53 protein-coding genes and 1 tRNA gene (2 of these 54 cut by a window edge) are annotated in these 57,671 nt (G+C 61.9%); 19 read left to right on the top strand and 35 right to left on the bottom strand.

The genetic code is table 11. The annotated features are described in order from the left end of the window. The 3 genes from KUV86_RS14565 to KUV86_RS14555 all read right to left on the bottom strand — a co-directional run. A protein-coding gene (locus KUV86_RS14565) for a purine-cytosine permease family protein (protein ID WP_222485271.1) crosses the window boundary here: on the bottom strand, positions 1–669 show its start. The gene continues 1,095 nt to the left of window position 1, outside the view; only the first 669 of its 1,764 coding nucleotides appear in the window; the start codon lies at positions 667–669; its stop codon lies off the left edge, out of view. Between the two features lie 104 nt (positions 670–773). Then, positions 774–2,102, bottom strand: a complete 1,329-nt coding sequence (locus tag KUV86_RS14560; RefSeq protein ID WP_222485269.1) for an ABC transporter substrate-binding protein — start codon at positions 2,100–2,102, stop codon at positions 774–776. Between the two features lie 167 nt (positions 2,103–2,269). Then, complete coding sequence (locus KUV86_RS14555; RefSeq protein ID WP_222164057.1) at positions 2,270–3,901, bottom strand: NAD+ synthase; 1,632 nt, start codon at positions 3,899–3,901, stop codon at positions 2,270–2,272. Between the two features lie 110 nt (positions 3,902–4,011). Between KUV86_RS14555 and KUV86_RS14550 the strand changes: the two genes are divergently transcribed. Then, on the top strand, positions 4,012–4,278 hold the full coding sequence (locus tag KUV86_RS14550; protein ID WP_222164058.1) for a PP0621 family protein: 267 nt from the start codon (positions 4,012–4,014) through the stop codon (positions 4,276–4,278). Between the two features lie 18 nt (positions 4,279–4,296). Here KUV86_RS14550 and thiO read toward each other — a convergent pair whose 3' ends face one another. Further along, complete coding sequence (gene thiO / locus KUV86_RS14545) at positions 4,297–5,394, bottom strand: glycine oxidase ThiO (protein ID WP_222485268.1); 1,098 nt, start codon at positions 5,392–5,394, stop codon at positions 4,297–4,299. Positions 5,395–5,590: 196 nt separating this feature from the next. Between thiO and KUV86_RS14540 the strand changes: the two genes are divergently transcribed. Then, positions 5,591–6,130 carry a GspH/FimT family pseudopilin gene (locus KUV86_RS14540; protein WP_222485282.1) on the top strand — a complete coding sequence of 180 codons (540 nt, stop codon included), beginning with the start codon at positions 5,591–5,593 and terminating at the stop codon, positions 6,128–6,130. On the opposite strand, the gene KUV86_RS14535 is transcribed toward KUV86_RS14540, so the two are convergent. From KUV86_RS14535 to rplU, 16 genes are all read right to left on the bottom strand, one after another. Continuing rightward, positions 6,127–7,152, bottom strand: a complete 1,026-nt coding sequence (locus KUV86_RS14535) for a PilX N-terminal domain-containing pilus assembly protein (RefSeq protein ID WP_222485267.1) — start codon at positions 7,150–7,152, stop codon at positions 6,127–6,129. The genes KUV86_RS14540 and KUV86_RS14535 overlap by 4 nt on opposite strands. Next, positions 7,149–7,631, bottom strand: coding sequence for a PilW family protein (locus KUV86_RS14530; protein WP_222483735.1), 483 nt, complete (start codon positions 7,629–7,631; stop codon positions 7,149–7,151). Before KUV86_RS14530 ends, KUV86_RS14535 begins: the two co-directional genes overlap by 4 nt. After that, on the bottom strand, positions 7,628–8,047 hold the full coding sequence (gene pilV / locus KUV86_RS14525) for a type IV pilus modification protein PilV (RefSeq protein ID WP_222483737.1): 420 nt from the start codon (positions 8,045–8,047) through the stop codon (positions 7,628–7,630). The genes KUV86_RS14530 and pilV overlap by 4 nt, the downstream gene beginning before the upstream one ends. Continuing rightward, a complete protein-coding gene (locus tag KUV86_RS14520; protein WP_222239128.1) occupies positions 8,044–8,556 on the bottom strand; it encodes a GspH/FimT family pseudopilin in 513 nt (170 codons plus the stop codon). The genes pilV and KUV86_RS14520 overlap by 4 nt, the downstream gene beginning before the upstream one ends. After that, positions 8,543–9,046 carry a type IV pilin protein gene (locus KUV86_RS14515; RefSeq protein ID WP_222485266.1) on the bottom strand — a complete coding sequence of 168 codons (504 nt, stop codon included), beginning with the start codon at positions 9,044–9,046 and terminating at the stop codon, positions 8,543–8,545. The genes KUV86_RS14520 and KUV86_RS14515 overlap by 14 nt, the downstream gene beginning before the upstream one ends. Positions 9,047–9,294: 248 nt before the next feature. Beyond that, entirely contained in the window at positions 9,295–10,248 is a 954-nt protein-coding gene (ispH, locus tag KUV86_RS14510) for a 4-hydroxy-3-methylbut-2-enyl diphosphate reductase (protein ID WP_222485265.1), read from the bottom strand. Between the two features lie 126 nt (positions 10,249–10,374). Continuing rightward, on the bottom strand, positions 10,375–10,821 hold the full coding sequence (gene fkpB, locus KUV86_RS14505; RefSeq protein WP_206943994.1) for an FKBP-type peptidyl-prolyl cis-trans isomerase: 447 nt from the start codon (positions 10,819–10,821) through the stop codon (positions 10,375–10,377). 63 nt (positions 10,822–10,884) lie between these two features. Then, positions 10,885–11,391: a signal peptidase II gene (lspA, locus tag KUV86_RS14500; protein WP_224852145.1), complete on the bottom strand. Its 507-nt coding sequence runs from the start codon at positions 11,389–11,391 to the stop codon at positions 10,885–10,887. 37 nt (positions 11,392–11,428) lie between these two features. After that, a complete protein-coding gene (ileS, locus tag KUV86_RS14495; protein ID WP_206943998.1) occupies positions 11,429–14,275 on the bottom strand; it encodes an isoleucine--tRNA ligase in 2,847 nt (948 codons plus the stop codon). A gap of 10 nt (positions 14,276–14,285) precedes the next feature. Next, positions 14,286–15,338: a bifunctional riboflavin kinase/FAD synthetase gene (ribF, locus tag KUV86_RS14490; RefSeq protein WP_222485264.1), complete on the bottom strand. Its 1,053-nt coding sequence runs from the start codon at positions 15,336–15,338 to the stop codon at positions 14,286–14,288. Positions 15,339–15,427: 89 nt separating this feature from the next. Beyond that, positions 15,428–16,951: a murein biosynthesis integral membrane protein MurJ gene (gene murJ / locus KUV86_RS14485; RefSeq protein ID WP_222485281.1), complete on the bottom strand. Its 1,524-nt coding sequence runs from the start codon at positions 16,949–16,951 to the stop codon at positions 15,428–15,430. A 333-nt stretch (positions 16,952–17,284) separates the two neighbouring features. Continuing rightward, the gene (gene rpsT / locus KUV86_RS14480; protein WP_206944002.1) at positions 17,285–17,551 is read right to left on the bottom strand and encodes a 30S ribosomal protein S20; all 267 of its coding nucleotides are present in this window, start codon (positions 17,549–17,551) and stop codon (positions 17,285–17,287) included. A gap of 256 nt (positions 17,552–17,807) precedes the next feature. After that, positions 17,808–18,947: a glutamate 5-kinase gene (proB, locus tag KUV86_RS14475; RefSeq protein WP_206944003.1), complete on the bottom strand. Its 1,140-nt coding sequence runs from the start codon at positions 18,945–18,947 to the stop codon at positions 17,808–17,810. A 57-nt stretch (positions 18,948–19,004) separates the two neighbouring features. After that, positions 19,005–20,195: an Obg family GTPase CgtA gene (cgtA, locus tag KUV86_RS14470; protein ID WP_222485262.1), complete on the bottom strand. Its 1,191-nt coding sequence runs from the start codon at positions 20,193–20,195 to the stop codon at positions 19,005–19,007. Positions 20,196–20,321: 126 nt separating this feature from the next. Then, positions 20,322–20,579 carry a 50S ribosomal protein L27 gene (gene rpmA / locus KUV86_RS14465; RefSeq protein WP_097790539.1) on the bottom strand — a complete coding sequence of 86 codons (258 nt, stop codon included), beginning with the start codon at positions 20,577–20,579 and terminating at the stop codon, positions 20,322–20,324. Positions 20,580–20,641: 62 nt separating this feature from the next. Then, positions 20,642–20,953, bottom strand: a complete 312-nt coding sequence (gene rplU / locus KUV86_RS14460; RefSeq protein WP_206944005.1) for a 50S ribosomal protein L21 — start codon at positions 20,951–20,953, stop codon at positions 20,642–20,644. Positions 20,954–21,239: 286 nt separating this feature from the next. Between rplU and ispB the strand changes: the two genes are divergently transcribed. Together ispB and KUV86_RS14450 are read left to right on the top strand one after the other, a co-directional pair. Continuing rightward, the gene (gene ispB / locus KUV86_RS14455; protein WP_206944006.1) at positions 21,240–22,238 is read left to right on the top strand and encodes an octaprenyl diphosphate synthase; all 999 of its coding nucleotides are present in this window, start codon (positions 21,240–21,242) and stop codon (positions 22,236–22,238) included. Positions 22,239–22,383: 145 nt separating this feature from the next. Then, positions 22,384–22,460, top strand: a tRNA-Pro gene (locus KUV86_RS14450). Positions 22,461–22,730: 270 nt separating this feature from the next. Here KUV86_RS14450 and KUV86_RS14445 read toward each other — a convergent pair. From KUV86_RS14445 to katE, 9 genes are all read right to left on the bottom strand, one after another. After that, positions 22,731–24,011 (bottom strand): TRAP transporter large permease, encoded by a 1,281-nt coding sequence (locus KUV86_RS14445; RefSeq protein WP_206944007.1) that lies wholly within the window; start codon positions 24,009–24,011, stop codon positions 22,731–22,733. A gap of 1 nt (position 24,012) precedes the next feature. After that, on the bottom strand, positions 24,013–24,507 hold the full coding sequence (locus tag KUV86_RS14440) for a TRAP transporter small permease (protein WP_206944008.1): 495 nt from the start codon (positions 24,505–24,507) through the stop codon (positions 24,013–24,015). Positions 24,508–24,649: 142 nt separating this feature from the next. After that, positions 24,650–25,645: a DctP family TRAP transporter solute-binding subunit gene (locus tag KUV86_RS14435; protein WP_222485260.1), complete on the bottom strand. Its 996-nt coding sequence runs from the start codon at positions 25,643–25,645 to the stop codon at positions 24,650–24,652. Positions 25,646–25,736: 91 nt separating this feature from the next. Further along, a complete protein-coding gene (locus tag KUV86_RS14430) occupies positions 25,737–26,699 on the bottom strand; it encodes a C-terminal binding protein (RefSeq protein WP_222485258.1) in 963 nt (320 codons plus the stop codon). A 10-nt stretch (positions 26,700–26,709) separates the two neighbouring features. Next, positions 26,710–27,468, bottom strand: coding sequence for an SDR family NAD(P)-dependent oxidoreductase (locus KUV86_RS14425; protein ID WP_222485257.1), 759 nt, complete (start codon positions 27,466–27,468; stop codon positions 26,710–26,712). Beyond that, positions 27,465–28,484 (bottom strand): zinc-dependent alcohol dehydrogenase, encoded by a 1,020-nt coding sequence (locus KUV86_RS14420; protein WP_222485256.1) that lies wholly within the window; start codon positions 28,482–28,484, stop codon positions 27,465–27,467. Before KUV86_RS14420 ends, KUV86_RS14425 begins: the two co-directional genes overlap by 4 nt. Positions 28,485–28,622: 138 nt before the next feature. Beyond that, a complete protein-coding gene (locus tag KUV86_RS14415; protein WP_222485255.1) occupies positions 28,623–29,420 on the bottom strand; it encodes an IclR family transcriptional regulator in 798 nt (265 codons plus the stop codon). A gap of 47 nt (positions 29,421–29,467) precedes the next feature. Continuing rightward, positions 29,468–29,650: a hypothetical protein gene (locus KUV86_RS14410; RefSeq protein WP_222485254.1), complete on the bottom strand. Its 183-nt coding sequence runs from the start codon at positions 29,648–29,650 to the stop codon at positions 29,468–29,470. Positions 29,651–29,867: 217 nt separating this feature from the next. Beyond that, positions 29,868–32,018: a catalase HPII gene (katE, locus tag KUV86_RS14405; protein WP_222485253.1), complete on the bottom strand. Its 2,151-nt coding sequence runs from the start codon at positions 32,016–32,018 to the stop codon at positions 29,868–29,870. Between the two features lie 390 nt (positions 32,019–32,408). Here katE and KUV86_RS14400 point away from each other — a divergent pair, with 390 nt between their 5' ends. The 4 genes from KUV86_RS14400 to KUV86_RS14385 all read left to right on the top strand — a co-directional run bounded on the left by KUV86_RS14400 (position 32,409) and on the right by KUV86_RS14385 (position 36,535). Next, complete coding sequence (locus KUV86_RS14400) at positions 32,409–33,191, top strand: FadR/GntR family transcriptional regulator (protein ID WP_222164088.1); 783 nt, start codon at positions 32,409–32,411, stop codon at positions 33,189–33,191. A gap of 85 nt (positions 33,192–33,276) precedes the next feature. After that, a complete protein-coding gene (gene dgoD / locus KUV86_RS14395) occupies positions 33,277–34,425 on the top strand; it encodes a galactonate dehydratase (RefSeq protein WP_222485252.1) in 1,149 nt (382 codons plus the stop codon). A 131-nt stretch (positions 34,426–34,556) separates the two neighbouring features. After that, positions 34,557–35,531 (top strand): SMP-30/gluconolactonase/LRE family protein, encoded by a 975-nt coding sequence (locus KUV86_RS14390; RefSeq protein ID WP_261397651.1) that lies wholly within the window; start codon positions 34,557–34,559, stop codon positions 35,529–35,531. Between the two features lie 263 nt (positions 35,532–35,794). Beyond that, a complete protein-coding gene (locus KUV86_RS14385) occupies positions 35,795–36,535 on the top strand; it encodes an SDR family oxidoreductase (protein ID WP_222485250.1) in 741 nt (246 codons plus the stop codon). A 71-nt stretch (positions 36,536–36,606) separates the two neighbouring features. Here KUV86_RS14385 and KUV86_RS14380 read toward each other — a convergent pair whose 3' ends face one another. Then, positions 36,607–38,877: a putative bifunctional diguanylate cyclase/phosphodiesterase gene (locus tag KUV86_RS14380; RefSeq protein ID WP_222485248.1), complete on the bottom strand. Its 2,271-nt coding sequence runs from the start codon at positions 38,875–38,877 to the stop codon at positions 36,607–36,609. A gap of 367 nt (positions 38,878–39,244) precedes the next feature. Between KUV86_RS14380 and KUV86_RS14375 the strand changes: the two genes are divergently transcribed. Beyond that, the gene (locus KUV86_RS14375; RefSeq protein ID WP_206944047.1) at positions 39,245–39,991 is read left to right on the top strand and encodes a FadR/GntR family transcriptional regulator; all 747 of its coding nucleotides are present in this window, start codon (positions 39,245–39,247) and stop codon (positions 39,989–39,991) included. A 48-nt stretch (positions 39,992–40,039) separates the two neighbouring features. On the opposite strand, the gene KUV86_RS14370 is transcribed toward KUV86_RS14375, so the two are convergent. From KUV86_RS14370 to KUV86_RS14360, 3 genes are all read right to left on the bottom strand, one after another. Next, complete coding sequence (locus tag KUV86_RS14370; RefSeq protein ID WP_222485246.1) at positions 40,040–41,293, bottom strand: allantoate amidohydrolase; 1,254 nt, start codon at positions 41,291–41,293, stop codon at positions 40,040–40,042. Between the two features lie 71 nt (positions 41,294–41,364). Continuing rightward, the gene (locus KUV86_RS14365) at positions 41,365–42,069 is read right to left on the bottom strand and encodes a DUF1028 domain-containing protein (protein WP_222485244.1); all 705 of its coding nucleotides are present in this window, start codon (positions 42,067–42,069) and stop codon (positions 41,365–41,367) included. Positions 42,070–42,077: 8 nt separating this feature from the next. Beyond that, a complete protein-coding gene (locus tag KUV86_RS14360; protein WP_206944052.1) occupies positions 42,078–43,466 on the bottom strand; it encodes a YfcC family protein in 1,389 nt (462 codons plus the stop codon). A 595-nt stretch (positions 43,467–44,061) separates the two neighbouring features. Between KUV86_RS14360 and KUV86_RS14355 the strand changes: the two genes are divergently transcribed. Further along, positions 44,062–44,574 (top strand): DUF805 domain-containing protein, encoded by a 513-nt coding sequence (locus tag KUV86_RS14355; protein WP_222239108.1) that lies wholly within the window; start codon positions 44,062–44,064, stop codon positions 44,572–44,574. Positions 44,575–44,603: 29 nt separating this feature from the next. Here KUV86_RS14355 and KUV86_RS14350 read toward each other — a convergent pair whose 3' ends face one another. Next, positions 44,604–46,142 (bottom strand): sigma-54 interaction domain-containing protein, encoded by a 1,539-nt coding sequence (locus tag KUV86_RS14350; RefSeq protein ID WP_222485242.1) that lies wholly within the window; start codon positions 46,140–46,142, stop codon positions 44,604–44,606. A 236-nt stretch (positions 46,143–46,378) separates the two neighbouring features. Here KUV86_RS14350 and speB point away from each other — a divergent pair, with 236 nt between their 5' ends. From speB to KUV86_RS14305, 9 genes are all read left to right on the top strand, one after another. Beyond that, complete coding sequence (speB, locus tag KUV86_RS14345) at positions 46,379–47,329, top strand: agmatinase (protein ID WP_224852151.1); 951 nt, start codon at positions 46,379–46,381, stop codon at positions 47,327–47,329. A gap of 93 nt (positions 47,330–47,422) precedes the next feature. Further along, on the top strand, positions 47,423–48,808 hold the full coding sequence (locus tag KUV86_RS14340) for a YjiH family protein (RefSeq protein ID WP_222485240.1): 1,386 nt from the start codon (positions 47,423–47,425) through the stop codon (positions 48,806–48,808). An 18-nt stretch (positions 48,809–48,826) separates the two neighbouring features. Then, entirely contained in the window at positions 48,827–49,453 is a 627-nt protein-coding gene (locus tag KUV86_RS14335; protein WP_222164094.1) for an HD domain-containing protein, read from the top strand. Then, a complete protein-coding gene (locus KUV86_RS14330; RefSeq protein WP_222485238.1) occupies positions 49,450–51,069 on the top strand; it encodes a 5-guanidino-2-oxopentanoate decarboxylase in 1,620 nt (539 codons plus the stop codon). The genes KUV86_RS14335 and KUV86_RS14330 overlap by 4 nt, the downstream gene beginning before the upstream one ends. A gap of 204 nt (positions 51,070–51,273) precedes the next feature. Continuing rightward, a complete protein-coding gene (locus KUV86_RS14325; protein WP_222164096.1) occupies positions 51,274–52,599 on the top strand; it encodes a purine-cytosine permease family protein in 1,326 nt (441 codons plus the stop codon). Between the two features lie 3 nt (positions 52,600–52,602). Beyond that, a complete protein-coding gene (locus KUV86_RS14320) occupies positions 52,603–53,379 on the top strand; it encodes a carbon-nitrogen hydrolase family protein (RefSeq protein WP_222485236.1) in 777 nt (258 codons plus the stop codon). Then, entirely contained in the window at positions 53,376–54,116 is a 741-nt protein-coding gene (locus KUV86_RS14315) for an MBL fold metallo-hydrolase (protein WP_206944064.1), read from the top strand. Before KUV86_RS14320 ends, KUV86_RS14315 begins: the two co-directional genes overlap by 4 nt. 17 nt (positions 54,117–54,133) lie before the next feature. After that, positions 54,134–55,582: an aldehyde dehydrogenase family protein gene (locus tag KUV86_RS14310; protein WP_222485234.1), complete on the top strand. Its 1,449-nt coding sequence runs from the start codon at positions 54,134–54,136 to the stop codon at positions 55,580–55,582. Between the two features lie 486 nt (positions 55,583–56,068). After that, on the top strand, positions 56,069–56,635 hold the full coding sequence (locus KUV86_RS14305; RefSeq protein WP_222485232.1) for a DUF805 domain-containing protein: 567 nt from the start codon (positions 56,069–56,071) through the stop codon (positions 56,633–56,635). 150 nt (positions 56,636–56,785) lie between these two features. On the opposite strand, the gene KUV86_RS14300 is transcribed toward KUV86_RS14305, so the two are convergent. Continuing rightward, positions 56,786–57,671 carry the 3' portion of a Na+/H+ antiporter NhaC family protein gene (locus KUV86_RS14300; RefSeq protein ID WP_222485230.1) on the bottom strand. Its footprint extends 518 nt past the window's final position, so 886 of the gene's 1,404 nt are visible here — the last part of the coding sequence; its start codon lies off the right edge, out of view; it ends in the stop codon at positions 56,786–56,788.

Raw genomic sequence — 57,671 nt, 5'->3', positions numbered from 1 at the left:
CACGCTGGCACTGGCAATGGCAATGAAATCAGAGACACTGGTGAGTGTCGTGAAGCCCGTCACCGACTCCGCCAGCGCTGGAATCAGCACCATGCCCCCGGCGGTAAACATGACCATCAACCAGGGGGCACAGATACTGGCAAACTCGCTTAGCGCGTTGAAGCCAAACGCTGCCACCAGCACCACGATCGCCCCTACGGCAAAGGCAATCAGCACAAAAGCCACGTCCGTAGGGTAGGGAGCCACTTGCGGAGGCACATCGAACAGCACGCGTACTGCGGTCGCTGACACCGTGATCATGGCCGCCGAGATGGCCGAGAAGATCACCACATTGGCGCCATTGTAGAGCTTGGCCATGACATTACCGGCGATCCGCTCCAGATAGGCAAACAGGCTCAATCGCGTGCCTACCGCGATCGGGGCCGTAATCAGCGTGAAGCTCAACACCGCCAACGTATTGCCGATGATCAAGCCGATCAGGATGTCCCATATTCCCGCCCCCAGGCCGACAAAGGTGGCACCTATCACGAACTCCGTCGCAGCGACGTGTTCCGCCGCATAGAGCCCGAGAAAGTGTCTGGCACCATGCTGCTTGTGAGGCGACACCGGCAGCTGCTCATCGTCGATGCGCTCCAGCGGCTGATGGGGGTTGAACCCGGATGAAGCCATGGCAATCTCCTTGTCCCGGCGCAGGACACTACGCCTGGTATCACGAGGCAGTGGGCGGCCTGGCGCTAGCTTCACGCCGGCAAATGACGTCCACAGCCGATGCATCATTGATCGGCAAAGCGGGCCTGCTCGGCCACCTTCTGGGTTACCCACTGCGCGTTTTCCAGCGCCTCATCGACCGTTATCTCGCCTGCCAGCGCCTTCGCGAAGCGATTGCCTACCGCCGTGGCGATACCAGGAAAGGCAGCAATCGCCACGTACTGGATGCCACGATACGGCACTCGCTCCACCGTCGGGTTCCCAGGATCTGCGGCTGTCAGCGATTCCAGCACCATGTCACTGTATGGCGCTGCGGCCTGATAGTGGGGATTGGCATAGAGGGAGCGGCGAGTACCGGGAGGGACCTGAGCCCACCCTTCATCCTCGGCGACCTGACGTTGGAAGTCTGCCGAGGTGGCCCAGGCGATGAAACGCTTTGCCGCGTCGCTACTAGTGGAGCTCGACGGTATCGCTAGCGCCCATGCCCACAGCCAGTTGGCTCGCTTGCCCATCCCCTGCTGTGGCGCCAATGCAAACCCCACCCGATCGGCCACCATTGACTCTCGTGGGTTGGTGACGGCGGACGCCGCGACCGTAGCATCCACCCAGATCGCGCACTTGCCCTGCTGAAACAGCGCCAGGTTGTCATTGAAGCCCAGTTGCTCCGGATTCGGTGGGCCATACTCCCACAACAACGATAGGTATTGGTCCAGGGCGTCACGCCAGGCGGCCGTCGCCAACTGCGGGACCCACTGCATGTCGAACCAGCGGCCACCATAGGCGTTCGCCATCGCCGTCAACAGCGCCATGTTTTCGCCCCAGCCCGGCTTGCCCCTGAGGCATATGCCGTAGTGCTCATCAGGGTCATGCAACGCAGCGGCAGCCCGGGCGATGAACTCCCAGCTCGGTGACTCGACCATGCTCAACCCGGCTTCGGCGAAAAGATCCTCGCGATACAGGGTAAATGCCGACTCCGCATAGAATGGAGCAGCATAAAGCTGCCCCTGGAACGACAGCGCTTCACGCACTGTGGGCAGTAGATCATCCACCTGGTAGCTGGCTGGCAGGTCGTCAAGGGGAAGCAGCCACCCTCGCTCGGCCCAGATCGCTGCCTCGTAGGTACCAATGGTCACGATGTCAAAGCGCCCCCCCGCAGTGGCGATATCCGTCGTCACATGCTGACGCAGAGTGTTTTCATCCAGCGCCACCCACTGCAACTCGATATCTGGATTCGCGGCGGTAAAGCCTTCACTGAGCTGTTGCATGCGGACCATGTCACGGTTGCCCACCGTGGCGATGGTCAAGGCACTGACCGGCGACGATTCAGCGAGCGCCGGCCCCGTGCTTAACACGCATGTCAGGCTGCCTGTTACCAACACGGTTCTGAGCAACATGACACCTCCTAAAGTTGCCTTTAACAAACACCTATTAAGCAAACTTAGCAGGCTCCGCCGGATACACACTCCGTAACTGTGCAGCTATGCACACAATCAACAACGCCCTGCAATGGTCCGAAGCGACCGTCGCAGGGCGTGCGGGTAACGACTAGAGGGAAGAAGGATCAGCTGCCAGGTTGCCAGCCGTTGACAATGGGATAGCGGCGGTCGCGGCCAAATCCGCGCTGGGTCACGCGTACACCGACCGGTGCCTGTCGGCGCTTGTACTCACAGCGGTCCACCAGCTTGACCACCTTGTACACATCCTCGGCACTGTACCCTGCCGCGATGATGGCTTCGGCACTCATGTCACCCTCGATATAGCGCACCAGAATGGCATCCAGGGTGTCGTAGTCAGGCAGCGAGTCACTGTCCTGCTGGTCCGGCGCCAGCTCAGCGGAGGGCGGACGATCGATCACGCGCTCGGGGATGACCAGGTTTTCGGTGTTGCGCCAGCGTGCCAGGCGATACACCCACGTCTTGTAGACATCCTTGATCGCGTTGTAGCCCCCCACCATGTCGCCATAGAGAGTGGCGTAACCCACCGCCATTTCACTCTTGTTGCCGGTCGTCAGGACCATCAGTCCCTTCTTGTTCGACAGTGCCATCAACAGCACGCCGCGACAGCGGGACTGCAGGTTTTCCTCGGTGGTATCCCGCTCGGTCCCTTCGAAGCTCTCGGCCAGAGTGTCCATGAAGGCTTCGACCATGGGCGCGATGGGCATGACCTCGTAGCTGACGCCGAGAAGACGGGCCTGTTCGGCGGCATCTTCCTTGGAGATATCGGCGGTGTAGTGATACGGCATCATCACCGCGTGCACCCGCTGAGGCCCCAGTGCATCAACCGCGATGGCCAACGACAGCGCCGAATCGATACCACCGGAGAGGCCCAGTACCACCCCCTGGAAACCGCTCTTGTTGACGTAGTCTCTCAGCCCGGTGACCAGCGCACTGTAAAGGTCTTCTTCTGGCGCCACGTCGAGGTCTAACTCCCCCTGACGCGGTGACCAGCGACCCTTTTCGTGAGAAAAATGAACAGGGCTCAGCCAGATGTCCCAGTGGGGAGCCTGGACGGCGAGGCTGCCATCGGCATCGACGCAGCAAGAGCCACCGTCAAACACCAGCTCATCCTGGCCGCCGATCTGGTTGACGTAAACCAGCGGCAGTCCCGCATCACGTGCGCGCTGCTCGAGCAGTGCCAGGCGCTCCGCAGGCTTGTTCTGGTGATAGGGTGAAGCATTCAACGTCACCAGGATGTCAGCACCGGCAGCACGAGTCGCCTGGATCGGCGCTTCCTGCCAGATGTCCTCACAGATCAGGACACCCAGCTTCGCCCCTTTATGCTCGATCACCAAGGGGCTCGCACCGGCAGTAAAGTAGCGCTGCTCGTCGAAGACCTGGTAGTTGGGCAGCGCCTGCTTGGCATATTCATCCAGCCACTGTCCGTTGTAGAGGACGCCCGCCATATTGTAGAGCGCGCCTTCGCGACGTCCGGGATAGCCAACGATGACCATCACGTCGCGCACCATCTTGGCGGCCATGCGTGCGCGAGCTTCACGCAATCGCGTCTCCATGGAGGGGCGCAGCAAGAGGTCTTCGGGGGGATAGCCGGTCAGAAAAAGTTCCGGCAGAACAACCACGTCAGCGCCGTGCTCGAGGTAGGCCTCCCGCACGGTCTCGATCGCCCGGTCGGCATTGCCGGGGATGTCGCCCACCAGGGGATCGAGCTGCGCCATCACCAGAGTCAGGTCTTGCATGAGCGAAGAAATCTCTCGAAAATCGATAGGGTCAACCCATTGTCCCGCAAGGGCCGCCAAGTGGCAAAGGCCGCCGCTCATCGAGGGCCGCCTCCCCACCGGGAGTAAGGATGAACCTATTGATTATCCGTCTGCTGATCTTTGCCGTGGTGTTTTTCGCCGGACTCAAGCTGTATCGCATGTACCGCGAATGGAAGCTCGAGCAACAAGACCACGGCCCGAGCACACAGCAGGGCGGAAAAATGGTCCGCTGCAGTTGGTGCAACGTGCATCTGCCGGAACAGGACGCCCTGCGTGCGCAGGGACAGTGGTTCTGCTGTGGCGACCATCGTGACAAGTCCCTGGCAGAGCACGAGGACAAGGACAGCGACGACTAGGCCTCGGGGGCCAGCCTGTCATTGCTCCAGCCGGCCTTCCAGGGCATAGGCGGAGGGCTCGATAATGGGCCGGCGTCCCAGCATCTGGTCGACCAGCAGCCGCGTAGACGCCGGAGCCAGCACCAGTCCATTACGATAATGCCCGGCATTGACGTGCAGGTTGTCCCAGCCGGGGGCTCTGCCGATGAAGGGCACCCCATCGGGCGACCCCGGGCGCAGCCCCGCCCACTGGTGTTCTACCTCACAGCTTGCCAGCGCAGGGATGATCCCGGTGGCAGACTGCCACAATGATTGCCGGGCCTGCTCATCGACTCCCTTGTCGAACCCGGCTTCCTCCAGCGTCGAGCCTGCCAGAACGCGACCATCACCCCGGGGAATCACGTAGCGCCCGTCCATCAACACCACCCGCTCCACCATGCCAGGCGGCGCCTTGAACAGCAGCATCTGGCCCTTGACCGGCCGCACCGGCAGGCTGAGATCCGCCAGCTTGGCCAGCTGGGCGGACCATGCACCCGCACAGATCACTACCTGGTCAGCGCCGACGTCTCCCTGGTCCGTGGCTACCGAGGTGACGCGCTGGCCCTGCCGGTTGAGCCCTGTGACCGACGTCTGCTCGGCAAAGGTCACGCCAGGCATGCTTGAAAGCCTCGTCTTGAGCGAACGCATCAAGCGCGGGTTGCGAATACTGCCCAGCGTTGGCATCCACAGGGCGTCCTCGACATCCTGACGCACCTGAGGCTCCTTGGCGCGAATCACCTCCGCCCCTACCCGAGACAGCGGCTTGCCGACTCCCCTGGCCCACGCCAAGGCGCGTGTTTCATCTTCGACACGCAGGTAGAGAAGCCCCTTCTGCCGGTATTCTGGATCTATCCCTGTCTCTTCGAGCAGGCGCAGCGACAGCTCGGGATAGGCGCCCTCGGACCAGCTCGCCAACTGGGAAACAGGGTCGCTATAGCGCCATGGGTAAAGCGGCGAGACGATCCCTCCTCCCGCCCAGGAGGCTTCTCTTCCACATTGCCCGCGGTCGATTACCGTGATGCTGTGGCCAGCATCTGCCAACTGCAGGGCCGTCATCAGCCCAATCACGCCACCGCCGATCACCACAAACTCGCTCAAAACACGCCTCCCACCTGTCTACCCCACTATCGAGAACTACACTCGGAACAACACCCGCACGACCAGCAACGCTTCAACGCCATCATCACCTTTGTCGTCAGCCCCAGGGGCATGACGCCGGGCGCGACGGAGGTCTGCCCGTTTATTTCGCCAGCGTTCATTTCGCCAGCATTGGCGGCAGCGAAGGGAGATTGCCATGGACGACGACCGATCTGCTACGCAGCGTCCTTGCCTCCAAAGACCTCAGTCGGGTGCGACCCTGCTGGAATTGCTGCTGGTCATCAGCATTATCGGCATGCTGAGCGCGGTGGCCGTGCCGGGCTATCGCGCGATGATCGCTCGCCAGCATATCGCCAGCGACGTTGCGCGGCTACAGGACGCCCTGGCGCTGACCCGCAGTACCGCGATTGTGCGTGCCTCCCAGGTCACCCTGTGTCCTAGTGCTGATGGCGTACACTGCGGTACTGACTGGACAGGAAAGCTGTTGATCAAGGCAGGAGCTCCGAGCTGGGGTGGCGCCACACTGCGAGTGTTCCCTCCAAGCCTGCTGCCGCGCATTCGCTTTCGCGAGGACCACAAGCCCGTCAGGTTCTTGGCCAATGGACGGGCCAGCGGGCACAACGGGACCTTTGAGCTGTGCACAAACGACCGGCGTCATGTGCGCCTGGTACTCAGCAATTTCGGGCGCCTGCGCAGCGAGACTCACTCCACAACGACGCCCTGCCTCGAAGGCTAGGCGGATCGATCCAGCCACAGGGCACCATCGGCACTATCACCACCACCGAGCTCCGGCTCTACCCTCACGTTGTGATCGACAATCACGGTCCCCGCCGACACCAACGCCCCTTGCACCTCGAACGTCGCATTGTCTACATCACCGTGAATGGAAATACCGTTCGCCCAGACGCTGCCGTCCAGGATAACGCCACCCTGACCATTCAGCGTGACCTGCCCCGTCGCCACCACATCACAGCCATAGCTGCCGGAAGGCAGCGTCATGGTCACCGCTCCATCCACGATCACCGTATCCAGATCAGCATGGGCGGACAGGTCCATGGTGCCGTCAAAGCCCCTGTCGCTATCACACAGCACGGTGTGATTCTGATACGCACAGCCACTCGCATCAAACGGCACCCCCTCAAAGGCCGCGAACACTTCATCCATGTAGGGTCTCGGATCGAGCGACGGAGCGGGCTGCCCTGGCGACGGCGCAGTGTTCCAGCACATCTGCACATCGTTCGGACCATAGTTGACGAAGGGGCCCGCCGACACGGTGTCACAGCCATCCGGGAGCGCGGGAACGGGACTTGCGCCACCGTCCCCTTTCGATGCGGCAATAATGACACCATGCAATGCCAGATGATGGGATCCATCCTCGACGTAGCCCACGACAAGACGAGCCGCACTTCCCTCATGATCGCAAGGGGACCACCGGTAGCCAACGCCTGGCTGATTCGGCAGGGTACCCGCCTCTCGCCAGGAGGGCCCCCACCCTCCTGCCATCACCTGCTGCTCCAACACCTGGCAGGTTTCCTCGGTGGCAGACAGGGGCATATCGATATCTTGCATCACCTCGGCAGCGCCCCAGTCGGCGGCCATCTGTGCTTGAGCCATGGCTCGCATATTGCCCGCAAGACGTTCGTCGACCACGGAGGACTGGACCGCTGCCATGGCAATTACCGAGGCGATGGCCACTAGCGACAGCACCACCAGAAGCACCGCCCCACGCTGTCTGTCACACATCGAACATCTGTTCATGGCGAGCCCTCCAGCGATGCCATGGCGGTCTGGCGATTTACCACGTGCAACGACAAGGGCACGGGACTGTGAGGCAGGCTCAGCGTGATGCGATAGAGCCCCTCACCAAGCGACTCCAGCACGGGATCCTGGTCACAGTGACCGCTATCGGCCAGGCCATCGACCAAGGGCTCACCACTCAGCGCATCGTGCAGGGTGCAGCCTTCGCCATCGAGCGAAGGCCTGAGCACGTAGCTGTCTACGTCAGCCGCCCCGCGCCGCACCGCGGCGGTCACGGTATCCAACGCATAGCTGATCACTGCCTGACGATCGGCGAGTCGTAAGACCGTATTGGCGCTGACGTTGGCCTCATGAAACAGGTTCCCCGCGGCAAGGATGACCAGGCTCCCCACTAGCATGGCCACCATCAGCTCGACCAGTGACACGCCACGCTGCGCGCCCAAGCGGATAGCGAGGTGCCCGCGCCCCAGCCCGCTCATGCGGGGTCCCTGGCCGGCAACTTGACCCAGTACTCGAACACGCTGGGATCGGAGAAGCGTTCGTCCTGCCAGCGAATCGATATCTTGAAGGCGCAGTCTTCGGCAGGCTCGATCGACTGATCGGCGTCGGCAAGACCCGGTAGAAAGGGCGCCCAATGCTGGTGCCACTGATGTGAACGCAGGCTTTGCGCAGCATCGGGAGGACACTCGCCGTCTAGCGCCGTCATGCTCGCCCACAGCAGCTCCCTGGCATCCTGGGCGGCCAGGTCGGCGAGGGACCGCTGAATGCTGGAGTGCGCCCCCTGGAGGCTGCGCAGCTGCAGCCCTGCAATACCCAGCAAGCCAACTGACAGCAGCAGCAGGGCCACCAGTGCCTCAAGCAGGGAAAAGCCACGCTGCCTCGCTGGCGTGATCATACGGCCCCCTCTCCCGCCCCCGAGCGTACGATGCCGCTGGGCTCCACGCGGATCCAGCGGCGCTCGCCTGCAGGCGAGCTCAGCCACAGCCGGCATGGTGGCTCGAAGTGACACTGGTCAAGCCGCCCCATGAGGTCAAAGGTGACGTCACCGGCGGTCAGGGTCGTGCCATCGGTACGTGAGCTTTGCTCGATCATCAGCGCTTGTTCGCCGTGACTGGCGGACACGGGACAGCCCTCAGCAGCGCTGTTGCCTGCCAGCACCTCCAGTCGCCAGTGACCGCTGCATTCCTGCACTCGTACTGTCACATTCTGACGGCGAGTCAGGGCCGTCGTCCGTGCCAGGGTCAAGGCGCCCACCAGCTGGTTGGCATCGGCGACCAGACGCTCATGCCGCAACCACTGGTGCAGATTGGGCACCGCCACTGTCGCCATCAGCGCGACCACCGCCAAGCCCAGGACCAGCTCCATCAAGGTCATCCCTCGCTGGCGGCGACTACCAGCACTCATTCGGTGCACGCTCCCCGGTCTGGTCCATGGTCAGGCTGTCGCATCCGCCCTTGACCGAGTGGGCATCCACCGCCCGGGCCTCAAGAAAGAAGCGACCCGGATAACGCTCCACGGTCAGCAGATAGAAACCTGACGCCGAGGGCGTGGCCAGGCCATCGCAGGCGGGCGCATCATACGCCTGGTCACGGGTGTAGCAGCGCTCCAATGAAGAGGCCGCGGTCAACAGCAGCGCGCGGCCATCGGCGACCCGGCTCTCCCGCAGGTGTTCGGTGTACATCGGGTATGCCACCGATGCCAACAGGCCCAGGATGGCGACACACAGCAGCAATTCCAGCAGCGTAAAGCCCGCCTGGCCTCGCCGCCCCCCTGCTGCCGTCTGCCGTCCTGACGAAGGCAGGGGGCCAGCGCAACGGCGGCAACCTGCTGTGCGCCTTTGGCGATCCCCCACGCATGCACCGCGCCTGGCTGGCGGCTGCAGTCTTACCATCATCAGGCATCTCCGGCTCGTTTTCGCCCCAAGTATGTCCCAGAGGAACGGCCAAAGGCAGGCGCTGGATCAAGGATCTGTCACAGAGCAACGAATAGGCACAGAAATCTGGTCACCCTGAGCCTTGGATGCAAAAACGCCGCCCTGTGACAGGCGGCGCTTTTATATCGGTGCTTTCTTATCGACGCATTCTTGTCGACGCATTCTTGTCGGCGTGAAGCTCAGCGCTCGCAAGGGGTCTTGCTCGAAGACTAGTCGCTGACGATCACCCGGTCACGCAGCTCTCGGGGCATCGAGAAGGTAATCGTTTCTTCACGCCCTGCCAGTTCCTCGGGCGCTTCGGCTCCCAGTTCGATCAGCCGGTCGATCACACCCTTGACCAGCACTTCGGGGGCACTGGCCCCGGCCGTAACGCCGACGGAAGTCACGCCGTCGACCCACGCCGGATCAATTTGCTCGGCATTGTCGATAAGGTAGGCGGCGGTGCCCACACGCTCGGAAAGCTCCCGCAGTCGATTGGAATTGGAGCTGTTCGGGCTGCCCACCACCAACACCAGATCTGTTGCCGCGGCCAGTTCCCTCACCGCATCCTGACGATTCTGGGTGGCGTAGCAGATATCGTCCTTGCGCGGGCCTTGTATCTCGGGGAAGGTCGCACGCAAGGCGTCAATTACGCGAGCGGTGTCATCCATGGAGAGGGTCGTCTGGGTGACGAAGGCGAGCCGACTGAGATCCTTGACCTCCAGTCGAGCGACGTCATCCTCATCCTCCACGAGGTAGATCTGGCCACCATAGGAAACATCATAACGTCCCATGGTCCCTTCCACTTCAGGGTGGCCCTCGTGGCCGATCAAGATGCACTCTTGCCCACGGCGGGCATAGCGAAGCACCTCCATATGGACCTTGGTCACCAATGGGCAGGTGGCATCAAACACCTTCAACCCGCGCTGCTCGGCTTCCTCTTGCACCGCTCGCGATACACCGTGGGCGGAAAAGATCACGATGACATCATCGGGCACTTCATGCAGCTCTTCGACGAAGACCGCGCCGCGCTCACGCAGGCTATCGACCACAAAGCGGTTGTGGACCACTTCATGACGCACATAGATCGGCGGTCCGAACACATCCAGCGCGCTGTTGACGATATCGATGGCCCGGTCGACGCCGGCACAGAAGCCGCGGGGATTGGCCAACTTGATTTGCATGGTCTGCCTTGCCTTGGCGCCTTCTAGGCGTCTGATTGAGCGGTGGTTTAGCAAATGAATACACTGCTGGTGGATCAGGCTCTCACCCGCTGGGCCTCGCCTGACACACCCAGAGACGCAGGCCTGTCAGTGCGTCGTGGCGGGTTTGACGCCCAGTACCTCGACCTCGAAGGTCAGGGTGCGTCCTGCCAGCGGATGGTTGAAGTCCACTTCCACCATGTCTCCATCCAGCTCGGTGATGACACCGGGAAGCTCGTCACCGTTGACGTCGGCAAACGACATCACGGTGCCCACTTCGGGCTCATCGCCGTTGAACACATCGCGCTTCATGCGCTGAATATTCTGCGGATTGTGCTGGCCAAAGGCATGCTCGGGGCTGACCTCGAAGCTGCCGCTATCGCCATCTGTCATGCCCTTCAGCGGTTGCTCGAAACCGGGTGGCAGGTTGCCGTCGCCCAGCTGAAAGGTAGCCGGACTCTTGTCGCGGGTGCTGTCCACCACGGTGCCATCTTCCAGCTTGAGGGTGAAGTGCAGAGTGACTTCCATGCCCTCGTCGATACGGTAGTCGCTCATGGGATCTCCAAAAGAGTGACAGGCCGGCGGGGGTCGGTAACGCCCCCGCCGGCAAAGGAGGGGTTAGCCGCGCCGGGCGCGTCGACGTTCGCCGAAGATGGACTCCCAGATCAGGCCGATGGCCCCCAGGGTAATACCGATATCGGCCACGTTGAAGGCCGGGTAGTACCAGCCCGCCACATGGAACGACAGAAAGTCGACCACGTAGCCATGCACCAGCCGATCGTAAAGGTTGCCCAGGGCGCCCCCGATGATCAGCGCCAGGCAAGCTCCCAGCAGCTTTTCATCCTGGCGCAGCCGCTTCATCCAGATGGTCAGGCCGACGGTGGCCGCCACCGCAATGGCGGCAAACAGCCAGCGCTGCCAGCCTGGGTGGTCAGCCAGGAAGCTGAAGGCGGCACCAGTGTTGTGCAGCAACGTCAGGTTGAAGAACGGCAGCACTTCTACCGGCGTGGCGTAACTCAGGGACTGGCTCATCAGCGCCTTGGTTCCAAGGTCGAGCACGATCCATACCAACGCCAGCCACCACCAGCGCAGCGGCTGCTTCATCGGTTGCACCTGAGAACTCATCGCGTCCTTTGCCTCCTTGGCAGTCGACTCGGCCGAATCAGGCATAGTAACGCACCTCGCCCGAGCCATCGGGCAGGTTGCTGACACAGCGCGAGCACAGGTCGGGATGCTCGGGCAGCGAGCCTACCTCAGGACGATGATGCCAGCAGCGCTCACACTTGGCGTGGTCACTGGCACTCACTGCCACCTTGAGACCTTCGACATCGGTGTCCGCGGCATCGCTGGCCTCGGCCAGCGGCGCCAGGCGCACGTCGCTGGTGAGCATGACAAAGCGCAGCTCATCGCCCAGCCGCGACAGTAGCTCGCTGAGTTCATCGCTGACGTACAGCGTCACCTCGGCGGCCAGGCTGCCCTTGATGGTCTTGGCGTTACGGGCGTCTTCCAGGCACTTGTTGACCGCTTGCTTGACGGTCAGCACCTGCTCCCAGAAGTCACGGCCCATGCTGGCGTCGCCACTGAGGGTGGACAGACCGGTGTAGTAGGTCTCCAGCAGTACGCTGCGGCCCTGCTCCAGACCTTGCTCACCAGGAATATTCTCGAAGATTTCCTCGGCGGTGAACGACAGGATCGGCGCGACCCAGCGCACCAGCGCCTGAACCACGTGATACAGCGCGGTCTGGGCGCTGCGACGGGCCTGGGAGTCCGCCTGGGTGGTGTACTGGCGATCCTTGATCACATCCAGGTAGAAGCCACCCAGCTCCCGCGCACAGAAACCATGCACCTGCTGATAGACGTCGAGGAAGCGATACTCGGCATAGGCCGTCTCGATGCGCTCCTGCAGCTGGGCCGCGCGGTCCACCACCCACTGGTCCAATGCCAGCATGTCATCGAAGGCCAGCGCATCGCGCTCGGGGTTGAAGCCGTTGAGGTTGGCCAGCAGAAAGCGTGCGGTATTGCGAATGCGCCGGTAGACGTCAGCGGTGCGCTTCAAGATCTCGTCCGACACCGCCATCTCGCCTGAGTAGTCGGTAGACGCCACCCACAGGCGGAGGATATCGGCCCCCAGCTTGTCCATCACCTCCTGCGGAGCCACCACATTGCCCATGGACTTGGACATCTTGCGGCCTTGCGCGTCAACGGTGAAGCCGTGGGTCAGGAGACCGCGATAAGGCGGATGACCATCGATGGCGCAGCCGGTCAAAAGCGAGGAGTGGAACCAGCCACGATGCTGGTCGGAGCCCTCCAGGTAAAGGTCCGCTCGCGGCCCGCTCTGGTGCCCATGGGGGTGCGAGCCACGCAGTACATGGCGATGGGTAGTGCCAGAGTCGAACCACACATCCAGCGTGTCGGTGACCTTGTCATACTGACCGGCCTCGTCGCCAAGCAGCTCTGCCGGATCAAGGCTGAACCAGGCGTCGATGCCGGCCTGGTCAACCAGATCTGCCACTTGCTCGGTCAACTCTACCGTGCGCGGGTGCAGCTCGCCGGTCTCCTTGTGCAGGAAGAACGGGATCGGAACCCCCCAGTTACGCTGGCGGGAGATACACCAGTCCGGGCGGTTGGCGATCATGCTATGCAGGCGAGCCTTGCCCCAGGCCGGCACGAACTGGGTCGCTTCGATGCCCTCAAGTGCACTCTCGCGCAGGGTGCGGCCATCGTGCCCCGGAATGTCCATACCGACGAACCACTGGGCGGTGGCACGGTAGATGACCGGCGTCTTGTGGCGCCAGCAGTGCATGTAGCTGTGAGTGATGGTCTTGTGGGCCATCAACGCACCTGTCTCGGACAGGGCCTCGACGATCTTCGGATTGGCCTTCCAGATCAGCATGCCACCGAACAGGGGCAGATCATCGACATAGCAACCGTCGCCCTTGACCACGCTGATGAAGTCGCTGAAGTCCATGCCGTAGCGACGGCAGGAGTCGAAGTCATCGACCCCGTGCACCGGTGCCGAGTGAACGATGCCGGTGCTGCCTTCATCGCAGGTCACGTAGTCGGCCAGATACATCGGCGCGGTGCGCTCATACAGCGGGTGCTGGAACTCGATCAGCTCCAGGCGCTCACCGCGAGCGGTAGCGACCACGTCACCGCTGAGACCGAAGCGTTCCAGGCAGCTCTCTACCAGGTCCTCGGCCAACAGCAGCAGTCGCTCGCCCGTGTCGACAAGCGCATAGTTGAATTCGGGATGGACGTTGAGCGCCTGGTTGGCCGGAATGGTCCAGGGCGTCGTGGTCCAGATCACCACGGCGGCAGGCTTCGTCAGGCTGTCCAGGCCGAACGCGGCGGCGAGCTTGTCAGCATCGGCACAGGTGAAGGCCACATCGATGGCATCGGACTTCTTGTCGGCGTACTCGACCTCGGCTTCGGCCAGGGCAGAACCGCAATCGAAGCACCAGTTGACCGGCTTGAGTCCCTTGAACACGTAGCCGCCCTTGACCATATCGGCCAGCGCGCGAATCTCACCGCCCTCATTGGCGTAATCCATGGAGCGATACGGGTTGTCCCAGTCGCCCACCACGCCCAGACGCACGAAGTCCTGAAGCTGGCCCTGGACCTGCTCGGCGGCGTAGTCACGACACAGGGCCCGCGCCTTTTCGGGCTCCAGGTGCTTGCCGTGGGTTGTCTCGACCTTGTGCTCGATGGGCAGACCGTGACAATCCCAGCCCGGCACGTAGGGTGCATCGAAGCCCGCCAAGTTCTTCGACTTGACGATAATGTCCTTGAGAATCTTGTTGACGGCATGACCGATGTGAATGCTGCCATTGGCGTAGGGAGGGCCGTCGTGCAGCACGAACACCTCCTGGCCCTGGCGTGCTTCACGCAAGCGCTGGTAAATGTCCAGCTTCTGCCACTGTTCAATCCGGGCCGGCTCGCGCTTGGGCAGCATGCCGCGCATCGGGAATTCGGTTTCTGGCAGATTCAGAGTGTGCTTGTAGTCGCTCATAGTCCTGGGGTCAGCCGTCATCATGATCGGCGGGGCCCTGCCCCGCCGGGGAATCCTGGGTTACGGCCTCGCGCGCACGGGGCGCCGACGCCAGAGGATACTCTTCAAAAAAGGGTCGTCTACCGCTGTCGTACCGGGCAAACACCTCGCGGGCCCGGTCGATATCGGCATAGATCTGTGTCTTCAGCGCGGCAAAGTCGGCAAAGCTCTCCTCCCCCCGCAGCTTGGCACAGGGCACTACTGTCAGCCGTCGACCGTAGAGATCACGCTCAACGTCCAGCAGGTGTGCCTCGAGCACAGGGCGTACCGACCCCACCGTGGGGCGCCAGCCAATGTTCACCACGGCCGGATAGCGCGTGCCGCTATCGCCTTCCACCTCCACCATGGCCGCATAGACACCTCGCAGCACCAGCGGTCCTGGCAGCAACGGAAGGTTAGCCGTCGGGACACCGATGGTGCGGCCACGCTGCTGGTCAGGCACCACCCGCCCGCGAAAGCAGTAAGCCCGCCCAAGCAGTTGAGCCGCTGCCTTGAAATTGCCGCAGGCCAGCAGGGTTCGCACCCGCGTGCTCGACACCCTGTCATCATCGACACGGAAGGTCAGGGTATGTTCTACCGTGAACCCCTGACATTTCCCTGCTTCGGTCAACAGAGCGAAATCCCCACGGCGGTCGCAGCCAAAGCGGAAGTCGTCTCCCACCACCAGATGCTGAACATCCAGGCCCTCGACCAGCACCCGGTCGATGAACTGCGCTGCCGTCAGCTGGCGCAGCGATTCGTTGAACGGCAGACACAGCACCCGATCAACACCGCACTCGCCCAGCAACTTTACCTTGTCACGCAAGCGCGTCAGCCGCGGTGGCGCCTGGTCACCGGCAAAATACTCCCTGGGCTGGGGTTCGAACACCACCGCAGTGACCGCGAGGTCGCGCCTGGCCGCCTCAGCGTGACACTGGTCGAGAATGGCACGATGACCCAGGTGGACCCCATCGAAGTTGCCGATGGTGGCGACCGTGCCTCTGTGCCTCTCGCGCAGATTGTGCAAGCCTCGGATTACTTCCATGAGCCGGATCACACCGAACCTAAAGGGTGACGAGTATAACGAAGTGCAGGGGGCCACGTCTTCCCGCTGACCCATTGCACGTCCATGGGCTAGCCCTTGAGCCGGAAGTGCCTGACGCGCACACCGGTGATCCCAAGCCAGGCGAAATAGGTCGCCCCGCCAGCGGCCACCAGCCCAAGCATCCACAGCGCCCGCGCGACAAGCGGCCAGGTCAGCCACTGGTGCCAGTCAGGCGCCAGCAGTATCAGCACGCCCGCCATGGCGACGCAGCCGCCCCCCAGCTGCACCCCAAAACGCCCCCAGCCAGGCTGAAAGTTCAGCACTCCTTGACGACGCAGCAGCCACGCCAGCATGCCGGCGTTCAGGAAAGCCGACAGCGCGGTCGCCAAGGCCAGGCCAGCGTGGGCCAGTGGCCAGATCAGGATCAGGTTGAAGACCATGTTGGCCACCATGGCGACGATCCCTACCTTGACCGGCGTCTTGGTGTCATGGCGGGCAAAGAAGCCTGGCGCCAGCACCTTGATCAGCATGAACGCCACCAGCCCAAGGGCATAGGCACGCAGGCTCATCGCCGCCATCACGATGTCATTGTCGGTCATGGCGCCATAGTGGAAGAGCGTGATCAGCAGCGGCTCGGCCAGCAGCGCTAGCGCCAGCGCCGCCGGCAGCCCGAGCAGCAGGACAGCACGCAGCGCCCAGTCCAGCATCTGACTGAAATGCTCGGTGGACGCTTCCGCATGACGGCGTGACAGGGCAGGCAAGATGACCGTCCCGATGGCGACACCAAAGACGCCCAGCGGCAGCTCCACCAAGCGGTCCGAGTAGTACAGCCAGGATACACTGCCGGCCGCCAGCAACGACGCCAGGATGGTATCCAGCAGCAGGTTGATCTGGGATACCGATACGCCGAACAGCGCGGGCGCCATCAGCTTGAGGATGCGGCGCACGCCTTCATGGGCGAAGTTTGGCCAGGGCCGTGGCATAAGCCCCAGGCGGACCAGGAAAGGCACTTGAAACAGCAGTTGCGCTGCCCCCGCAATCAGCACGCCCCAGGCCAGCGCCATGGACGGCTCGCTCATCAAGGGAGTCAGCAGCAGGGCAGCTCCGATCAGCGACAGGTTGAGCAGTACCGGGGTGAAGGCGGGCACGGCAAACCGATTCCAGGTGTTGAGCACACTCCCTGCGAATGCGGTGAGCGAAATCAACAGCAGATAGGGAAAGGTCAGCCTGAGCATATCAGCCGTCAGCGCCAGCTTTTCGGGATCGCGAGCAAAGCCGGGGGCAAACAGCCAGGTCAGCCAGGGTGCCGCCACGATCGCCAGCGCGGTGATCAGTGCCAGCACCGCAGCCAGGCTGCCACACACGGCGTTGAGCAGCTCACGCACCTCATCGCGGGTGCGGGTGGTCGAATACTCGGACAGCACAGGCACGAAGGCCTGATTGAAGGCGCCCTCGGCAAACAGCCGGCGCATGAAGTTGGGGATCTTGAACGCCACGAAGAAGGCGTCAGCACCTTGCCCAGCCCCCAGCAACGTGGCAATCACCACGTCACGCACCAACCCCAGCACTCTCGACACCATGGTCATGCTGCTGACCACCAGGCCAGAGCGCATCAAGCCACGTCGCGCGGGGGGACGCGCAGCGCCATCCTCCGCCGCGCCAGCAGGAGTTCCATTGCCTTGTTCCAGAGAGCGGCTCAGATCGCTCGCCTCGTGCTCAGGGCGATCATTGCTCGCCTGTGGCTGTCGACGCTCGTCACTCACGTCATCTCACCCTTTATCGCAGGACCCTTTGTGTCGGGACCATCGTTGCAGGACCATCGTCATGGAAGCCACCCTGGCGGTGGTGGCCAGAGCCAATCAGCAGACACAAAAAAACCGGCCGAAGCCGGTTTTTCGTCAGCATGACTCGGGCTCGCCGCGTCACACCGAGAGCGCAGTACCGGCTTACGCAGCCAGTGCCTTAATGCGCTTGTTCAGACGGCTCTTGATACGAGCGGCCTTCTTCTTGGACAGCGTGTCCTTGTCGGCAATGCGGTCAATGACCGGCTGGGCTGCCTTGAAGGCGTCCATTGCCTGGGCGTGATCGCCAGAGTTGATTGCCTTGATCACGCGCTTGACGTAAGTGCGGACCATGCTGCGCTGGCCTGCCTTCAGGACACGACGAGTTTCTGCCTGACGGGCGCGCTTACGGGCTTGCTTGCTGTTAGCCACTGACTGTCTCCTTGGAGAAAGTTGTCGTCACCGTCATACGATGACTTGATAACATTTTGATCCAACAGGGGAAAATAAAAAATCCCCGTCGGCCTGGCCATCTGGCCGACCGCCATAGCAACCTATGTTGCAAGGCAATCGTTACGGGCCGTGTCTGAGAGGATGGCGCATCCTATCATGTCAAGCCCCGGGGTGCCAGCTTTTCGGCACGTGTTGCCAGACGCCCCTGACAAGGCGGGTACAGGATGTGGCCTTGTCAAAACACCACCAGGTTGTCGCGGTGAATCAACTCGGGCGCCTCCATGTAGCCCAGTAGCTCGCAGATGCGTCCGCTGGGCTGCCCAAGGATCTTGCTCGCGTCATCCACGTGGTAATTGATCAACCCCTTGGCAACACGCTCTCCCTGCTCATCTACACAAAGCACCATGTCACCGCGGGCAAACCTGCCTTGAACGCCTTTTACGCCCACAGGTAGCAACGACGACCCCTTGTCGCGCAGGACGCGCACTGCCCCGCTATCCAGCGTCAAGGTGCCACGCACCTGCAGCTGACCGGCGAGCCAGCGCTTGCGAGCGGCCATGGGAGCACGATCGGGAGTCAGCAACGTACCGAGACGCTCGCCATCCGCGAGACGCTCCAGCACCCGCGGCTGGCGACCGCTGGCGATGACCGTGACCGCGCCCGAGCGGGCAGCCAGCCTGGCGGCGCGCACCTTGGTCGTCATGCCCCCGCGCCCAAGCGCACCGCCGCCGCCGGCCACCGCTGAAAGCCGTGGATCATCGGCGCGGCCTTCCTGAATCAGGTTGGCATCCGGGTCATGGCGGGGGTCCGCATCGAACAGGCCTTCCTGGTCGGTCAGGATCACCAGCGCGTCCGCCTCCAGCAAGTTCGCCACCAACGCGCCCAGGGTGTCATTGTCACCGAAGCGAATTTCGTCGGTCACCACCGTGTCGTTCTCGTTGATCACGGGGACAACCTTGAGGTCGACCAACGTCCTGAGGGCGGACCGCGCATTCAGGTAGCGCTTGCGATTGGACAGGTCATCGTGGGTCAGCAGGATCTGCGCGGTGAGCAGCTCATGACGGCCAAAGTGGCTTTCATAGGTTTCCGTCAGCACATTCTGCCCTACGGCCGCCGCCGCCTGGAGCTGATGAACTGACGACGGGCGAGATGCCCACCCCAGGCGCACCATGCCGGCGGCCACCGCCCCCGACGACACGAGGACCACTTCGACCCCGCGGGACGCCAGGGCGGCAATCTGGTCCACCCAGCCGCCAATGGCGTCGTCATCGAGGCCACGGCCATCGTTGGTCAACAGCGCGCTGCCGATCTTGACCACCACCCGCCGCGCGCTGCTCAGGGCGTCTCGCCCCGGAACCTGCTCTACGCTGTGCATCCTTTCCTCGACCTGTTCACGCTACCGACCGCGCCTGCTGCTGACAGCCCGGCAGCCCTATTGAACGTATTCGACCTCGACGTCGTGATCATCGTCGTCCAGATCATCATCGTCGTCGTCATCAACATGCTTGCGACGCCGCCCGAGACGAGCCTCGGTGCGCGCCACGGCTTCATCTTCCATCCGCTGGCGCATGTCCTGCTCGCGCTCCATGGCTTCTTCATCCTCGTTCTCGAGGGTGCGCTGTTCGGTCAACCAGCGATGAGCCGCCTGCACCAGCGCATCGGTGCCATCATTGGAGATGGCCGAGATACGGAAGACCGGCCCCTGCCAGTCAAGCCGACGCACGATCTCTGCCGCCACCGAGTCACGCTCGTCTTCCGGCAGCAGATCCAGCTTGTTGAGCACCAGCCAGCGCGGACGCTCCGCCAGCGTCGGTGAAAACTGCCCAAGCTCATGCATGATGGCGGCCGCAGCATCCACCGGATCAGACTCATCAAAGGGTGCCACATCCACCACATGGAAGAGCAGCCGGGTACGGGTCAGGTGCTTGAGAAAGCGCAGTCCCAGGCCGGCGCCGTCGGAGGCACCCTCAATCAGCCCGGGCACGTCCGCCATGACAAAGTGCTCGTGCATCCCCAGCTTGACCACGCCAAGGTTGGGCACAAGGGTGGTAAACGGGTAGTTGGCCACCTTGGGCTTGGCCGCTGAGACGGAGCGAATCAGCGTCGACTTGCCGGCATTGGGCAGCCCCAACAGCCCGACATCGGCCATCACCTTCATTTCCAGGCGCAAGTTGCGGCGCTCACCCTCTGTACCAGGAGTGGTCCGACGCGGCGCGCGATTGGTAGACGACTTGAAGTGGATGTTGCCAAGCCCGCGACGACCACCCTGGGCCACCTGCACGACCTGGCCGACCTCCGTCACGTCAGCGATCACCTCAAGGGTATCTTCATCAATGACGGTGGTTCCCACCGGGACCTTCACGTGGAGATCCTCGCCAGCCTTGCCACTCATCTGACGGCCCTGCCCGGGCTGCCCGTTCTGCGCCTTGTAGAAGCGCTGGTACTTGAAGTCGATCAGCGTATTGAGGGCGTCGTCACCAATCAGGTAAACACACCCACCATGACCGCCATCTCCACCATCCGGGCCGCCCTTGGGCACGTACTTCTCACGACGGAAGCTGAGACAACCGTTACCCCCGTTGCCCGCCTCCACGATGATCGAGGCTTCATCGACGAACTGCATCTGTCACTCTCCTGGCGGAAGCTTTCCACCATGATACAAGAAGGCCCCGCGCTTGGCGGGGCCTTCCGGGGCCTGACAGCAGACGAACTTCACGGCCGCTGCCTACCCATGGCGCTCGGGGCGGTCTCAGGCAGAGACAACGCTCACGAACTTACGGTTCTTCGGACCCTTGGTCTCGAACTTGACCACACCTTCGTCCAGTGCGAAGAGAGTGTGATCCTTGCCGATGCCAACACCGGTGCCGGCGTGGAACTTGGTGCCACGCTGACGCACGATGATGTTGCCCGGGGTCACTGCCTGGCCGCCGAACAGCTTGACGCCAAGGCGTTTGCTTTCACTGTCGCGACCGTTACGTGTGGAGCCGGCTGCCTTCTTATGAGCCATTGCAAAGTCCTCGCTCGTTGAGGGAATAGTCCGCTACGCATTCGCCGTGAGGCGAGGCGTTCTTAGGCAGAAATTCCGGTGATTTTAACTTCAGTGAACCACTGACGGTGGCCCTGACGCTTCATGTGGTGCTTACGACGACGGAACTTGATGATGGTGACCTTTTCGCCACGGCCGTGGGAAACGATCTCAGCGCTCACCTTGGCGCCGGCTACCAGCGGGGCACCGACGGTGACGTCGTCGTCATTACCAACCAGCAGGACTTCGTCGAATTCGACGGTATCGCCAGTCGGAATTTCCAGCTTCTCGAGCTTGAGAGTCTGGCCTTCCTGAACGCGGTACTGCTTGCCACCGCTTTTGATCACTGCGTACATGCTGTTTCTCCAGATACTCATCGGGGTTGGCTCTTGATCGACCTGCTTCGAGTGGCGCCCCTTTTGGCAGCCATCTGACAGGGAGCATGGATGAGTGGGCCGCGAATTATAACGATGCCCGCGCGACAACACAACCCGACGACTGCCGTCAAGCCACATTGCCGGCAAAAACCTCTTCACGGGCCCTGCCAGGGTGCTTATCGTCTTGACGGCCCCATAGGGGGCCCATAGCATGACCGGCAACCTGGCCCCTGGCCTCCCATCTCTATAAGCCGAAGCCGCCTTCATGCCTGTCAACGCCACCACGCCTTCATCTGCAGCTCCTTCGCCGATTCATGCGGTGGTCGCCGACGACTTCGCCGCCGTCAACCAGACCATCCTGGACCAGCTTGCCTCCCGCATCCCGCTGGTCGAAACCATTGGGCAATACATCATCGAAAGCGGTGGCAAACGTCTGCGCCCGCTGCTGGTGCTGCTGGCGGCAAGGGCGTTGAACTACCAGGGCGAGCGTCACATTACCCTGGCCACGCTGATCGAGTTCATGCATACCTCGACGCTGCTCCATGACGACGTCGTCGATGAGTCACACATGCGCCGCGGCAAGGCCACCGCCAACGACGCCTGGGGCAATGCGCCATCGGTGTTGGTGGGTGATTTCCTCTACTCGCGTTCGTTCCAGATGATGGTCGACGTCGGCTCGATGCGGATCATGGAAGTGCTGTCCGCCGCCACCTGCACCATCGCCGAGGGCGAGGTCCAGCAGCTCACCAACGTGGGCAATCCGGACACCGACGAAGCGGCCTACTTCGACACCATTCTTGGCAAGACAGCCATGCTGTTCGAGGCTGCCTCCCATAGCGGCGCCATCCTCGCCGGCGCCGATGAGCAGCAGGAACAGGCGCTGGCGAACTACGGGCGCTATCTCGGCCTGGCGTTCCAGCTTATTGACGACCTGCTCGACTACGAAGGCGACGCCAAGGCCATGGGCAAGAATGTCGGTGACGACCTGGCGGAAGGCAAGCCGACCCTGCCGCTGATTCAGGCCATGGCCGCCGGCACGCCGGAACAGACCCGCATCATACGTCGCGCCATCCGCAAGGGCGGACTCGACCATCTCGATGAGGTGCTGTCCATCGTTACCGCTACAGGGGCCCTGGATTACACTCGCCAGAAAGCGGAAGAGATGGTCTCGAAGGCGCTGACAGAACTCGATCAGCTGCCGCCCTCTCCCTACCGTGACAGCATGGCCGAGCTGGCCCGCCTGGCGGTGGAGCGCAAGACCTGACAATCACCAGGCCTGAAAGGCAACAGGCAAAGTGCCCTCAAGTGTCGGGCAAGCTGGAAAAAAGTACCGAATCGGGCTCGCAAGAGTTGCATCAATCACAAGGATCCGTATACTACGCATCCGTTGAGGGGCACACCTCACACGTCGGAGTATAGCTCAGCTTGGTAGAGCGCTGCCTTCGGGAGGCAGAGGTCGTAGGTTCGAATCCTGCTACTCCGACCAAAGAATTTCACAGAAAAAGGCTCCTGCGAACATTTCGCAGGAGCCTTTTTCGTTTCTGATACCCCATGTCGAGCTGGCGCTTAAGCAGCATCATTAGACCGCGGACCTTTTCGACCCCACCTGCACGTCGCTCCTGCCAACGCTACCGTCCAAAAGACCCCGCGACGTCACTCAGGTCGCCCTGCTTTGCGCCGGACTCGACTGCTCGTCACATCCTCTGTTCTATCTAAGCTCAACTCCCTGAGCTCATCTTCCTATGCTGAACCCAACTCAGCTCAACAGTGATATAAGCATCAATGACAGCGCTGGTACGTAGGCAATCACCAGCAGCGTCAGGACCATGGCCGTCACGAAAGGCACGATCCCCTTGATGACCGTACCCAAGGGCGCGTTACCAATCCGAGCTGCGACGAACAGGTTGATCCCCAGCGGCGGGGTAATAAAGCCAATCGCCAGACTGACCACCATCACGATGCCAAAGTGCACGGCATCAATCCCCATGGAGGTGGCCACCGGATACAGAATCGGTGACAGCACCAGAATGGCGGGGGTGGTATCCATCACGCAGCCAACCACCAGCAAAAGCACCAGAATCACCAGCAACATCACCGCTGGACTCGACGAGAACTGCAGCATGAAGTCGGCGATGGCCACCGGGATCTGCTCAATCGTGAGAATACGGGCAAAGGTGGAGGCACAGCCAAGGATCACCATGACCGTGCCAGTGGTAGCACAGGAGCCCGCGATCACCTTGAAGATGTCTCTGGGCGAGAGCTCCCGGTGGATAAAGACACCGCAGACAAATGCATAGACGGCTGCGACAGCCGCCGCCTCGGTCGGCGTGAAGATCCCCGCATAGATGCCACCAAGAATGATCACGGGGTTGAGCAGCGCCCACTTGGCTTCCCATACCAGGCACAGCGTCCTGCGCCCTTCAAAGGGCTCCTCAGTGCCTTTCCAACCCATTTTTCTGGAGTAGAAGTAGGCGTAAAGGATCAGCACCATACCGATCAACAATCCGGGCAATACGCCACCCAGAAACATGTTGGAGATGGAGGTGCCGGTAGAGACACCGTAGAGCACCATCGGAATGGATGGAGGAATGATGACGCCGATGCTCCCCGCCGCCGCCACCAGTGCCAGCACGAAGGACCTGGAATAGCCCGCATCAAGCATGGTCGGTATGACCATGGAGCCGACGGCCGCAACGGTCGCCGGACCAGAACCCGATACCGCAGCAAAGAACATGCACACCACCACTGTGACGATGGCCAGCCCTCCCGTCACACGCCCAAAGAAAGCAGACGCCACCGCCAGAATACGCCGGGAAACCCCACCGGCCCCCATCAGGTCACCCGCCAGGATAAACAGCGGAATCGCCATGATCGGAAAGCTGTCGGTAGCGGATACCAGGGTCTGCGCCACATACAGGTCGGACAGCGTGCCAAAGGTGAGAATTGTCACCACACAGGAGAGACCGATGGCGATGCCCACTGGCACATTGAGGATCAACAGCGCGACCAGGCTCAGAAACAACACGGCTGCAGTCATCTCACACCTCCGATTCGTGAGCAGCATCGGGATGCTTGATCCGCCAGCAGATGCTCTGAACCTGGCGCACCGTGGTCAGCGCAAAGCCCACACAGGGGGCTGCATAAACGATCCACATGGGCACGCCGATAGCCGGAGAGGTTTGGCCGAGCATCATCTGGCGCTCGATGACCGTCCAACTGGTCCAGACAACGTAGAGAGCGAAGACCAGAAACAGCATGTCCCCAAGAATCACGACCCAAGGGCGCGCCGGTCGCGGAAATAGCTTGAGCGCTGCATCGATCTTGATATGCCGCATTTCTCGCGCACCGTAGCTGATCCCTAGATAGATCAGCCAGATGAAAAAGTAGCGGGCGAGCTCCTCGGACCAGGAAAGGGACTCCCCCATGACATAACGCATAAATACCTGGACCGCGAGCAGCAACGTCATTGCCGACATCAGCACCACACAGATGGATATCTCGGCATACTCATCAAACCACGCAAGCACTTTCATCCACACTCTCCTGCGGCCACTGAAAAACAGTGCCGAGCCATAGCGTCACGAGATGTACAGACACCGTGAGGCTTGCCTGTAAAGGAAGGGTCGATCCTGAAGCCACCTGAAGGGCGCCATGACGCGGCGCCCTGGCACAGGCCTATTGCGCTAACACCTGATCGAGATATTCGGGATGGTCCATCTTCTGCTTGACCAGTCCATAGATATCGGCCTGCATAGCGGCATCTCGCCACTGGGCCTTCTGCTCGCTCGTAATCTCTGTCACCGTCACGCCTTGCTCATCGAACCTTGCCAGAATCTCTCCCTCCAGCTCCTCGGAGCGCTGACGCTGATAGGTGGTCATCTCATCGATGGCGGCCTCCAGCACGTCACGCTGGTCCTGGCTCAGAGCGTTATAGGCATTAAGGTTCATGAACACGAGATACGGGGTATAGACATGCTGTGTCAGCGACACATGATCTTGCACTTCCTGCAAACGGTTACCGTCGATGATTCCCAGCGGGTTTTCCTGAGCGTCGACCGTGCCCTGCTGTAACGCGGTAAACAGTTCCGTGAACGCCATCGGTGTCGGGTTGGCACCATAGGCGCGCCATGCGGCCAGATGGACCTCATTCTCCATGGTACGTACCTTCATGCCTTCCACATCGGCGGGTACCGCCACCACCTTTCCACTGTCGGTGAAGTTACGAAACCCGTTTTCCCAGAACGCCAGCCCCTTCAGGCCCTTGCTCTCAAGAGAGGCCAACAGCTGATCCCCCACCTCTCCGTCGAGCTCGGCATAGGTCCCCTCCTTGGACAGGAACAGGAAGGGCGCATCAAAGAGATAAAGGTCGGGAAACAGAGTGGCCATGGGACTGGTCGACGACAAACCAATATCGATGTCACCAAAGATGGTGCTCTCCACCACCACCCGGTCATCCCCCAGCTGGTTATCAGGAAAGATCGTGACCTCTAGATCACCACCGCTTCGCTCTTCTACCAGGCGCTTCAACTCATAGCTGGCGTCCTTGGCCGACACTGAAGTGACCGTGGACATACGTAGCGTCTCGGCCTGGGAGATAGCCGGCGTCATGGCCAACAGCGAACCGAGCATCGCGACCGACCTCACCCACCGGGGCTTGCAAGCTTTAGACATCGCCACTTCCTTCTTTCGCGTTAGAGTACGAGCCCGTCAGGCCCGAGAATGCCGCCAGGCGGCTTGTTACGACTCAGCGTGATGACACCCGCTATGTCGTCAGACGATTGACGGGCCACAGCACTGGCTCGCCTCGAGCAAACCGCACGGCCTCTTCCGCCACCTTGCGCTTGAGCTCAGCGGCCGCATCTTCCGAGTACCAGGCCATATGGGGGGTAATCAGACAGTGAGGGCTCGACCACAACCGGCTCGAGGGCTGCAGGGGTTCATACTCTGTGGTGTCGATACCCGCCCCCGCCACCTGCCCCGATGCCAGCGCATCGGCAAGGGCGTCTTCATCAATGATCCCGCCACGGGAGGTGTTGATGAGATAGACCCCTTCCTTCATTGAAGAAAGGGCGCTGGCATTGATCAGGTGATGAGTATCTGCCGTCAATGGGCAGAAAACGGCAATGACATCGGCTTCACTATATAGCTCTGGAAGCTCGGCACGCTGGATCAGCTCCGTCCCATCTTCTGCACACGGACGGTAGTAGGCGTCATAGCCCAGCACGTGGCATCCAAGTGCCTGCATCTTGCGCGCATATAGTCGCCCGATCCGTCCAAGACCGATCACACCGATGGTCAGCAAGGACAGTCGTCTCAGCGGGACCGCTTCGACATAATCCCAGCGCCCCTGGTGGCAGGCATGGTGCATTGGCACCAGCTTTCTCAGCAGAGCGAGCGTCAGCGCCAAGGCATGATCGGACACCTCATGCATGCCATAGTCGGGCACATGACAGACTTGCACTCCGGCCTGCGTGGCAGCCTCTATATCGATATTGTTGACGCCTACCCCGTAGCGGACGACTTGCTTCAGACGTGGCAATGCCTCGAACACCCGACGCGTAAAAGGGGCGTACTGGTTAAGTACGATATCAACGTCGCTAAGCTGCTCAATAACCTCCATCTCGCTACGGCAGCGCAACATCCTCGCCGAGAGGCCAGCAGCAGAAAAGATACCGCTCTCGATCAGATGATCGGCATGATCAAGATCCGAGAAGGCGATCTGCACACTCCTCGTTCTAGCGTCCAAGGTAGCCACCATCGACCGGCAAGATGGCGCCATTGACGTAGTCGGAAGCGGAGGACGCCAGAAATAAAAGAGGCCCTTTCATGTCATCGCCAACGCCCCATCTTCCCGCGGGAATACGCTCTGTGATCCCGGTATTGCGAGCATGATCTGCCAGCAGGGCCGCATTCATCTCGGTCGCCATGTAACCTGGTGCAATGGCGTTGACGTTGACGCCACGCCCAGCCCACTCGTTGGCCAGGGATTTGGTCAACTGCATGACACCGCCCTTGCTGGCCGCATAAGCAGGGACGGTATAGCCGCCGAAAAATGACAGCAGTGAGGCAATGTTGATGATTTTTCCACGCCGCTGATCAAGCATATGTCGCCCCGCAAGCTGACATAGCTCGAACACCGCCGTGAGGTTGACGTCGATCACCTCTTCAAAGGCTTCCAAGGGAAACTCTTCAGCGGGATAACGGCTCTGAATGCCCGCAGCATTCACCAGAATATCGAGCCGCCCGTCCAGTGCCTCCATGGCTGCTGCGAAGCCCTGGCGACGCTCATCTGTGCTCCTCAGGTCGGCCACGACACCATGACAGGTGCTTGCCCCCCTCGCCAGATCCCGCGCTGAAGACAGCACGCCGTCATGACTGCCAATAATCACCACCTCGGCGCCTGCATCGAGCAGGGCATCTGCCATGCTGTAGCCAAGCCCTCGCGAGCCCCCGGTTACCAAGGCTCTATGACCTGCAAGATCAAATAACGTCATGATTGACAGTCCACCAGCAGTTTGACGGTATGGATGGCGGGATCAGCGATCATGTCAAAGATGCTCGCCGAGCCTGATAGAGGAACGACCTGGGTGATCACCGGCGCCAGGGTGTCGGCCAACGCCTCAGCCAGCTCCACGGCACTGGCGAATTCCGCCAGGGTGTAGACTCGAGAACCGACCAATGTCAGCTCCTTGAAGTTGACGTCGATCAGCGATACCGGTGGCGGCGTCTTATGGGTAGCGGTGAGACAGAGCGTTCCTCCGACCCGGGCCAGAGCGGTCATCTCCAGGGCAGAGCTGGCCACCCCGGAACATTCAAAGACCACGTCCACGCCATCCCCTCCACTGACCTGCAGGACACGCTGCTGCAGACTCTCGATGCTGGCATCGACCGCGTCGAAGCCCATGCGTCGACACAGCTCGAGGCGAGATGAGTCAATGTCCGAGACAAGGATGCGCGACGCGCCAGCGTGACGCAGTACCACAGCGGTCAGCAAACCAATGGGGCCAGCCCCCATCACCACCGCTGTCTGCCCCAGAGTGAAGCGTGCTTGGTGAAGGGTGCGCACGACCACCGCCAATGGCTCGACCAGCGCCGCAATCTGATCCGGGAGCGCCTCGGGCACCCTGAACAGCACCTCATCATCGAGCCACATATGGTCAGTCAGCCCTCCATCACGATCGATGCCGATCAGCCTGAGATTGGCGCAGACATGTGGCGTGCCATGACGACAGGGATGACAGTCACCACACGACAGCAAAGGGTAGGCCACGACACGATCGCCGGGAACAAAGCGCGAGTGTTCGGGACATTCTTCGACCCGGCCTACGAACTCATGCCCTAGTATCAACGGCGCCTTGGCGCGCGGGTGCTTGCCAGAATAGATCCCGATGTCGGTGCCACAGATACCACATAGCAGCATTCGCACCTTTACCTTGGTGTCGCAGGGAACAGGCAAGGCGACCTGTTGAACTTCCACCTTCTCGGGCCCGGTATAGACCAATGCTTCCATCACCCTCTCCTGTTCACTGTTCCTGTCGCACCCTTGTCCTAACACTCCATGGGGCTGTGCTCAGCAGACCAAGCTCAGCAGACCCAGCCCACAAGACCCAGCCCACAAGACCCAGCCCGGCAGACCAGGCCTTACGGATCACGCTCGACAGGACAAGGCTCGAGCAATGGCATCTGCTGTCCTTTTCACCTGACCGCCTAGTGCACGCATTCGTTGCTCGGGCATGAAGCTGATGACGCTGGTCACGCTCACCGCGGCGATGGACAGGCCGGCATGGTTCATCACCGCCGCCGACACGCAGCGGATACCGTACTCGTTCTCCTCCCAGTCGTAGCTCCAGCCGCGCTCATCGCTCTCGATCAGATCTCGGCGGAGTTCGGCAAAGGTCTTTACCGGAGGAGCATCGTCTGCCGGAGAATGATGGCGCTGCAGTGAGGCGTGATAGGAGGGCCAGGAAGCAGGGTCGCGGGACGCCAGCATGGCCTTGCCCATTGCCGTGGCAAGAGCGGGCATGCGACATCCGCTGCGCGAACGCATCTCCAGGCTACGCTTGCCTGCCAGCTTGCACAGATAGAGCACGTCACTACCGTCAAGAACACCGAAGTGAACAGTGTCACGGGTATCATTGGCCAAGGCCTCCAGGAAGGGCCTGGCGATATCCACCAGTGGCTGCTGCTCCGCTGCCCGCTCTCCCAGCTCGATCAGCCTCGCTCCCAGGAAGTACCCCCTGTAAGGCACCTTGTGCAAATAGCCTTCCCTGACCAGACTGGCCAAGGTCCGGGCAATCGTGCTGCGTGGAAGCTGCATCGTCTGCGCCAGCGCCTTGGGGGTCGATATGCCACGCGCGACGTACTGGAGGATCTCAAGCCCTCGACTAAGCGTCTGAGTCCCAGACCGCACGACCGGCCTGTCTCGCTGGTAGGTCAACTCGTCCATGGCACCTCCCTGAATTCACTCCATTCAAGGCAAGCCGTCATGCACGGTCAAATAGTCACCACCAAGACCACATAGTGGGACAAAGAGGGGATTGAATGCAGAAAACGAGCAGAAAAATCGCTAACGTCGAAAAAACCATCGACTCCGAAGACGTCGAGCGTCACCGCTGCGTGCGAGATCACCTTGGCCTCGTGCAGGCGATCCACCCACATGGAGACAAAAGTCGACATCAGCAGGTTCGCTGACGCTCATTTAAGCCAAATTATTTAGCCCTGCTGGCCTGTCTGGCATGGTGCAGACCATGCCGCCAGCGCCTCCGGCTCCGCAGCCCCCGCCGATCAAGCCATCAAATACCAAGCCCCCCCAAGCAAGGCTTGGGGGGCTAGAAGTGGCTACGACAGGGTGCCAGCCGCAGGGCCCTGCACCACGATATCGCGGTCCGCTATCTCAGGCCGGCATATCGTTCGCCTTGGCATCGCGGGCCCACACCCGGTGGCCACGCATCGCTTCACGAAAATCGGCAAAGCACTGGTCGACACGATCCGCCGAGAACACGCCCTCTTCCGGTACCTCGATACCGGCACCCTGCAGCACCTTGGCACCGTCACCGAGAGCGGCGATAGGCTTGAGGTGCTTGTAGGCCTCCTGCACGTAGTAGAGGCCCAGGCCAGAGCCCGCCAGCGTCTTGGCGCTATCTTCACCCGGTGCCACCACGACAGCGTCCAGGGTCACCGAGGGCAGCCCATTGAGCATGGCATCCGGGGTCAGGGTGCCTCCTTGCAGGGTCTTTACCGCAGCCATCGACGGCGCAATGACCAACCCTTGAGCGCCTTCAGCCTCCAGACGCTGCTGTAAGGCTTCTACCTGCTCGCCATCGACACCATCGGCGGCCAGAATCGCCACCTTGCGATAGCGGATGTCGGGCTGTTCACGATGCAGCAGGCTCAGCGAAGGCGAACTATCCAACGATATCGTGCCAAGCTCTTCCTTGGCGGCGGGGGGATGATCCGGTGGTGTCACACCGTGCACCTCGCCGACCCGACGAGCCAGCGTCATATCGATATTGGGCAGAATCTCCCGAATCACCCGTTCCCGGATCCACGGTCGCTCCACCTTGGAAAGCTCAAAGGCGTAGGCCGCAATAATGTGCTCTTGCTCAACCGGCGTCTGGCTATGCCAGAACAGGCGAGCCTGGGAGTAGTGATCGCCGAAGGACTCGCTGCGTCCCCTGATCTTGTGGGCGTCGATGCGCTCGTGATAGCTCTCGTACCCGCCGTGTTCATCTGCAGGGGGCGTTTCACGGGGCCAACCATCGTCGATCGAGTTGGGCTCGTAGGACACCTGCCCCTTGTTGATGGTCTGACGGTGCGGCGCGTCACGCTGATGATTATGGAAGGGGCACACCGCCTGGTTAATCGGAATCTCGTGGAAGTTGGGGCCGCCCAGGCGCAGCATCTGGGTATCCAGGTAGGAGAACAGACGTCCCTGCAGCAGCGGGTCGTTGCTGAAGTCGATCCCTGGCACCACGTTGCCGGGATTGAACGCCACCTGTTCGGTCTCGGCAAAATAGTTGTCTGGATTGCGATCCAGCACCATCTTGCCAATGGGAGTCACCGGCACCACTTCCTCGGGAATCAGTTTGGTCGGATCAAGAATGTCGAAGTCGAAGGCATGCTCATCCTCTTCCTCGACGACCTGTATGCCCAGCTCCCACTCCAGCACATCGCCGTTCTCGATGTCGCCCCACATCTCGCGGCGATTGAAATCCGGGTCACGCCCCCAGAGCTTCTGCGCCTCGTCCCAGATCAACGAATGGGTACCGGCCAGCGGCTTCCAGTGGAACTTGACGAAGCGGGCCTTGCCACTCCGATCAATGAGCCGGAACGTATGAACGCCAAAGCCTTCCATATACCGATAGTGTCTAGGAAACGCCCGGTCTGACATGGTCCACAGCACCATGTGGGCGCTTTCAGGCATCAGTGAGACAAAGTCCCAGAAAGTGTCATGGGCGGACTGGCCCTGGGGAATCTCGTTGTGAGGCTCAGGCTTTACCGCATGCACCAGATCGGGAAACTTCATCGCGTCCTGAATAAAGAACACCGGCATGTTATTGCCCACCAGATCCCAGTTGCCCTCGTCGGTGTAGAACTTGGTGGCAAAACCGCGTACATCACGCACGGTGTCGTTGGAGCCCCGCGCCCCCTGCACGGTAGAAAAGCGCACGAACACCGGGGTCTTCTTGCCGGGATCCTTGAATAGCCCCGCCTTGGAATAGCGGGCTGCCGCCTCATAGGGCTGAAAGTAGCCGTGTGCCGCGGCGCCGCGAGCGTGGACGATACGCTCGGGGATGCGCTCGTGATCAAAGTGGTTCATCTTCTCGCGAAAGATGAAGTCTTCCATCAGGGTCGGCCCACGCTCGCCGGCCTTCAGCGAATTGTGGTTGTCCGCGATCCTTGTGCCCTGGTTGGTCCGTAGATCGTGGCCAGTGGCATCACTGCGGTAGGTCTCAAGGTTCTCTGACTTGCTGTTGGCAGTGGTACCACGCTCGGTGTCGTGAGCCTGGTCGCGATTCGAGGTGGTATGAGGGTTCTTCGCCATGACAAACACTCCATTGTTTGCTCGGGAAATATGCCGGCCGTCGCCGCTCATGCGACAACGTCTCGGCCGCTTGGCTGGGGTATCCCACCCCACAGCCAAGTCCGTTCCCTTATAGGCAAGCAGCGCGCATCGCTCAACAGATGGAAAAGCAACCTGCCGATCCGAGAGAGCACTCAGGGCAATAAATCCATAAAATTCATGAAGATAAAACCAATACAAAACATTAACATAAATTAGACAATTACAAACCCATACTGAGAAAACACCGCGTTACATTCCGTGGCGCGAGCCCCCTGCCCCCTACCAAGGTCTAGTCCTGAGGGTGTCATTGTCGCTTGCTATAAATGTCAGACATTAAATACACTAACATCCAACATTTCGGAGGCTCAGATGGCCGCACTCTCGTCATTATCGCCATCGCCAGAGACAGGCGGCGCGTCAGCCCTGGCCGAGGTCCTCGCCCAAGCGATCCTCTCGGGGCGCTGGCAACCGGGCGATGACTTCCCTCGCGAACTGGACCTTTGCCATCACTTCGATGCCAGCCGCAATCGCGTTCGCAACGCCCTCGCCGAGCTCGTCTCGGCAGGTCTGATCGAGCGGGTGGCCGGACGCGGAACGCTGGTCCGTGATGTCATCGACTGGCACCTGCTGGACCCACAGATGAGCCGTTGGATGGCAAGCCTGGAGGCTCCCCATCCTGAACTGATCGCTGCGGTATTTTCCTTTCGCCTGGCGGCAGAGCCGTACATCAGCGAACTGGCCGCCCTGCATGCCACGGGTGAGGACCTCGCACGTATCGAGCGGGCCTTCGAGGGCATGCTGAGCACCGCCGACCTGCCCCACCTGCGGCTCACCCATGCCGAGTACGACGTGGCATTCCATGATGCCATCTACCGTGCCAGCCATAACCTGGTCTGGCGCCAGCTAGGGTTGCTGTTGCGCCCATGCATTGTGGCGTTGATACAGCGCTCCCAGGATCAGGCAACGGGCCAGGCCGAAGGGCTCAGCGACAGCCTGGAGCGGCACCGCCAACTGCTGGAAGCGATTCGCCTGAGGCAACCGGCACAGGCCCGCCAAGCCACTGAAAGCCTGCTCGAGCGCACCGCCCGCGACCTGGGTTCGCTGGCACCTGGCCAGGGTGTGATGGCGCCGTCAACTCGACCCAGCCTGTAAGCCACAGGGGCGAGCGTCACCGCCACTGCTGTGCATCGTTTACATTCCACGCGGCTGAACCGGCCGCCGACATGAGGTTTCCACCATGAAGATCACCAAACTCAAGACCTGGCAGGTGCCGCCGCGCTGGTGCTTTCTCAAGATCGAGACCGACGAAGGCGTCTACGGCTGGGGCGAACCCGTCATCGAGGGTCGAGCGGCCACCGTCGAAGCGGCCGTGCACGAGCTGTCGGACTACTTGATCGGCCAGGACCCGCGCAACATCGAGCACTTGTGGCACGTCATGTATCGCGCTGGCTTCTATCGTGGCGGCCCCATTCTGATGTCGGCCATTGCCGGTATCGATCAGGCGCTGTGGGACCTCAAGGGCCGCGAACTCGGCGTGCCGGTGCATCAGCTGCTCGGGGGCAAGGTACGGGATCGCATGCGCATGTATGCCTGGACCGGTGGTGACCGCCCGTCCGACGTGGGGGCAGGCGCCAAGGCGCTGACCGATCAGGGCTTTACCGCCTTCAAGATGAATGGCACCCCGGAGATGCAGATCGTCGACAGCCATCGCAAGATCGATGACGCGGTCGCACGGGTGGCAGAGGCCCGTGACGCCGTGGGTCCGGATGTCGGCATCGCGGTGGATTTTCACGGTCGCGTCCATCGCCCCATGGCCAAGACCTTGATGCGCGAGCTCGAGCCCTATCACCTGATGTTCATCGAGGAGCCGGTTGCGCCGGAGCATCTGCCCGTCCTCAAGACCATCGCCCAGGACCTGGCGACCCCCATCGCCACCGGTGAGCGCCTGCACACCCGCTTTGCCTTCCGTGATCTGCTGGCCGACAACATGGTGGATATCGTGCAACCGGACCTGTCGCACTGCGGTGGCATCAGCGAAGGTCTCAAGATCGCCACCCTGGCCTCGGCCTATGACGTGGCACTCGCCCCCCACTGCCCGCTGGGTCCGCTGACGCTGGCCGCCTCGCTGCAGCTGGATGCGGTGTGTCACAACGCCTTCATTCAAGAACAGAGCATGGGTATCCACTACAACAAGGATAACGACGTGCTCGACTACCTGGTGGACAAGTCAGCCCTGTCCATCGAAGACGGCTACTGCGCGATTCCCGACGGGCCAGGTCTGGGCGTCGAGATCAACGAGGAGTTTGTCGAGGAACGTGCCAAGGTCGGTCACCGCTGGCGCAATCCGGTATGGCAGCATGAGGATGGCTCCGTCGCCGAGTGGTAAGCCCCACCTGTCGACAGGGTATTTCTAGAGCCATTGATGGCCGCCCGAGCGAGCCGCACACTTGCCGCCGCTCGGGCAGGCTCCCACACTGAGGAAACACTCATAGCTCGGCCACCCCTGAGAGACAACCGATGACGTCTTCTTCCTCCCATTGCCTGGGCGCGGCCCGGGTGATCTTCGACGGTCCTTGCGAGTTGGGCGAAGGCCCAAGCTGGGACGCCCTGCGTGGCGAGTATCGCTGGCTGGATATCCTAGGCAAGCGCTTGCACCGCTATCGACTCGACGATGGCTCCCACGACAGCCAAGCGCTGGACGAGTTAACCTCGTTCGCTGCTCCCCTGACCAGCGGCGATGATCTGCTGGTCACCGAGTCAGGCCTCAAGGAACGCGACCATGCCCATGGCCAGATATCGCCCTGGCGGGAGGTAGAAGCCGACAATCCTGTCACTCGCAGCAATGATGCTCGCATCGACCGCCACGGGGGCCTGTGGTTCTCCACCATGGGCAAGGCTGCAGAGCCGGGGGCTGGCAGTCTGTATCGCCTCTATCGCGGCCAGATCACCTGCCTCAAGCGCGGCATGAGCATCCCCAATGCCCTGTGCTTTTCGCCCGACGGGCGACTCGGCTACTTTACCGATACCGTCACTGGCGTGGTCATGCGCTGGTCGCTGGACGCCCAGGGCTTCCCTCTGCGCGCCGACGGCAACAGCTTCCTTCAGGAAGGCGAGCCAGCAGCACCGGAAGCATTGATCGCCCCCGAGCCTTGGGCGGACTTTTCTGGGGATGTCGGCAATCCCGACGGCGCGGTTATCGATGCAGAAGGCTACATGTGGCTCGCGCTGTGGGGCTCGGGACGGGTCGCCCGCCTCTCCCCGACGGGAGAAGAGGTCTGCCATATCAGCGTCAACGCCGAACAACCTTCCTGCCCCGCCTTTGGCGGTCACCACCTGACCCAGCTGTTGATCACCACTGCCACAGAGGGGCAGTCCCCGGCCGCTGGCGAACAGGCGCCTTCACGCCGGGATGGCGCCATTTTCCTGTTCGATCTGGCCGAGGCGCTACCGGGAGTGAGGGGGCTATCGGAGCCTCCCATCGCGCTTCGCTAGGGCTTGTACGAAAAGTGCCTGCGCTTGGTGATACGGTGTTAAAAATCGGCTGGTACGCCAGCCCGGTCAAAATACTCATTTACACCTCGTAAACTGCGCTTTCTCACCAATTTTTGCCTTGTCTAACCTTCGCTCGTCGACTTTTCGGACAAAGCCTAGACAAGCCTGCCATCACTAACGGCGCTGCTGGCAGCGCCTTGCCACTGTCCGGCTGACGTTTCTACCGACGCTGACGGACGCACACCTCCAGGAGTCCTGATCTCATGGCGATAGAAGACAAGCGCGTCATCATTATCACCGGTGGCGCTCGCGGCATTGGTGCAGACATTGCCAGACGCCTGGCCAGTGATGGCCACCAGGTGGTCATCAATTACGCCAACAGCCGCGAGAGCGCTGAAAGTCTGGTGGAGGAGATCGAGGCCCAGGGTGGCGTCGCCCTGGCCGTCGCCGCCGACGTCACACGTCCGGCAGATGTCACCCAGCTGTTCGAGGCCGCCAGTCAGCGCCTCGGTCGAGTCGACGGCCTGGTCAACAATGCCGGAACCCTCAGCATGGTGCCGCTGGCCGAGTCCAGTGACAGCGACTACGACCATCACTTCGACACCAATGTCAGAGGGACCTTCAATACCTTGCGGGAGGCTGCATCGCGCCTTGAAGACGGTGGCCGCATCGTCAACCTGTCGAGCAGCGCCCTGGCCTTGAACCTGCCTGGCTATGGCCTTTACAACGCCACCAAGGCCGCGGTGGAGTCACTGACCAAGGTCTTCGCCGGGGAGCTTCGCGGTCGACGCATCACCGTCAACGCGGTCGCCCCGGGCCCGGTGGATACGGCTCTGTTTCGGCGCGGCAAAAGTGCCGAGCAGATCGAAAGCTTTGCCAAGAAACCGCCCCTGGAGCGCCTGGGTGAGCCGAAGGATATCGCGGCGATCGTCTCTTTTCTGATGCGCGCAGAGTCCGAGTGGATCAATGCCCAGGTCATTCGCGCCAACGGTGGCTTTGCCTGACCCCATACCGTCAATGCCCGCTGCATCCCGCGGGCATTGAGCAGGCCATCGGCTAAAGCGATTCATTCCGTTCAGCGGTGATGGTCGTTGGCCGCATCGCGCAGACTGACGTCGCCTTTTTCTTTCAACCATTCGGTCATGGCCTCGCTCCCCATGGGGCGAGCAATCAAGAAGCCCTGCAGAACGTGGCAGCCCTGCTCGGCCAGGTGGTCGGCCACCGCCTGGTCCTCGACGCCTTCAGCCACGACCTGCAGCCCGAGGTGGTGTGCCAGCTCGATGGTGGAGGAAACGATGACATCATCGTCGGAGCCCTTGATCAGCTGCATGATGAAGGACTTGTCGATCTTCAATTCCTGAACCGGCATGCGCTTGAGCTGGGCCAGCGATGAATAGCCGGTGCCGTAGTCATCGATGGCCAGCTCGACCCCCATGGAGCGCAGCGCCTGAAGCTTTCGAGCGCCCATTTCCGGCGATTGCATCAAGGCGCTTTCGGTCAGTTCGATACACAGCTGTTCGCCCTGCAGGCCATAGCGATCCAGGGCGCTTTCCACTCGCTTGATCAGGCCAGGCTGCTGCAGATCCATCGCCGAGACATTGATGCCAAGACGAATCTTGAGCTTCATGTCACGCCAGCTGGCCAACTGGGCGCAGGCCGAGTCGATGACCCAGTGGGTCAGCTGGTGAATCTGCCCGGAGCGTTCCGCCAGCTCGATGAATTCATCCGGAGGAATCCAGCCCAGCTGCGGGTGATCCCAGCGCAACAGCGCCTCCAGCCCGATCACTCGTCCGGTCAGCGCCGACACCTGCGGCTGATACCTGAGGGAGAAGTCGCCCCGGTAGGCGGCGTGCTGCAAGTCTCGCACCAGGGCCAGGTGGCGAAGATGGCTCTCATCCTGTCCGCGCTGGTAGCACTGATGGGCCTGACGCAGCTGGCGTGCACGATCCAGCGCGATCTCGGCTCGCCGCAGCAACAGATTGGCCTCATCGCCGTGCTCCGGGAAGCGTGCTTCGCCCATGGCCACCTTCAACGACACGGGAGAGTCGTCGAGCCGCAGCTCACGGGTCAGCCCGCTCAGGGTATCCTCGAGCCACGGCGGTTCAAGGCGGGCCACCGTGAGCAACAGCAGAAACTCATCCCCGCTCAAGCGATAGGCCCCCACCTTGGGGGCCGGCAGGTCGGCAAGCCGCTGGGCCAGGGTACTCAGTACCCGGTCACCAAAGTCGTGACCGAAGGTATCGTTGATCCGACGCATGTGGTTGATGGTCAGGCGTAACAGGGTAAAGGGGCGCCCGGTCTCGATGGCGGCTTCGATATCCTCGTTGGCACATTGGCGATTACCCAGTCCCGTCAACTGATCCTGCCGTGCGCGGGTGCGCATGTCCTCTTCCCGTCGTGACAGATCCCCTTGCATCTTCAACAGGGTGGAGGACAGCAAGCCAAACTCGCCTTGCCTGGGCATACGCTTGAGGTCCAGCGGTTCTCCTCGACCGACGCTTTTCGCCGCGCCCGCCAGACGCAGCAGCGGCAGGCTGACGCCACGGGCGATCAGCACCACCGCCACCAGCATAAGGCCCAGGCTTACCGCAAAGATGGTCGCCAGACTGACCTTCACGTCCTGGTAGTTCGCCAGCAGTGTCTCGAGAGAGCGCTCCACCACAATATCAATGCGCCCTTGTTCGCCCTGATAAAGGGGGAGACGGCGACTGAGCCCCTGGTGATCCTGCCCCGGAGCAACATCGTTCGGTGACACCGAGACATCAAAGTGGGCCTGACTGCCAATCAACCCGGACAGCGCCGACGCCATCGACTCATCCAGACGGAATCCCAGCGCCACCCGAGCAGCGCCCGCCCCCGGCGGTAGCGGATGCTGCACCAGCTGGTAGCCCAGCCCATTGAGAATACTGGGGGAAACGACGCCCGCATCGTCCGCCGTGAGCGGCATCCGCCCGCTGTCGACAAAGACACCCGACCCTGCCGCAGGCTGGCTGGAAGCCATTACATGTCCCGCCTCATCCAGCAACAGCAGGGTATCTGCGCCCATCCGGGCGGCCTGCTGCCGCAAGGTGCCAGCGGCGGCCAGGCGCGATGACGTGTCGACCAGGACATCATCGACGGCCGCAAGAAAGCGCGGGTCATCGACCAGCAGGTCCACATTGCGCAGCAACTGCTGCCCCCACCCCTCGAGCAGAGCCACCGCCACCCCCGAGGCGACATCCAGCTCACGCTTGCCCTGCTCCAGCGCCGCGGAGCGAACCGCACTCAGCACCGCCCAGGAAGCCACCAGCTGGATACCGAGTGTCAGCAACAGCATCACCAGCAGCAGCCTTGCACGAAAGGACATGCAGGTTCCCCTATTCTCAACCTTGCGTCTTCCCTAAGTCAGCCAGGGTCGTGATCCATGGCCGCCCACCTGCACGGTTCATTATCGCCAACACCAGCCGAAGATGCCCGTCATGATTTGCTCAGCGCATGGGTCTAGCCTGTCACAGCTATCCGCTGACGCCATATCAGCCACAATGACCAGCTGCTGTAAGTCGAAGTCCCCCTGTCTCAGCCGCCATACCTGGCAATCTCTGGCAGTCCCCGGCAGCCCCCAGGCGAAGGCGGCAAAGCCCGTGCCGTCCAAGCGCCGGCGAGAGGCACGTCAATCGATCGTCTTCCGCCCAGGCTCTGGTATGCTGGCGCAACACCCTTCAAGCGAGGACACGATGGCCGGAACTTCCTCCCGCAGACGTCCCTATCAACTGGCAGAAACCATCAAGGGCTGGATCGTCGAGCGCGAGCTGTCTCCCGGCGACCGTCTCCCGGGCGAAGCAGAGTTGATGGCGTTGCTGGGCGCCTCCAAGGGCACGATCAGAGAAAGCATCAGGGTGCTGGAAGCCCAGGGGCTGGTGGAAACCCGTACTGGCCCTGGCGGTGGGGTGTTTATCCGTCAGATGAGCGAGGCCAGAGCCATCTCGCTGCTCAGCCACTACCTCTACTTCAAGGACATCTCGGTCCGGGACATCTACCAGATTCGGCTCGCCCTCGAGCCGGAAATGGTGGCGTCGCTGGCGGGCAACGTCGGCGCCAGCGACATCGCTCGCCTGCGCGAGTCCCTTCACAGCTATGCCACCCCCGCCGGAGACATGCACGCAGAGCGCCAGCAGCATATCGACTCGCTCGACTTTCATCAGGAGCTGGCGCAGCTGTCCGGCGGTAATCCACTGCTGGCGTTCATCATCCGCTTTACCGCTCAGGTGCTGTCAGACCTCACGGTGTACCGCCGACTCTATGAGCCAGGGGACCACCCTATAGGGCCTGCCGGATGCCAGTACCACGCCGAGATTCTGGATGCCATCGAAGCGGGTGATGCAACGCGTGCTCACACCCTTATGCGCGACCATCTGCTGGAGGCCCAAGGCATCATGCAAGGCAACGAAGCCCAGGTCACCAGGGGCTTCCTCAGTGAGTGAGGCCTTGGGAACCATTGCATAAAGGCCTGCACGGACGCGTCACAGCCATCAGCGCGAGACATCCGCCGACAGCCTGTCGAGGAAGCGCATCAGCACTTGCGTCGCGGCCCCAGCATCGGCTGCCGTGATAGCCTCGTCCGGGTGGTGGCTGAGACCACCGGTGCAACGGACGAACAGCATGCCGATATCGGTCAGCTCGCACATCGCCAAGCCATCGTGGCCAGCGCCGCTGAACAGGGTGTCTGCTGGCTCTTCACAGTCACGGCACGCGTTATGCAGCGACTGCATCAACCCATCGGCACACGCCACGGCCTCGGCCTGATAGGTTTGCTCGATCTCGAGGGCCAGCTGGCGGTTACTGGCCAACCGTCGACAGGCCGCCACAATGGCCTCACGCCCCTGCTCTCGAACCTCCAGCCGGGGCGAGCGTAGCTCCAGGGTGAAGGTCACCTCTGCCGGAATGACGTTGACCGCATTGGGGCGCACCTCAAGCTTGCCCACCACGCCGACAAAGTCCTCGGTGGCGTTGAGGATACGATCAACCTCCGCGATCATCTCGGCCGCACCCACCAGCGCATCACGCCGTCCTGGCATCGGCGTCGTCCCGGCATGTCCGGCCTTGCCTCCCACCGTGACCCGATGTCGCTCGATCCCGGTCAAGGCGGTCACTATGCCAAGGGCGTGGTCTCTCTGCTCCAGCACCGGACCTTGCTCAATATGCACTTCAACGAAACCGAGCACGGTCTCCGGGTCCCTGGCCAGAGACGCTATCTGTTCCGGATCGCCACCAAACGCCTTCAGCGCCTCGCCAAGACTCACCCCATTGGCGTCGCGCGCCTCAAGGCTGATTGGGTCAAAGCGGCCGGCCAGAGCGCGGCTACCAATCAACGTCGACTGAAAGCGGGTCCCCTCCTCATCGCCGAAGGCCACCACCTCGACCCCGTAATCCAGCTCGATCCCTTGCTGCTTCAGAGTTTCCAGCGCCAGCAGCGGCAGCGCGACGCCCAGCATTCCATCGTACTTGCCGCCCTCTACCACCGTGTCCTGATGCGACCCCATAATCAGGGTTCGCGCTCCGGCCCTGGCCTTGTCGCAACGGCCGACCAGGTTGCCTGAGGCGTCAAGCTGAGGCGTCAGACCGGCGCGGCGCATCCACTCGGCGATGATCTCGAGTACCTGACGATGCTCCTCGGAACAGAATAGGCGCGTCACTCCAGGGCCAGGTTCGGAGCATTCCGCCGCGGCATCCAGTCGCTCCAGTAGCTGCTGGCCAAGGGCCAACGGTTCACAATCGGGGTGCATGACATCTCCTGTGAGGCGTCTTGTGGGTAGTCACTTGCAGATAAGAAGAAAGAGGAAGCCAGGCTGAGGCATCAGCGCCGGGGCATCGCCGCCAGAAAGTCGGCAAACGTCGACTCACGTACACGACGTATCAGGCCGCGCAGCTCACCGACCAGGTCCCCTTCGCACCAGTCGATGCGCAGGTCGATAGGGGCCTGGTCAAAGGATTCGACGCGCAGTGCCGCCGAGCGCGTGCCGCGGACATCACCGCCACACCCCAAGGCCGCTTCCAGCGCATCCACCAGGCTTTCGGGCAGGCAACGCTCGTAGTCCGCGCGATACACCGGCATCGCGCCAGCGGCAATCACCGCCTCGGCGTTGCGGCAGCTGGACGACAGCAAGGTGTCGCACAGCGCATTGACGACACGCCGATCCGCCAGCAGGTTGCCTGCCGCGGCTACACCAGGGTAGTGGCACGATGCGACCACGGCTCCGTTGTCGGCACCGTTGTGAAGCGCCGACGTTCCATAGCGATCCATCACCAGACACTGACGCAAGGTCGCTTGCGGGTCCTGAACGACTTGATCGTCGAGGGCTTGCTGAGCGCGAACATCATCGGCGAGCGCCTGGCGAATACCCTCCGGATACCAGGGATGGGTCACACGACCTTGCGTCGCGCAGGCGCCGATACCCCGCCAGGCATGATGGACGTAACCCCCTACCGCCACGCCTCCGGTGGCGGTCAGGGCCGCCACCGTGCCAGTGTCTGGGTTGACGTGCAGTAACGATAGCGTCATGGGATGGCTCAGTAGCCAACCATGTGGCCAAGCACCAGACCGCCCCAGGACAGCACGTAGACCAGCGCCATGAACGGAAGAATCGCCTTCAGCCACTGCTCGTAGGAAACGCGGCCCAGGGCCAGCATCGCCAGGGTGCCACCGGACGTCGGGACGATCAGGTTCGTCAGACCATCACCGACCTGGAAGGCGGTAATCATCAACTGACGACTCATGCCGACCAGGTCTGCCACCGGGATCAGAATCGGCATGGTGACCAGGGCCTGACCCGAGCCAGAGGGCACGAACAGATTGATTGCCCCCTGCACCACGCTGGCCATGATCGCCGACAGCGCAGCGGGAATATTCTGGATCAGTCCGCTAAGACCATAGACGATGGTGTCAATGATCTGGGCATCCTTGAGGATCACCTGAATGGATGCTGCCAGGCCGATGACCAGGGCTCCTGCGGTGACTCCCGATGCACCCTCCATCATCTGCTTGACGATCTCATTGGCCGACAGCCCATTGACGATGCCGATCACAATCGCAATCAGCAGGAACATGCCGGCGATCTCGTTGATGTACCAGCCCTGGGTGAATACACCGACCAGCATGGCCGCCAGGCCGCCGACAAACACCACCAGCGTCCACTTGTCGCGACCACTCAGGCGATACTCATCCAGGGACTTGCTCATGGCCTTGGCGTCGTTGGGTTCACGAAACTCCATCCGCGTCACAAAGCGGCAGATGTACCAGGACAACAAGGCCAGTGACGTGACCACCAGCAAGGCCCGCAGCCAGGCACCGGAGAAGGTCGGCAGCTCGGCGATGCCCTGGGCAACACCGACGGTGTAGGGATTGATCGGAGACAGGGCAAAGCCGACCCCGATGCCGCCCACCGCCATGGTGGTGCCTACCAGGCTTGAACAGCCCACGGCGCTGGCGATGAGCACCGCGATGGGCACCAGCGCAATGTTGTTTTCAAAGCCGACGGCCACCCCAAAGAAGCCATAGATAAAGGTCCCGGCGGTAATAATGACATTACGACGCTCGATACCGACGCGATTGACCGCTACACCGATAGCGTTCTCGAGTGCGCCAGTGCGCTGGAGGATATGAAACAGCCCTCCCGCGATAAAGACGATGAACAGATATAGCGAGGCCGCGTTAAGGCCTTTGGGAATCGCGACAAAGATATCGAATGGCGAAATCGCGGCCACGTCAGTGAGATAGTGAAATGAGTCGGGCACGACCCGGGTACGCCCATCCTGCATCACTCGCTCGAATTCACCGGCGGGAATGATATAGGTCAGCGCGAAGGTCGCCAGCAGAATCAAGAAGATCAGCACCATCGGGTCAGGCACTGTTCTGTACCATTTCTTGCGCTCGGCAAGCGCTTGATCACGAACACTCATCAGGTTGTCCTTGTTATGTGGGACAGAAGGGGTAGCGGCCGCAGTGGAGGCTGCAGACCAGGAGCAAAAGCAGACAGGCCGCGGGGCTGCGGCCTGGCAATGCCCCACAGTATTTATCATGATAAATAGAGGGTCAAGATCATCGCCCGGGTGCAATGTCACGGCGAAGTGCGAGGAACGGACGTCCAAGCTTCAGACCATCATCCTAGGGGGTGGCGTAACGTCGCAGCATAGCCTTTGCCAAACTACTCTGATTGAGGCGCATAACGCCTACAAAAACTGCTCTAACTAGCAAATACACAAAGAAAAAACGCAGAACGCGCCTGACACCCTTGCACAACTCTCCGTCAAGCACCTAACAATTACGCAGGGGTGATCCGAATCATCCTTATGAACCAGCACGATTTACGCGGATCGTACTAGAACTTGCGCCATCGACTATCTGGTCACAGTGCGAAACTCGGTAGGATTCACATCAGCACATGGCAGCAAGTCTCATACGTTCGTTCCGCCCTTGCGCATTGTCGGCGCACAGGCACTAAAGACAGGAAACTCGCCCAGGACATTCGTACAGGAACCTCAGGACGATCCGCCGATGCAACGACCTACTGCTTCCACTCTTCAAGATGATGTGGCGTCTTGTACCAACGTGCCCCGCCACCCCTTGGACCCACGTCCGGGCCTGCCCGGCTACTGGTTCGACAGCATCAGCGGACGCGAAAGTCGGGCTGACTTCTGCCTCAACGCCATCCTGGCCCTCTCTTGCTACTACGCAGGTCTATGGGCCTTGATCATCACCGCGCCCGACCTCCACGACAGCGTCTCTCCGGAGGGACTGCTGGTGGGGGCAGGCTGGCTAGTGGTCAGCGTTTATCCCCTGGTGCTGCACGGCGTTCGCCGCCTGCATGATGTGGGCCAACGCGGCCACTGCAGCGTCATGCTGCTGTTTCCCGGAGCCAATCTCCTGCTGACGGTGGTCCTGGTCATGCAGCCCGGCGAAACGACCATCAATGAGCATGGTGAGCGCGAGCGGGGGCATCAAGGGGTGATGGCGGTCAAGTCACTGCTTACCGTAGGCATCTGGGTCAGCTGCTTTTTCCTGTTCTGACGGCGGTACCATCGCCGGCCACGCGCCGCTCAGCCAATCCTGAGCCCATGCTGCCGGAGCTTGCGCACCACGCTCGGCTGGCTGATCTCCAGGCGCTCGGCAATGGCGTAAGTGCTGGACAGCGTTCGGCAGCAGTCCGCCAGAATCTCTCGCTCGACCCGGGCAAGCGTCTCTTTCAGACCCTCCCCGTCGCCCCTGCCTGGCGACGCCCAGATCTCCTCCGCCGTATTCCTCGAACCCGTCACGCTCCTACTGTCGTCGGAGGCACGCCCGATCTCCTCCGTGGCCGCGCCAGCAGCAACCGCGGAGGGGGAGAATGGCGGGGACGTCACCTGGCCCGATGCTTCCGGCGCGGCCGCCGCGGGCACCTGCCTGCCGGGCAGCACTTCGCGTGCTTGAATCACATCGTCACTGGCGAGCCAAGCCCGCTCCATGACGTTCTCCAGTTCGCGCACATTGCCGGGCCACTCCCACCCCATCAGGGCCTGCCAGACGTCCCGTGCCAGCATCTTGTCTCGCCCGTAGCGCCGGTTGAGCCGCGCAAGCTGACGTTCGACAAGGCCCGGAATATCCTCTCGCCGCTCGCGCAGGGGCGGCAGGGTGACGGGAATGACGTTCAGCCGATAGTAGAGATCCAGTCGAAACAGTCCCTCCTCGACCCGCGCCGAGAGATCCTGATTGGTGGCGACGACCAGACGAAAATCGACGCGCCGGGGCGCTCGGTCCCCTAGTCGCGTGATGCTGCCGTCCTGGATGGTCTTGAGCAGCTTGGTCTGCACCGACAGCGGCAGCTCACCAATCTCGTCGAGAAACAGCGTGCCGCCCTCAGCCTGCTCGATCAGCCCCTTGCGGCCACCGGGGGCCGCTCCGGAAAAGGCGCCCTGGCAGTAGCCAAACATCTCGGACTCGAACAGGCTTTCCGGGATGGCGGCGCAGTTGACGTCGATGAATGGCCCTTCCTTGCGTGAACTCCAGCGATGAAGCTGGCGAGCGAACGCCGTCTTGCCGACTCCTGACTCTCCCAGCATCAGCACGGTGGCATCGGTAGGGGCCACACGCTTGAGCAAGAGCGCCACCTCGCCCATGAGCTGGCTCTTGACCTCGAGATGCCCAAGCTCCTGTTCCTGCAAGCCACCCTGGAGGCCACTCTCCGACTCGATCGCGTGACCGCGTCTCAGGTGCTCGCTGAAGCGTCGCTGCAGCAGCGCGTACTCCTGCTGCAACAGCTGCAGGTCGGTCAAGTCCATGGAGCGACTCACCACGGCGATAAGGCGCTCGCCTTGAAACACCGGATGTGCCTGGGCAATCACCCGCCGCCCGGTACCCGTGTGCTGCACCAGTTGGGTGGGTTTGCCCGTGCGAATGACTTCAAGACTGACCGACGGCGTCAACACGCCCTCCGCTTCGAGCCGCTGCACGCTGGTGGCACAGAGCTCTTCACAGGACATGCCGTAGACCGCCGCCGCTCCGGGACTGACGTCCCGGATATGGCCATCGGGCGCGACGATAAAGAAGTGATCGTGCGCCGTGTCGATAATCGTCTTCAGTATCAGCGCATCGTCAGTCATCGGCGATCCATAAACGCATCATTGATGCAAAAGTGTATCACGGCTAGCCCCGCCATTGATTCAATAGTGAATCAACGAGCCCCGGATATCGCTCCGTGTACGGCAACTTCGTGCACATTTTTTGCGCCTTTAGTATAACAATCGCAGAACTGGCACACCTCCTGCTTAAACAAACCTATGCATGCCTGGCCAGTCGTCTGGCCAAGGTGACCTCATCAGCGATGTCAGGAGTTCCAGTGAGCGACTTCAACCAACCCCTCGGCGGCAACGAAATGCCTCGCTTCGGCGGTCCAGCCACCATGATGCGCCTGCCTACTCAGGATAGCGCCCAGGGGCTCGATGCCGCCTTCATCGGCATTCCCATGGACATCGGTACGTCCAACCGTCCCGGCACTCGCCTGGGGCCGCGCCAGATTCGCGACGAGTCGCGCATGCTGCGTCCCTACAACATGGCAACGGGGGCCGCGCCCTTCGACAGCCTGCAGGTGGCAGATATCGGCGACGTGCCGATCAACACCTTCAACCTGCCGAAGAACCTGGACATCATCTCCGGTTTCTATGACCAGGTACTGGCCCATGACTGTGTGCCGCTCACCCTGGGCGGCGATCACACGCTGACCTGGCCGATCCTGCGCGCCATCGCCAAGAAGCACGGCCCCGTTGGCCTGATCCACATCGATGCCCACGCTGACGTCAACGAGCACATGTTCGGTGAAGAAGTCGCTCACGGCTGTCCGTTCCGCCGGGCTCAGGAAGAAGGCCTGCTGGACGCCAACCGTGTGGTGCAGATCGGCCTGCGTGGCACCGGCTATGCCGCTGAAGACTTCGACTGGTGCCGCCAGCAAGGCTTCCGCGTGGTGCAGGCCGAGCAGTGCTGGCACAAGTCGCTGGAGCCCCTGATGGCTGAGGTTCGCGAGCAGATGGGCGATGGCCCGGTCTACATCTCGTTCGACATCGACGGCCTTGACCCCTCCGTCGCACCGGGCACCGGCACCGTCGAAATGGGCGGTCTGACCTCGGCCCAGGGCCTGGAAATCGTGCGCGGCGCCAAAGGACTCAACATTGTGGGTGGTGATCTGGTGGAAGTCTCCCCGCCCTACGACCCCAGCGGCAACACCGCGCTGATGGGGGCCACCCTGCTGTATGAAATGCTGTGCGTGCTGCCCGGCGTCAAGCGCCGTGACTGACCGTTGACAGGGCCAGGGAGAGGCCCTGGTTCGTCCCTATGAGGCGCTCCTTAAGGAGCGCCGAACACTACAACATCAAAGAGTGACCCTCCCATGTCTTCCCATCTGCACTCTGCCGACAAGATCACCACCCAAGGGGGCAAGCTAAGCACCCACGGTCTGCTCAAGTTCCTGATCCCGTCTGTGATCGGCATCCTGCTGTTCCTGGTACCTTTCTCCGTAGGCGACACCATCAATATCGGCATGGGCTTGGCCGCCGACTGGCTCAAGGCCACGCTTGGCGATGCGCTGCCGGCCATTGCCACGGTGGTACTCACGCTATCGCTGGTGCTGACGCTGCTGGTCAAGCTGACCAAGCCCGGCTGGGCTAGCCAAGGTGCCCTGAAAGAGCTGTTCGACATCGCGCCGCTGTGGGTCGTCATGCGCGCGCTGGGCGCCCTTTTTGCCTTGATGACCTACTTCCAGGTCGGGCCCGAGATGATCACCGCCTCCTTCACTGGCGGAGTGATGCTCAACGACCTTGCGCCGGTGCTGCTGACCTTCTTCTTCTTCGCCGCCATCCTGCTGCCTTTCCTGGTCGACTTCGGTTTCATGGAGTTCATTGGCTCCATGGTGCGCACCCCGTTCCGCAAGATCTTTGGCCTGCCCGGCCGCAGCGCCATCGATGCCACGGCGTCCTGGATGGGCTCCGGCACCGTAGGCGTGCTGATCACCACTCAGCAGTATGAGCAGGGCTACTACAACGCTCGCGAAGCCTCTGCCATCGCCACCAACTTCTCCATCGTCTCCATCGCCTTTGCGCTGCTGGTGACCAGCTTCATCGGCATCAATCACCTGTTCATTCCCTTCTACCTGACCGTGGTCGTGGCAGGTCTGGTGGCCGCAGTCATCATCCCTCGCCTGCCGCCGCTGTCGCGCAAGGCGAATACCTACTACGAGCCCGTGGGCTGCCAGATTCAGGAAGAGAACACCAGTAACCAGAGCCTCTTGCGCTACAGCCTGGGCATTGCCGTCGCCCGCGCCGAAACCGCTCCGGGACCGGCCAAGCTTGCCCGCCTGGCACTGTTCAACGTGGCCGATATCTTCTTCGGTCTGCTGCCGCTGGTCATCGCCATCGGCACCGTCGCGCTGGTGCTGGCGGAATTCACGCCGCTGTTTACCTGGCTGTCCATGCCGATGGTGCCGGTGCTGGAGTGGATGGGTCTGCCGGAAGCCGAGGCTGCGGCTCCCGCCACCCTGGTCGGCTTCGCCGACATGTTCCTGCCGGCGGTACTGGCCAGCGATATCGAAAGCGAGCTGACGCGTTTTGTCATCGCCTGTCTGTCGCTGACTCAGTTGATCTACATGTCGGAAATCGGCGCGCTGCTGCTCAAATCCAAGATCCCCCTCAAGCTGTGGGAGCTGGTCGTGATCTTCCTGCTGCGCACCGCCATCACGCTGCCGATCATCGTCGTCATGGCCCACTGGCTGGTGGGCTGACAGGGGAGAAAACCCGAGATGACTTCCAACGACTCACAGGCCGCCGGCAAGGCGGCCTTCACCCGCATCGATGAAAGCACTGCTGAGGACTGGGCGCTGATCGCCGCCCACGACGCTGACTACCTGGCGGGGCTTCCCGACACCATCCTGACGACCCTTGCCCGCCTGGGCGAGGGTCACCAGCCCTACCAGATCAGCCGGCTCGATCACTGTCTGCAGAGCGCAACCCGCGCTGAGCGAGCCGGTGCCGATGAAGAAATGATTGTCGCTGCCCTGCTGCATGATATCGGCGACGAACTGGCGCTGTTCGACCACGCCGCCTATGCGGCCTCGATCCTGCGCCCTTTCGTCAGCGAGAAGACCCACTGGATCATCCAGCACCACGATGTCTTCCAGGGCCACTACTACTGGGACAAGGTCGGTGGCGACAAGGACGCCAGGGAGCGCTTCCGCGGTCACCCCTGGTTCGCCGACTGCGAGGCGTTCTGCCGGGACTGGGATTGTCCTTCGTTCGACCCGGACTATGACACGCTGCCGCTATCGCACTTCGAGCCCATGGTTCGGCGGATCTTTGCCCGGGTGCCCTACTCGCTGGCCCCGGACCCCGCCCTCACTCCCCCCATGTCCCAAGGAAGCACCGTATGACCTGCGCTGAACTGCTGATTCGCCTGCTGCGCGATACCTACGACGTGGACACCGTCTTCGGTATCCCCGGCGTCCACACCATCGAACTCTATCGCGGTCTGGAAGGCGGCAACGACAGCGGCGTTCGCCACGTCACGCCGCGCCACGAGCAGGGTGCCGGCTTTATGGCGGATGGTTACGCACGCTCCACCGGCAAGCCCGGCGTGTGCTTCATCATCACCGGTCCCGGCATGACCAACATCGCGACCGCCATGGGACAGGCGCTGGCAGACTCGGTGCCGATGCTGGTGATTTCCAGCGTCAATCGCCGTGACACCCTGGGCCGCGGCCAGGGGCGCCTGCATGAGCTGCCTGGCCAGCGCGAACTGATCGCTGGCGTCTCGCGCTTCAGCCACACGGTGCTCGATCCCGACAGCCTTGAGGAAACCCTGGCGCGCGCCTTTGCGGTGTTCGACGGTGCTCGCCCGGGCCCCGTCCATATCGAAATTCCCATCGACCTGTTCAATGCGCCGGTCACTGCCCCTGGCAGCACCACTCGCACGATCATCAGCAAGGCAGCCCCGGCCAGCGATGCGCTGGACCAGGCCGAAGCCTGGTTAAGCGAGGCACGCCAGCCGCTGGTCCTGCTCGGTGGAGGCTGTGTCGATGCCCCCGAGGCGGCCCGTCAGCTGGTCGACGCGCTGGATGCCCCCACCGTCACTACCATCAATGCCAAGGGCCTGCTCGGTCGTGACCATCCCCTCGACCTCGGCGCCAATGCCTCGTTGCCCGCCGTGCGGCAACTGGCAAGAGACGCCGATGTGGTGCTGGCGATTGGCACAGAGCTGGGTGAGACGGACTACGATGTGGTGTTCGATGATGGCTTCGAGCTGGGTGGCCGCCTGATCCGCATCGATCTCGACCCGCAACAGCTCGCCCGCAATCAGCATGCTGACCTGGCCATCGTCGCCGATGCCAGCGAGAGTCTGAAAGCACTGGCGCGCCGCTTTGCCAGCCGCTCGCTCAAACGCGACGGCCACACGCGTACCCGTGCCGCCCTGGAAGCGCTGTCCCTCGCCTCGGATCCGGCCTTCCGCGCCTACGTGCCGCTGTTCGACACCCTGGGCGACAACCTTCCTGGCGCCATTCTGGTCGGGGACTCCTGCGCCACCACCTATGCGGCCAACCATCTGGTCAGCCAGGATGCGCCGCGCCGCTTCTTCAATGCCTCCACCGGCTACGGCACCCTCGGCTATGGCCTGCCCGCCGCCATGGGCGCTTGCCTCGGCCAGCCGTCGCTGCCCGTGGTGGCGCTCGTCGGCGACGGCGGCATCATGTTCACCCTGTCCGAGCTTGCTTGTGCCGTCGAAGAGCGCCTGCCGGTGATCGTGCTGCTGTGGCATAACCAGGGCTACGAAGAAATCCGCCGTTTCATGGATAACGCTGGCGTCACCCGCCTGGGCGTCGATATCCAGGCACCGGACTTCCAGACCCTGGCCGCTGGCTTCGGCTGCGCCGCCACCCGAGTCGGGAACCCCGCGGGGCTGGCGCGCGCTCTTGAGCATCGTCCCGAGGATGGGCCGATGTTGATCGAGATCGATGCAGCAGCCTGGAACGATGCATTGGGCGAACACTGATGTCCCGCGCCCCCGTCGACACGTCTGGGTCGACGGGGGCTATTGGCTCCCTGCCTGCCCCCCTGGCGGGCCACCCCCTAGACGCTGTTCGGGCAACTGGGCAATCACCCGTCGTCTGCCACCGACCAGCCCTTGCACGGGTCGCACTACCCGGTGGCTGCCAAGGTAGTCACCACCATAATCACAACCATAAAGGACTCTTCGATGAATGCGCTGAAGCGGCTGATTGGCCACGACACCCTGGACGAACACCAGCACAAGAGCATGGGGGCCACGGCCACCTTCGCCCTGTGGCTCGGTGCCAACGTGGTGGTGACGACGATCCTCACCGGCATGCTGCTGGTCCCCGACCTGCGTTTTCCGGTGGCCATGACCTGGGTCCTGATCGGCTCGCTGATCGGTGCCATACCGCTGCTGCTGGTGGGCCTGATGGGCCAACGGACAGGGCTTCCTTCCATGGCTCTGAGCCGTCGCGCCTACGGGCCTACCGGTTCAAAGATCATCAGCCTGGTGAACATGGCGGTACTGATCGCCTGGAGCTGGATCCAGGCGTTGCTGGCCGGCATGAGCCTGAACTACGCCATCGAGACCACCACCGGCTACTCCAACCTGCCGTTGATGACCGTACTGTGCGAGACCATCGTGGTGTTGATCGTGTTGCGCGGCCACCTGGGTATCGAGCGTATCGAGCGCTGGGCAGCGCTGGCCATGATGGTACTGGCCGCCGGCGTGGTGTATCAGCTCAACCGGCACTATGACGTCGGCGCGCTGTTCGAGATGCCCGTCGAATCCCGCAACGGTATTACCCTCGGCATTGCCTTCGATATCGTGGTGGCGACGGCGTTCTCCTGGATTTCGACCTCTGCCGACTACAACCGCAACTGCAAGAGCGGGCGGATTGCCGTACTTGGCACCTATGGTGGCTATGTCTGCGCGTCGATGATTGCCATGGGACTGGGCGCTGCCGTGTCAGGCCTGTCTGTGCTCGGCGGCATGGAGCAGACCTATGACCCCACTCGCCTGCTATCCGGCTTCGGCTTTGGTCTGCCTGCCGCGCTGGTGATCTTCTTCTCGGTGATGACCACCAACGTCATGGCGGTCTACAGCGCCACCCTGTCCTGCATGAACGTCTCTCCCGGCATGGCATTCTGGAAGCCGGCGCTGGTCATCGGCGTGGTCACCGTGTTCGGCGCCTTGATTCCCGGCATCCTCGATCAATTCCAGAACTTCCTGCTGCTGATCGGCGCCTTGTTCATTCCCGCCTTCTCGGTAATGATCGTCGACTACTACCTGGTCGGCCGTGAAGGCTACACTGCCGAGCTGCTGCGCTCGCCGCGCCAGCTCGGTCGGCCGACGGCGACCATCGCCATCTGCGCCTACCTGGCGGGTGCCCTGCTGGCGGCCTACTGGACCCTGGTCGCCCCGCTGTCGATCGGTGCCTCACTGCCGGTGTTCGTGATCACCGGTGGCCTTTACTGGCTGGGATGCGTGCTGTTCACCCGCCGACGTTTCGTTCTGCAAGGAGACTGACCCATGCGCCTGATGCTGGCCCAGACGGATCCTGTTACCGGCGATATCGCAGCCAACCTGAGTGCCCTGGAGGGCCTGTGCCGACAAGCCGAAGCCGCCGGTGCCAACCTCCTGGCATTACCGGAACTGGCACTCACCGGCTACAACGTATTTGACCGTCTCGATGAGCTGGCCGACGAGGGAGCGCTGGTCGATCGCGTGGCGTCGCTGGCACGTCAGTATCATCTGCATGTGCTGTTTGGCCTGGCATTGCGCCAGGCCGACGGCCGCCTCACCAATTCAGCGGTACTGCTCGATGACGAAGGCCACCAGCTTGCCTGCTACCACAAGCGCCAGCTGTGGGACCGCGAGCACCGGTACTTTGCTCCGGGTGACGAGCTCTGCGTCGTGGACACTCGCCTCGGCAAGCTGGGGCTGATGATCTGCTACGACAATGAGTTTCCGGAAATGGCGAGGGCCCTGGCCCAGGCCGGAGCAGAGGTCATTCTGTCACCGACCGCCAACATGGTCCCCAATGCAGATCGCCAGCAGCTGCAGATCAGGGCCAGAGCGATGGATAACCAGCGCTTTGTCGCCTGTATCAATCGCTCAGGCGTCGAGGACACGCTGCATTACTGTGGTAACAGCCTGGTGGCTGGCCCCGATGGGGAGGTGCTGGGCCGGCTCGGCAATGATGCCGCCGTGCTGATCGTCGACCTGGATCTCGAGCGTATCCATGAGAGTCGCGTTCACCAGGACTACCTCAAGGACCTTCGCCCGCTGCCGGGAGACCGCCAATGACGGGCTTTACCCTACCCCGGGGAAGCGCCGACCGCTGGTATCGTACTCAGCGCATGGGTGACGACATCACCCTGATCGATGAGCCCGCGATCAAACCGTTCTACCGTTGCAATATCTGGCACCTGCGAGGTCGCGAGCGTGACCTGGTCGTGGACTTCGGCCTTGGTGCCGTGCCGCTTCGCGAGAGGGTGGCATTGCTGGCCGAACGCGAGATTGTGGCGGTGGCGAGCCACACCCACTTCGACCATATCGGTGCGGCCCATGAGTTCGACTGCTGCCACGTGCACCGCGCCGAAGCCGATATCCTGGCGAGTCCCGACAACCGCCGCACCCTGGCCGATGCCTTCCTCGACGACGCCATGTTCGATGAGCTACCGCCGGCGCCCTACGCCCACAGTGGCTATCGCATTCCAACACCACCGCGTATCGAGGTGCTGGAGGACGGCGACATCCTCGACCTGGGCAACCGTCAACTCGAGGTGGTGCATACTCCCGGTCACTCACCGGGGGGCATTGCCCTGTGGGAGGCGTCCACGGGAACCCTGATCAGTGGCGATATCCTCTATGATGGCGAACTGATCGAAGACGCTTATCACAGCGACCTGGATGACTACGCCAGGAGCCTGGAACGCCTGCGCCGTCTGCCCATCCGCACGGTTCATGGTGGTCATTTTCCCAGTTTTTCCGGCGAACGTTGTCACGCGCTGATCGACGACTGGCTGCGTCGCCATTCTTGAGTTTGTGGAGCCCTTTCGTGCAACAACTGACACAACAGTTCATCAACAACACCTGGGTCGACAGTCATAGTCGCCGTCGCCTGGCCGTGACAGACCCTTACCGCCAGACCCAGATTGCCGAAATCACCGCGGGAGACGCCGCCGACGTCGATGCCGCCGTTGCCAGCGCCAGGGCGGCACTTCCGGCCTGGCAAGAGCTGGGGGGGCATCGACGGGCGGACTACCTTGAGGCCATTGCCGCGGCCCTGACGACCCGCCGGGAAGCGCTGATGCGCATCTCTTCGACCAATAATGGCAAGGTCCTGGCCGAGGCGGCCATCGACCTCGACGATGCCGTCGCCTGCTATCGCTACTACGCCACCCAGGCACGCGCTCTGGAAGACCGCCAGGGCCGTCTCGTCGACCATGCCATGGAAGGGATCGACGCGCGTCTCTACGAGGACCCGGCTGGCGTCGTGGGTCTGATCACGCCCTGGAATTTCCCGCTGGTCACCAGCGCCTGGAAGATCGCTCCCGCCTTGGCGGCGGGCTGCACCATCGTGTTCAAGCCTTCCGAAGTCACCCCGCTACCCGAAGTGGCCATCGCTGAGATCGCCGCCAACATCGAGCTTCCCGCCGGGGTACTCAACCTGTTGCTGGGTGATGGCGAGGGCATTGGTGCACCACTGTCGGCCCACCAGGGAGTCGACAAGCTGTCCTTCACCGGCAGCAACGTGGTCGGCGAAAAGGTGATGCAGGCCGCGGCCCATGGCGTGCGAGGCGTTTCTCTGGAGCTCGGCGGCAAATCGCCAATTCTGGTACTGGATGACGCCGATGTGGATGCCGCAGCCGACTGGGTCATGGCCGGGATCTACTTCAACTCGGGGCAGATCTGCTCCGCCACATCACGCCTGATCGTGCATCGGTCTCTGGCAGAGCCCCTCTATCAGGCACTGGCAAGTCGGATCGATGCCCTGACCCTCGGCGACCCACTCGTCGAAGGCACCGACATGGGACCGATGACCAGTGCCCGACAGCGTGAAGCCGTGGAGCGCTATCTTGAGATAGCCCGCGAGGAAGGCCTCACCGTCGTGCGCGATGGCCGTCACCGCGACCTGCCCGCTCAGGGCGAGTTCATCGCCCCGACCCTGTACCGGGACGTGCCGACCGACAGCCGCCTGTGGCGTGAAGAAATCTTCGGCCCAGTGCTGTGCGCGCGCAGCGTCGACAGCGAAGCCGAGGCGATCGCGCTTGCCAACGACAGCGCCTTCGGACTTGCCGCCACCGTGATCTCTGCAGATGTCGACCGCGCCAAGCGGGTTGGACGCGCGCTGCGTGCCGGCAGTATCTGGTACAACTCGGAGCAGCTGGTCATGCCCGAAGCCAGCTGGGGTGGTTTTGGCGCCAGCGGCATTGGCCGTGAACTGGGACCTTGGGGCATGTCCGGCTACCTCGAGGTCAAGCATCTGATTGGTCCCGCCGGCTGATCCCTCACCTGTAGATCCCCTCACCCATAGATCCCCACCCTCAGCCCCCCTGCTGGCGCCTGCCAGCAGGGGGCTCGCACGGCTTACACCGCAGCGTTGGCGTTTGACTCCCTCGTCGGTGATCGTGCCTCGGCGACGGGCAAGCCTGAATGACGGGCAAATATGCCAACCCGGGTAGTTTTCCAAAAGGCTTAGTTCGTAAGAGAACGCCTCTTTCGTTACACATTACCCATTGTTTAAATCATTACCACGTTATGTTGACGCCAAGGCTACACCTTCCAGCGGCAAACAATTACTGTCAACACATCATATAACGTTATTTACCTTCCCAGTCCCGAATGACTGGTGACCTTTTGACAAATAACTCGGGGCAACTTTTCTGCCCCCCTGCACTTTCGCTCCACCGTATTACCAGTGACGCCAACACCCGACACCTCTGCGGCGAGTCGTATGTAAGACCCACCCGACTTCAAGGAAGTTGACCACATGTCTACAGACCAAGAGAAGGTAACCTCGCCACAGACAACGTCTGAAACATCCCACCCACCAGTCTCCAATACCGACTCGGAGCATGGCTCAGCTATGAGCCAGCACGATTCCGAGAAAAAGACGGGATGGTGGTCCACACGTGGCCGTATCGGTCGGGTCACCTATTTTAACCGCACCACATTGGCCTCTCTGATCGTCAACGGGCCCTACATAGGCGCTGTGGCTTACGCGGTGACTACACAATCAGCAGCAGCAGAAGCAATACTAGGTACAGTACTATTGATAACGATCGTACTCTCGATACCTCTCACCGTCTTTTGGACTCTTCAAGCCAAACGCCGCATGAATGACCAGAATCGATCGGGTTGGCTGCTACTTCTCGCTCTGGTTCCATTAGTCAATCTTGCAATCTTCATCATGCTCTACTGCGTCAAGGGCTCCAGTGGTGAGAACCGGTATGGTCCAGCGCCTGAACCACCGACATCCTCCGGCATGACGCTGTTCTGGTGCTTGCTCGGCCTTATCCTTCTGCCATTTTTCGTTCCTCTCGGTGTGCTGCTTTGAGCATGGTTGGCTTCACCGCCCGTCGACTCTGCTAACGCCGAAAGCGCTGGATAAATGATGCGAGCGATGACAAGCCGGCCCCCATAGCGATAAGGCCCCGACGATAACGTCGGGGCCTTTTTGGTTTCATCGCTGCAGCAGCGCCCTGAGTCAGGCGGTGGCGGCGAGATCCGCCCCTGCCCGTCGCTTCCTCAGCCAGATCGATAGCGCCAGCACCACCAGCATGGCCCAGGGGTAAGGCGTGAAGAAGGAAGCAAACGCCGACGGCGCTGCCACACCATTCTGAACGGCAGTCGCGGCAATGACCTCCTGCCACACCGCTACCACGATGTGCCAGGGCAGCAGGAAGAACACCGTACATACCGCACAGTCCATCAGGTTGGCGGCGCGGGCGGGGGAGATACCAAACTGCTGGGCCAGACTCTTGACCAGCCCCGGCCCCACCAGCAGAAGCGCCGGAGCATTGGCCGACAGCGGTGTAGACGCCGCGATGGTCACCGCCACGATGCTGGTCTCGGCACTGGCGCGGTCCTTGACCAGCTTCTTCTTGGCGCTATCCAGCAGGCGCTCCATCAGACCGGTATCCAGGATCACCTGCGTCAGCGCGAGCACCATCAACGCAAACAGAACGGCGCCTGTCACCGACGCAATGCCATTCTCGATCAGCCCGGTGCTCTCGCCCCGCGCCTGGGGCAACGAGAACAGGTCACCAAGGCCGATGGCACCGATACCCAGGGCACACGCCATGGCCACCAGGTTGCCGATAAACATCGCCTCGACAATATGGCGGCGCTTCATCGCGAACACCACCACCGCCGCCAGCGGAATCAGCATGACCAGTCCCGAGACATGGCCGGTCGGCACCTCGGCGGTTGCGGAAGACGCCTCACCACTGGCGCCGAACAGCATGAAGATCACCATGGATATGCCTGCTGCCGACAGCGCCAATGGCAGCCGGGTACGGATCACATCGGCGATCTCGGCACCCTGGGTGTAGGAAGAGACGATGGTGGTATCCGACACCGGCGACAGGTTG

Source organism: Halomonas sp. DP8Y7-3, from assembly GCF_019801675.1.
GTDB classification, from domain to species: domain Bacteria; phylum Pseudomonadota; class Gammaproteobacteria; order Pseudomonadales; family Halomonadaceae; genus Halomonas; species Halomonas litopenaei_A.
Note: the sequence above shows the minus strand (reverse complement) of the source record. Positions and strands in the feature narration are given on the sequence as shown.

Excerpts from the sequence above, each read along its gene's own strand:
- KUV86_RS14335 (WP_222164094.1), top strand. The coding sequence starts at position 48,827 with ATGACTTCCAACGACTCACAGGCCGCCGGCAAGGCGGCCTTCACCCGC.
- KUV86_RS14355 (WP_222239108.1), top strand. The coding sequence starts at position 44,062 with ATGCAACGACCTACTGCTTCCACTCTTCAAGATGATGTGGCGTCTTGT.
- KUV86_RS14445 (WP_206944007.1), bottom strand. The coding sequence starts at position 24,011 with ATGACTGCAGCCGTGTTGTTTCTGAGCCTGGTCGCGCTGTTGATCCTC.
- ileS (WP_206943998.1), bottom strand. The coding sequence starts at position 14,275 with ATGAGCGACTACAAGCACACTCTGAATCTGCCAGAAACCGAATTCCCG.
- KUV86_RS14535 (WP_222485267.1), bottom strand. The coding sequence starts at position 7,152 with ATGAACAGATGTTCGATGTGTGACAGACAGCGTGGGGCGGTGCTTCTG.
- KUV86_RS14540 (WP_222485282.1), top strand. The coding sequence starts at position 5,591 with ATGGACGACGACCGATCTGCTACGCAGCGTCCTTGCCTCCAAAGACCT.
- lspA (WP_224852145.1), bottom strand. The coding sequence starts at position 11,391 with ATGAGTTCTCAGGTGCAACCGATGAAGCAGCCGCTGCGCTGGTGGTGG.
- KUV86_RS14420 (WP_222485256.1), bottom strand. The coding sequence starts at position 28,484 with ATGGAAGCATTGGTCTATACCGGGCCCGAGAAGGTGGAAGTTCAACAG.
- ispB (WP_206944006.1), top strand. The coding sequence starts at position 21,240 with ATGCCTGTCAACGCCACCACGCCTTCATCTGCAGCTCCTTCGCCGATT.
- KUV86_RS14320 (WP_222485236.1), top strand. The coding sequence starts at position 52,603 with ATGCGCCTGATGCTGGCCCAGACGGATCCTGTTACCGGCGATATCGCA.
- KUV86_RS14370 (WP_222485246.1), bottom strand. The coding sequence starts at position 41,293 with ATGCACCCCGATTGTGAACCGTTGGCCCTTGGCCAGCAGCTACTGGAG.
- dgoD (WP_222485252.1), top strand. The coding sequence starts at position 33,277 with ATGAAGATCACCAAACTCAAGACCTGGCAGGTGCCGCCGCGCTGGTGC.
- KUV86_RS14400 (WP_222164088.1), top strand. The coding sequence starts at position 32,409 with ATGGCCGCACTCTCGTCATTATCGCCATCGCCAGAGACAGGCGGCGCG.
- KUV86_RS14365 (WP_222485244.1), bottom strand. The coding sequence starts at position 42,069 with ATGACGCTATCGTTACTGCACGTCAACCCAGACACTGGCACGGTGGCG.
- KUV86_RS14435 (WP_222485260.1), bottom strand. The coding sequence starts at position 25,645 with ATGTCTAAAGCTTGCAAGCCCCGGTGGGTGAGGTCGGTCGCGATGCTC.
- KUV86_RS14390 (WP_261397651.1), top strand. The coding sequence starts at position 34,557 with ATGACGTCTTCTTCCTCCCATTGCCTGGGCGCGGCCCGGGTGATCTTC.
- ispH (WP_222485265.1), bottom strand. The coding sequence starts at position 10,248 with ATGCAAATCAAGTTGGCCAATCCCCGCGGCTTCTGTGCCGGCGTCGAC.
- KUV86_RS14555 (WP_222164057.1), bottom strand. The coding sequence starts at position 3,901 with ATGCAAGACCTGACTCTGGTGATGGCGCAGCTCGATCCCCTGGTGGGC.
- KUV86_RS14315 (WP_206944064.1), top strand. The coding sequence starts at position 53,376 with ATGACGGGCTTTACCCTACCCCGGGGAAGCGCCGACCGCTGGTATCGT.
- KUV86_RS14560 (WP_222485269.1), bottom strand. The coding sequence starts at position 2,102 with ATGTTGCTCAGAACCGTGTTGGTAACAGGCAGCCTGACATGCGTGTTA.
- fkpB (WP_206943994.1), bottom strand. The coding sequence starts at position 10,821 with ATGAGCGACTACCGTATCGACGAGGGCATGGAAGTCACTCTGCACTTC.
- KUV86_RS14350 (WP_222485242.1), bottom strand. The coding sequence starts at position 46,142 with ATGACTGACGATGCGCTGATACTGAAGACGATTATCGACACGGCGCAC.
- KUV86_RS14325 (WP_222164096.1), top strand. The coding sequence starts at position 51,274 with ATGAATGCGCTGAAGCGGCTGATTGGCCACGACACCCTGGACGAACAC.
- pilV (WP_222483737.1), bottom strand. The coding sequence starts at position 8,047 with ATGATCACGCCAGCGAGGCAGCGTGGCTTTTCCCTGCTTGAGGCACTG.
- proB (WP_206944003.1), bottom strand. The coding sequence starts at position 18,947 with ATGCACAGCGTAGAGCAGGTTCCGGGGCGAGACGCCCTGAGCAGCGCG.
- KUV86_RS14380 (WP_222485248.1), bottom strand. The coding sequence starts at position 38,877 with ATGTCCTTTCGTGCAAGGCTGCTGCTGGTGATGCTGTTGCTGACACTC.
- KUV86_RS14425 (WP_222485257.1), bottom strand. The coding sequence starts at position 27,468 with ATGACGTTATTTGATCTTGCAGGTCATAGAGCCTTGGTAACCGGGGGC.
- KUV86_RS14340 (WP_222485240.1), top strand. The coding sequence starts at position 47,423 with ATGTCTTCCCATCTGCACTCTGCCGACAAGATCACCACCCAAGGGGGC.
- KUV86_RS14410 (WP_222485254.1), bottom strand. The coding sequence starts at position 29,650 with ATGTCGACTTTTGTCTCCATGTGGGTGGATCGCCTGCACGAGGCCAAG.
- rpmA (WP_097790539.1), bottom strand. The coding sequence starts at position 20,579 with ATGGCTCATAAGAAGGCAGCCGGCTCCACACGTAACGGTCGCGACAGT.
- KUV86_RS14385 (WP_222485250.1), top strand. The coding sequence starts at position 35,795 with ATGGCGATAGAAGACAAGCGCGTCATCATTATCACCGGTGGCGCTCGC.
- KUV86_RS14530 (WP_222483735.1), bottom strand. The coding sequence starts at position 7,631 with ATGAGCGGGCTGGGGCGCGGGCACCTCGCTATCCGCTTGGGCGCGCAG.
- KUV86_RS14415 (WP_222485255.1), bottom strand. The coding sequence starts at position 29,420 with ATGGACGAGTTGACCTACCAGCGAGACAGGCCGGTCGTGCGGTCTGGG.
- KUV86_RS14520 (WP_222239128.1), bottom strand. The coding sequence starts at position 8,556 with ATGAGTGCTGGTAGTCGCCGCCAGCGAGGGATGACCTTGATGGAGCTG.
- murJ (WP_222485281.1), bottom strand. The coding sequence starts at position 16,951 with ATGCGCTCTGGCCTGGTGGTCAGCAGCATGACCATGGTGTCGAGAGTG.
- ribF (WP_222485264.1), bottom strand. The coding sequence starts at position 15,338 with ATGGAAGTAATCCGAGGCTTGCACAATCTGCGCGAGAGGCACAGAGGC.
- katE (WP_222485253.1), bottom strand. The coding sequence starts at position 32,018 with ATGGCGAAGAACCCTCATACCACCTCGAATCGCGACCAGGCTCACGAC.
- KUV86_RS14440 (WP_206944008.1), bottom strand. The coding sequence starts at position 24,507 with ATGAAAGTGCTTGCGTGGTTTGATGAGTATGCCGAGATATCCATCTGT.
- KUV86_RS14375 (WP_206944047.1), top strand. The coding sequence starts at position 39,245 with ATGGCCGGAACTTCCTCCCGCAGACGTCCCTATCAACTGGCAGAAACC.
- KUV86_RS14305 (WP_222485232.1), top strand. The coding sequence starts at position 56,069 with ATGTCTACAGACCAAGAGAAGGTAACCTCGCCACAGACAACGTCTGAA.
- rplU (WP_206944005.1), bottom strand. The coding sequence starts at position 20,953 with ATGTACGCAGTGATCAAAAGCGGTGGCAAGCAGTACCGCGTTCAGGAA.
- KUV86_RS14515 (WP_222485266.1), bottom strand. The coding sequence starts at position 9,046 with ATGATGGTAAGACTGCAGCCGCCAGCCAGGCGCGGTGCATGCGTGGGG.
- KUV86_RS14330 (WP_222485238.1), top strand. The coding sequence starts at position 49,450 with ATGACCTGCGCTGAACTGCTGATTCGCCTGCTGCGCGATACCTACGAC.
- KUV86_RS14360 (WP_206944052.1), bottom strand. The coding sequence starts at position 43,466 with ATGAGTGTTCGTGATCAAGCGCTTGCCGAGCGCAAGAAATGGTACAGA.
- cgtA (WP_222485262.1), bottom strand. The coding sequence starts at position 20,195 with ATGCAGTTCGTCGATGAAGCCTCGATCATCGTGGAGGCGGGCAACGGG.
- KUV86_RS14550 (WP_222164058.1), top strand. The coding sequence starts at position 4,012 with ATGAACCTATTGATTATCCGTCTGCTGATCTTTGCCGTGGTGTTTTTC.